General features: G+C 30.4%; 55 protein-coding genes (2 of these 55 cut by a window edge). 17 read left to right on the forward strand and 38 right to left on the reverse strand.

Annotated elements, in window-relative coordinates:
* The 21 genes from Q0997_RS08230 to hutH form a co-directional block, all read right to left on the reverse strand.
* A protein-coding gene (locus Q0997_RS08230) for a beta-ketoacyl synthase N-terminal-like domain-containing protein (protein ID WP_299887254.1) crosses the window boundary here: on the reverse strand, window positions 1–613 show its 5' portion. 452 nt of this gene lie to the left of the window's left edge; the window shows 613 of its 1,065 coding nt (coding positions 1–613); it begins with the start codon at window positions 611–613; its stop codon lies off the left edge, out of view.
* Complete coding sequence (locus Q0997_RS08235; RefSeq protein ID WP_299887256.1) at window positions 613–1,815, reverse strand: beta-ketoacyl synthase; 1,203 nt, start codon at window positions 1,813–1,815, stop codon at window positions 613–615. Before Q0997_RS08235 ends, Q0997_RS08230 begins: the two co-directional genes overlap by 1 nt.
* 87 nt (window positions 1,816–1,902) lie before the next feature.
* Window positions 1,903–2,160 carry a phosphopantetheine-binding protein gene (locus Q0997_RS08240; RefSeq protein ID WP_299887260.1) on the reverse strand — a complete coding sequence of 86 codons (258 nt, stop codon included), beginning with the start codon at window positions 2,158–2,160 and terminating at the stop codon, window positions 1,903–1,905.
* A gap of 1 nt (window position 2,161) precedes the next feature.
* A complete protein-coding gene (locus tag Q0997_RS08245) occupies window positions 2,162–2,779 on the reverse strand; it encodes a 3-oxoacyl-ACP synthase (RefSeq protein WP_299887263.1) in 618 nt (205 codons plus the stop codon).
* Window positions 2,780–2,782: 3 nt separating this feature from the next.
* Complete coding sequence (locus Q0997_RS08250) at window positions 2,783–3,844, reverse strand: methyltransferase (RefSeq protein ID WP_299887266.1); 1,062 nt, start codon at window positions 3,842–3,844, stop codon at window positions 2,783–2,785.
* 4 nt (window positions 3,845–3,848) lie between these two features.
* Window positions 3,849–4,997 carry a beta-ketoacyl synthase N-terminal-like domain-containing protein gene (locus Q0997_RS08255; RefSeq protein WP_299887269.1) on the reverse strand — a complete coding sequence of 383 codons (1,149 nt, stop codon included), beginning with the start codon at window positions 4,995–4,997 and terminating at the stop codon, window positions 3,849–3,851.
* Window positions 4,990–5,454, reverse strand: coding sequence for a thioesterase family protein (locus Q0997_RS08260; RefSeq protein ID WP_299887272.1), 465 nt, complete (start codon window positions 5,452–5,454; stop codon window positions 4,990–4,992). Before Q0997_RS08260 ends, Q0997_RS08255 begins: the two co-directional genes overlap by 8 nt.
* Complete coding sequence (locus Q0997_RS08265) at window positions 5,432–6,697, reverse strand: ABC transporter permease (RefSeq protein WP_299887275.1); 1,266 nt, start codon at window positions 6,695–6,697, stop codon at window positions 5,432–5,434. The genes Q0997_RS08260 and Q0997_RS08265 overlap by 23 nt, the downstream gene beginning before the upstream one ends.
* Entirely contained in the window at window positions 6,690–7,433 is a 744-nt protein-coding gene (locus tag Q0997_RS08270) for an ABC transporter ATP-binding protein (RefSeq protein WP_299887278.1), read from the reverse strand. The genes Q0997_RS08265 and Q0997_RS08270 overlap by 8 nt, the downstream gene beginning before the upstream one ends.
* 28 nt (window positions 7,434–7,461) lie before the next feature.
* Window positions 7,462–8,457, reverse strand: coding sequence for a BtrH N-terminal domain-containing protein (locus tag Q0997_RS08275; RefSeq protein ID WP_299887281.1), 996 nt, complete (start codon window positions 8,455–8,457; stop codon window positions 7,462–7,464).
* Window positions 8,458–8,525: 68 nt separating this feature from the next.
* Window positions 8,526–8,933, reverse strand: a complete 408-nt coding sequence (locus Q0997_RS08280) for a hypothetical protein (RefSeq protein WP_299887284.1) — start codon at window positions 8,931–8,933, stop codon at window positions 8,526–8,528.
* Between the two features lie 51 nt (window positions 8,934–8,984).
* Window positions 8,985–9,458 carry an ABC transporter permease gene (locus tag Q0997_RS08285; RefSeq protein ID WP_299887286.1) on the reverse strand — a complete coding sequence of 158 codons (474 nt, stop codon included), beginning with the start codon at window positions 9,456–9,458 and terminating at the stop codon, window positions 8,985–8,987.
* A complete protein-coding gene (locus Q0997_RS08290) occupies window positions 9,451–9,885 on the reverse strand; it encodes a hypothetical protein (protein ID WP_299887289.1) in 435 nt (144 codons plus the stop codon). The genes Q0997_RS08285 and Q0997_RS08290 overlap by 8 nt, the downstream gene beginning before the upstream one ends.
* Before the next feature lies 1 nt (window position 9,886).
* Window positions 9,887–11,020, reverse strand: coding sequence for a beta-ketoacyl-ACP synthase III (locus Q0997_RS08295; protein ID WP_299887292.1), 1,134 nt, complete (start codon window positions 11,018–11,020; stop codon window positions 9,887–9,889).
* Between the two features lie 6 nt (window positions 11,021–11,026).
* Complete coding sequence (locus tag Q0997_RS08300; RefSeq protein WP_299887295.1) at window positions 11,027–11,950, reverse strand: dialkylrecorsinol condensing enzyme DarA; 924 nt, start codon at window positions 11,948–11,950, stop codon at window positions 11,027–11,029.
* A gap of 81 nt (window positions 11,951–12,031) precedes the next feature.
* Window positions 12,032–12,916: a lipid A biosynthesis acyltransferase gene (locus Q0997_RS08305; RefSeq protein ID WP_299887298.1), complete on the reverse strand. Its 885-nt coding sequence runs from the start codon at window positions 12,914–12,916 to the stop codon at window positions 12,032–12,034.
* Window positions 12,917–12,930: 14 nt separating this feature from the next.
* Window positions 12,931–13,173, reverse strand: a complete 243-nt coding sequence (locus Q0997_RS08310) for a phosphopantetheine-binding protein (RefSeq protein WP_299887301.1) — start codon at window positions 13,171–13,173, stop codon at window positions 12,931–12,933.
* Window positions 13,166–14,398 (reverse strand): beta-ketoacyl synthase, encoded by a 1,233-nt coding sequence (locus Q0997_RS08315; RefSeq protein WP_299887304.1) that lies wholly within the window; start codon window positions 14,396–14,398, stop codon window positions 13,166–13,168. Before Q0997_RS08315 ends, Q0997_RS08310 begins: the two co-directional genes overlap by 8 nt.
* A gap of 22 nt (window positions 14,399–14,420) precedes the next feature.
* Window positions 14,421–15,152 carry a 3-oxoacyl-ACP reductase FabG gene (gene fabG / locus Q0997_RS08320; protein WP_299887307.1) on the reverse strand — a complete coding sequence of 244 codons (732 nt, stop codon included), beginning with the start codon at window positions 15,150–15,152 and terminating at the stop codon, window positions 14,421–14,423.
* Complete coding sequence (locus Q0997_RS08325) at window positions 15,152–16,294, reverse strand: WG repeat-containing protein (protein ID WP_299887309.1); 1,143 nt, start codon at window positions 16,292–16,294, stop codon at window positions 15,152–15,154. Before Q0997_RS08325 ends, fabG begins: the two co-directional genes overlap by 1 nt.
* Before the next feature lie 14 nt (window positions 16,295–16,308).
* Window positions 16,309–17,835: a histidine ammonia-lyase gene (gene hutH, locus Q0997_RS08330; protein WP_299887311.1), complete on the reverse strand. Its 1,527-nt coding sequence runs from the start codon at window positions 17,833–17,835 to the stop codon at window positions 16,309–16,311.
* Window positions 17,836–17,935: 100 nt separating this feature from the next.
* Between hutH and Q0997_RS08335 the strand changes: the two genes are divergently transcribed.
* A complete protein-coding gene (locus Q0997_RS08335) occupies window positions 17,936–19,192 on the forward strand; it encodes an NAD(P)/FAD-dependent oxidoreductase (protein ID WP_299887313.1) in 1,257 nt (418 codons plus the stop codon).
* 37 nt (window positions 19,193–19,229) lie between these two features.
* On the opposite strand, the gene Q0997_RS08340 is transcribed toward Q0997_RS08335, so the two are convergent.
* Window positions 19,230–19,844 carry a hypothetical protein gene (locus Q0997_RS08340; protein ID WP_299887316.1) on the reverse strand — a complete coding sequence of 205 codons (615 nt, stop codon included), beginning with the start codon at window positions 19,842–19,844 and terminating at the stop codon, window positions 19,230–19,232.
* A 588-nt stretch (window positions 19,845–20,432) separates the two neighbouring features.
* On the opposite strand from Q0997_RS08340, the gene Q0997_RS08345 reads away from it, so the two are divergent.
* The 3 genes from Q0997_RS08345 (at window position 20,433) to Q0997_RS08355 (ending at window position 28,210) form a co-directional block, all read left to right on the forward strand.
* Window positions 20,433–23,318 carry a hypothetical protein gene (locus Q0997_RS08345; RefSeq protein ID WP_299887319.1) on the forward strand — a complete coding sequence of 962 codons (2,886 nt, stop codon included), beginning with the start codon at window positions 20,433–20,435 and terminating at the stop codon, window positions 23,316–23,318.
* A gap of 234 nt (window positions 23,319–23,552) precedes the next feature.
* A complete protein-coding gene (locus Q0997_RS08350; RefSeq protein ID WP_299887323.1) occupies window positions 23,553–24,158 on the forward strand; it encodes a hypothetical protein in 606 nt (201 codons plus the stop codon).
* Window positions 24,159–24,670: 512 nt separating this feature from the next.
* A complete protein-coding gene (locus tag Q0997_RS08355) occupies window positions 24,671–28,210 on the forward strand; it encodes a LamG-like jellyroll fold domain-containing protein (RefSeq protein ID WP_299887326.1) in 3,540 nt (1,179 codons plus the stop codon).
* An 83-nt stretch (window positions 28,211–28,293) separates the two neighbouring features.
* Here Q0997_RS08355 and hisS read toward each other — a convergent pair whose 3' ends face one another.
* The 6 genes from hisS to rpsF form a co-directional block, all read right to left on the reverse strand.
* Window positions 28,294–29,961, reverse strand: coding sequence for a histidine--tRNA ligase (gene hisS, locus Q0997_RS08360; protein WP_299887329.1), 1,668 nt, complete (start codon window positions 29,959–29,961; stop codon window positions 28,294–28,296).
* A 188-nt stretch (window positions 29,962–30,149) separates the two neighbouring features.
* Window positions 30,150–30,617 (reverse strand): DUF6495 family protein, encoded by a 468-nt coding sequence (locus Q0997_RS08365; RefSeq protein WP_299887332.1) that lies wholly within the window; start codon window positions 30,615–30,617, stop codon window positions 30,150–30,152.
* A 14-nt stretch (window positions 30,618–30,631) separates the two neighbouring features.
* Window positions 30,632–31,528, reverse strand: coding sequence for a glycerophosphodiester phosphodiesterase family protein (locus tag Q0997_RS08370; protein ID WP_299887335.1), 897 nt, complete (start codon window positions 31,526–31,528; stop codon window positions 30,632–30,634).
* Window positions 31,529–31,620: 92 nt separating this feature from the next.
* Window positions 31,621–32,070 (reverse strand): 50S ribosomal protein L9, encoded by a 450-nt coding sequence (gene rplI / locus Q0997_RS08375; protein ID WP_299887337.1) that lies wholly within the window; start codon window positions 32,068–32,070, stop codon window positions 31,621–31,623.
* Window positions 32,071–32,083: 13 nt separating this feature from the next.
* Entirely contained in the window at window positions 32,084–32,380 is a 297-nt protein-coding gene (rpsR, locus tag Q0997_RS08380; RefSeq protein WP_299887340.1) for a 30S ribosomal protein S18, read from the reverse strand.
* Window positions 32,381–32,382: 2 nt separating this feature from the next.
* Window positions 32,383–32,721: a 30S ribosomal protein S6 gene (gene rpsF, locus Q0997_RS08385; RefSeq protein ID WP_299887343.1), complete on the reverse strand. Its 339-nt coding sequence runs from the start codon at window positions 32,719–32,721 to the stop codon at window positions 32,383–32,385.
* 210 nt (window positions 32,722–32,931) lie between these two features.
* Between rpsF and Q0997_RS08390 the strand changes: the two genes are divergently transcribed.
* Window positions 32,932–33,627 carry a LytTR family DNA-binding domain-containing protein gene (locus Q0997_RS08390; RefSeq protein WP_299887345.1) on the forward strand — a complete coding sequence of 232 codons (696 nt, stop codon included), beginning with the start codon at window positions 32,932–32,934 and terminating at the stop codon, window positions 33,625–33,627.
* A 53-nt stretch (window positions 33,628–33,680) separates the two neighbouring features.
* On the opposite strand, the gene Q0997_RS08395 is transcribed toward Q0997_RS08390, so the two are convergent.
* Both Q0997_RS08395 and Q0997_RS08400 read right to left on the reverse strand, forming a co-directional pair.
* Window positions 33,681–34,493, reverse strand: coding sequence for a hypothetical protein (locus Q0997_RS08395; RefSeq protein WP_299887348.1), 813 nt, complete (start codon window positions 34,491–34,493; stop codon window positions 33,681–33,683).
* 2 nt (window positions 34,494–34,495) lie between these two features.
* The gene (locus tag Q0997_RS08400; protein ID WP_299887352.1) at window positions 34,496–35,047 is read right to left on the reverse strand and encodes a sigma-70 family RNA polymerase sigma factor; all 552 of its coding nucleotides are present in this window, start codon (window positions 35,045–35,047) and stop codon (window positions 34,496–34,498) included.
* Window positions 35,048–35,142: 95 nt separating this feature from the next.
* Here Q0997_RS08400 and Q0997_RS08405 point away from each other — a divergent pair, with 95 nt between their 5' ends.
* The 8 genes from Q0997_RS08405 (at window position 35,143) to Q0997_RS08440 (ending at window position 44,701) form a co-directional block, all read left to right on the forward strand.
* Window positions 35,143–35,610 (forward strand): hypothetical protein, encoded by a 468-nt coding sequence (locus tag Q0997_RS08405; RefSeq protein ID WP_299887355.1) that lies wholly within the window; start codon window positions 35,143–35,145, stop codon window positions 35,608–35,610.
* A 71-nt stretch (window positions 35,611–35,681) separates the two neighbouring features.
* Window positions 35,682–36,140 (forward strand): hypothetical protein, encoded by a 459-nt coding sequence (locus Q0997_RS08410; RefSeq protein ID WP_299887358.1) that lies wholly within the window; start codon window positions 35,682–35,684, stop codon window positions 36,138–36,140.
* 46 nt (window positions 36,141–36,186) lie between these two features.
* The gene (locus Q0997_RS08415) at window positions 36,187–38,898 is read left to right on the forward strand and encodes a CHAT domain-containing tetratricopeptide repeat protein (RefSeq protein WP_299887361.1); all 2,712 of its coding nucleotides are present in this window, start codon (window positions 36,187–36,189) and stop codon (window positions 38,896–38,898) included.
* Window positions 38,899–38,940: 42 nt separating this feature from the next.
* Window positions 38,941–40,542 (forward strand): vitamin K epoxide reductase family protein, encoded by a 1,602-nt coding sequence (locus Q0997_RS08420; protein WP_299887364.1) that lies wholly within the window; start codon window positions 38,941–38,943, stop codon window positions 40,540–40,542.
* A gap of 5 nt (window positions 40,543–40,547) precedes the next feature.
* Window positions 40,548–42,734: a peptidase domain-containing ABC transporter gene (locus Q0997_RS08425; RefSeq protein WP_299887366.1), complete on the forward strand. Its 2,187-nt coding sequence runs from the start codon at window positions 40,548–40,550 to the stop codon at window positions 42,732–42,734.
* A gap of 93 nt (window positions 42,735–42,827) precedes the next feature.
* Window positions 42,828–43,052 carry a hypothetical protein gene (locus Q0997_RS08430; protein ID WP_299887369.1) on the forward strand — a complete coding sequence of 75 codons (225 nt, stop codon included), beginning with the start codon at window positions 42,828–42,830 and terminating at the stop codon, window positions 43,050–43,052.
* Between the two features lie 132 nt (window positions 43,053–43,184).
* Window positions 43,185–43,358, forward strand: a complete 174-nt coding sequence (locus Q0997_RS08435) for a hypothetical protein (RefSeq protein WP_299887372.1) — start codon at window positions 43,185–43,187, stop codon at window positions 43,356–43,358.
* Between the two features lie 53 nt (window positions 43,359–43,411).
* Complete coding sequence (locus Q0997_RS08440) at window positions 43,412–44,701, forward strand: HlyD family efflux transporter periplasmic adaptor subunit (RefSeq protein ID WP_299887375.1); 1,290 nt, start codon at window positions 43,412–43,414, stop codon at window positions 44,699–44,701.
* 4 nt (window positions 44,702–44,705) lie between these two features.
* Here the strand turns inward: Q0997_RS08440 and priA are convergent, their stop codons facing one another.
* The 4 genes from priA to nadC are packed head-to-tail and all read right to left on the reverse strand — an operon-like array spanning window position 44,706 to window position 49,486.
* Window positions 44,706–47,159 (reverse strand): primosomal protein N', encoded by a 2,454-nt coding sequence (priA, locus tag Q0997_RS08445; protein WP_299887376.1) that lies wholly within the window; start codon window positions 47,157–47,159, stop codon window positions 44,706–44,708.
* Window positions 47,160–47,213: 54 nt separating this feature from the next.
* Window positions 47,214–47,636 (reverse strand): DUF2147 domain-containing protein, encoded by a 423-nt coding sequence (locus Q0997_RS08450; RefSeq protein WP_299887377.1) that lies wholly within the window; start codon window positions 47,634–47,636, stop codon window positions 47,214–47,216.
* Window positions 47,629–48,576 (reverse strand): YihY/virulence factor BrkB family protein, encoded by a 948-nt coding sequence (locus Q0997_RS08455; protein ID WP_299887380.1) that lies wholly within the window; start codon window positions 48,574–48,576, stop codon window positions 47,629–47,631. Before Q0997_RS08455 ends, Q0997_RS08450 begins: the two co-directional genes overlap by 8 nt.
* 49 nt (window positions 48,577–48,625) lie before the next feature.
* A complete protein-coding gene (nadC, locus tag Q0997_RS08460; protein WP_299887382.1) occupies window positions 48,626–49,486 on the reverse strand; it encodes a carboxylating nicotinate-nucleotide diphosphorylase in 861 nt (286 codons plus the stop codon).
* Between the two features lie 115 nt (window positions 49,487–49,601).
* Between nadC and rlmH the strand changes: the two genes are divergently transcribed.
* Window positions 49,602–50,075 (forward strand): 23S rRNA (pseudouridine(1915)-N(3))-methyltransferase RlmH, encoded by a 474-nt coding sequence (gene rlmH / locus Q0997_RS08465; RefSeq protein WP_299887384.1) that lies wholly within the window; start codon window positions 49,602–49,604, stop codon window positions 50,073–50,075.
* Here the strand turns inward: rlmH and Q0997_RS08470 are convergent, their stop codons facing one another.
* The 4 genes from Q0997_RS08470 to Q0997_RS08485 form a co-directional block, all read right to left on the reverse strand.
* On the reverse strand, window positions 50,076–51,704 hold the full coding sequence (locus tag Q0997_RS08470) for a sodium:alanine symporter family protein (RefSeq protein WP_299887386.1): 1,629 nt from the start codon (window positions 51,702–51,704) through the stop codon (window positions 50,076–50,078).
* Window positions 51,705–51,825: 121 nt separating this feature from the next.
* Entirely contained in the window at window positions 51,826–52,941 is a 1,116-nt protein-coding gene (locus tag Q0997_RS08475) for a hypothetical protein (RefSeq protein WP_299887389.1), read from the reverse strand.
* Between the two features lie 89 nt (window positions 52,942–53,030).
* Entirely contained in the window at window positions 53,031–53,735 is a 705-nt protein-coding gene (locus Q0997_RS08480; protein WP_299887391.1) for a hypothetical protein, read from the reverse strand.
* 10 nt (window positions 53,736–53,745) lie between these two features.
* Window positions 53,746–54,171 carry a MarR family winged helix-turn-helix transcriptional regulator gene (locus tag Q0997_RS08485; protein WP_299887393.1) on the reverse strand — a complete coding sequence of 142 codons (426 nt, stop codon included), beginning with the start codon at window positions 54,169–54,171 and terminating at the stop codon, window positions 53,746–53,748.
* 86 nt (window positions 54,172–54,257) lie between these two features.
* On the opposite strand from Q0997_RS08485, the gene Q0997_RS08490 reads away from it, so the two are divergent.
* From Q0997_RS08490 to Q0997_RS08500, 3 genes are all read left to right on the forward strand, one after another.
* Window positions 54,258–54,833, forward strand: coding sequence for a non-canonical purine NTP diphosphatase (locus Q0997_RS08490; protein WP_299887395.1), 576 nt, complete (start codon window positions 54,258–54,260; stop codon window positions 54,831–54,833).
* Window positions 54,834–55,027: 194 nt separating this feature from the next.
* Window positions 55,028–56,890: a DEAD/DEAH box helicase gene (locus Q0997_RS08495; protein WP_299887397.1), complete on the forward strand. Its 1,863-nt coding sequence runs from the start codon at window positions 55,028–55,030 to the stop codon at window positions 56,888–56,890.
* A 91-nt stretch (window positions 56,891–56,981) separates the two neighbouring features.
* Window positions 56,982–57,671 carry the 5' portion of a carboxypeptidase-like regulatory domain-containing protein gene (locus Q0997_RS08500; protein ID WP_299887399.1) on the forward strand. The gene runs 108 nt beyond the window's last position, so 690 of the gene's 798 nt are visible here — the first part of the coding sequence; the start codon lies at window positions 56,982–56,984; the stop codon falls past the right edge of the window.

The following is a 57,671-nucleotide window of genomic DNA, read 5'->3' on the forward strand; positions in this document are numbered from 1 at the left end:
ATACACAACCCTGGGTTTTACTTTCTAGTAATGCATTAGAATTTATATTTTCTGATTTAATATGGTTTACCAACTTATGAATAGCTACAGTATGATCTCCAAGTTCATCTACGCCTCCAACCAAAATAGCTTTGGCTTCGTCTAATTCTAACTGCATTTTTGCATCTAACAAAGCCGATTCAAACGAAATACCAGAATGTACATAAGTAAAATTATAACCTTTACAACCTAACTCTAAAGCTATTTGACCGCCAACTGTATTATGTGTTGATTGTATAAAAGCTGTTGGCGTTAAAAATTGCTCATCATTATCTATAATTGCGCTTACAAATTTTTCAGAATCTCGAACGCATCCCATTCCCGTTCCTGTTATAATCGCATCTACATTTTCTAAACCAGATTCTTTTAAAGCCAATTTTGAAGCAACTACTCCCATTTTTATTCCTTTTGCCATACGGCGAGCTGCAGCTGGCGGAATAAAATCTTTATAAACAGGGTTTACCACATTAATAACATTTGCATCATACTCAATTAATTCTTCTAAAAACTGAGTGTTATCAAATGTTTTTTGAGGAGTAATAGCGCAAACGCTGTTGATATATACTTTTTTCATTAGGCTTCTTTAGAAAAAATAACAGTTGAACAATTGCCTCCAAATCCAAAAGAATTAGACATAATAACATCTAAATGCTTTTCCTTTAAGGTTAATTGAGGCGTTATATTAAATTCCTTCATCTGTGTTTTAAAATTCAGATTAGGATAAATAATATTGTTTTGCAATGCTAAAACAGAATATACTGCTTCAATTCCGCCAGCAGCTGCTAAAGTATGCCCTGTGTATGCTTTAGTAGAACTAAAATCTGGCACATTATCTCCAAAAACTCTTATAATTGCTCTACCTTCAGATAAATCATTGTTGCCCGTAGCTGTACCATGAGCATTAATATAATCTATATCTTTTGGTTCTAAACCCGCAACTTTTAATGCTTTTTCCATAGCTAGAGTTGCTCCATCTCCATGATCTGAAGATGCTGTTTGATGATGTGCATCATTTGCATTAGCGTAACCTTTGACATAAGCTAATACAGTTTTATTTTCTGCTTTTACGACAGCATCAGATTCTAAAACTAAAAATGCTGCAGCTTCTCCTAAATTTAACCCTTTACGGTTTTCATCAAAAGGCGTATTATACGTATCAGATAAAATCATCAAGGTTTTAAAACCATTGATAGTGAATTTAGACATACAATCTGTTCCACCAACTACCACTCGATCTAATTGTCCAGATTTAATTAATCTAGCACCAAACATAATGGCGTTTGCAGCAGATGAACATGCAGTACTTATAGTAGTAACTAAAGATTTTTCTATACCTAGTTGCTCAGCAATTTTCTGAGAAGAATCTCCAGCATGATGACCATCTATATATTTTCTTGGTTCCGCTTCTGTTAAATAGTTGTAGTAATGTGTTTCAGTTCTATCCATACCTCCAACACTAGTTGCAGATATTAAGCCTGTTTTGTACTTATTAATATTAGTAATTCCTGCATCTGCAATAGCTTGTTTAGCTGCTACTGCTCCTAAAAATGCAGTTCTTGAGTAATTATTATCTTTTGCAAGTCCTAACTTCTTTTCAAAAGCTTCGTTAGTAATATCAATCTCACCAACCATAATAACATCTTTGTGAATAGTATCAATTTTTTCAACTCTAGTGATACCTTTTTTACCATCTATAAGCGATTGATAGTTTTCTGCTACATTGTTCCCAATGGCAGAAATTATTCCCATTCCAGTTATTGCTACTCCTTTACTCATAATATATTCCTGCAAAAACAGGAATCTTATTTTAATATTATCTCTTCAAACTCAATTAACGAAGAGGCACCTATTTTCACAGGGATTTTACTTACTTCTATTCTCTGCAATATAAGCAGCCATAGTATCAATAGATTCAAAAATAGCACGACCTTCCTTTGGGTCTGCTAGTTTAATCCCATAGTTTTTATCTAACATTACTATTAATTCTAATGCATCAATAGAATCTAAGCCTAAACCATCACCAAAAAGAATATCATCATTTGCAATATCATCTGCAGTCATATCTTCCAAGTTTAATTGCTCGATAATGTTTTCTTTTAATTCTAATTTTAAAGCGTCCATATTATAATTTGTATAGTTTGTCAATATTTTGTTTTGTATGTTCTATTTTGCCTTTAGTTGAAACTAAATACAAAAAAGCATCGTAATTATCACCATCTAACTCTACCCAACCACAAAGCACTTCTTTAGCTTTATTAGTTTCTAATAGACTATTAGAATAGATTGATAAATGTTCTGCATTTAAGCTGTCAAAGATAAAAAAACTATTCTCAGAATACAGCTTATATTTTATACTTATCTCACCAATACATATATTTGGAAGTGTGTATACAAAAACTGCTGGACTTGGATAGTAGTTTTCTTTATCTTGAATTGCCTTTTGGTGTTTTCTATCTGTATCTAAGCTTGATGCTTTATTAGATAAAACTACTGCTATATCTTGTTCTATTTCAGGATTTAAGTTTTCATTTTTAAGTAAAACATCTGCTGCTATAAAAGCTAGTTTACTTAATCTATCCATTTTAAAAAACTTAGGATATTTAGTGTCTAACGATTTATAAGCTGCTTTTATAAATTCTATAAAATCTTTAGTTTCTCTTTCAAATACTTCTACAGTATTAAGACTAATTTTGCTATTCTTAATACGACAATGAGATTTTATGTAAAAACTATTATCCATTATCTAGTTTTTATTAAACACAAACATTGTATGGTATTCTCCAACTGCAATATCTTCTTTAATTAGTAATCCTGCTTCAGCTGCGATATCTTTAAATTCGGTTGCTTTATACATCTTAGAATTACCATTAGCAAGTGCTGTAAAGTATATTGATGTTGCTTCAAGAATAAATTTAGCATTATCAAACTTTTGTCTGTCTGTAAATGTTTCTACTATTATTAATTCTGAATTTTCATCCATAGAACCAACACAAGTTTTAAGTACTTTTAGAATTTCACTTTTAGAAAAGCAATCTAAAAATTGACACATCCAAATTGTTTCTGCTCCTTTAGGAATTTGTGGATTTTCTGAAAGCCAATTAATTTCATGACTGTTTACTCTATCTTGAAAGCCTTTATTTTTGACATTTGTAATTGCTTTATTTAATTGTCCTGGAAGGTCAATCATAGTCATCTTTACTTGATCGTTATAATTACAAGCTTGAATCGTGAATTTTCCAGTATTAGCCCCAATATCAAAAATTGACTTTCGTTCTTTTTTAAAAAGAATATCTAATGCTTCTTTAAATATATCATCAGAATAATGATGATCAAAATCAAACCAAGATTTCTGAGCTTCTGGCTCTAACTGAGATAAACCTTCATAAATAGTTTCCCACTGACCAAGCTCTTTTAAACCTTCAGGTTTACCAGTTTTTACAGCCTCCACTAAATGAAATAAGCCTTTATAACAAACTTCGTTAGTAAAGTTAATATTTACATTTACTGTTTCATTATAGGCTAAAAAATAACCTGTAGTAGTTAATTGAAATTTATCATCTTCATGTATTGAAACAACATTAGAACTTTCTGCTATTTCTAACAAAACGCCTATTCCATATTCACTAATTGATAACTTTTCTGACAATTCTTTTAAAGAAATACCTCCTTTTTTTCTGCGCTCAAAGATAAGATCAAGTACTCCTAACTTTCTTAATGCAACTGTGGCTTGAAAAACAAAAGGTGCGAATGCAATTTTCTGGGCTTCTTGTATAGCATCTATTGCTTTTACTGTAGTATCTGACATATCTTTATTCTATATTTTTTTTAAATACAACTGCTGTATTACAACCTCCAAATCCAGACGCTGTTTTTATAAATGTATTTAATGTTTTTTTTGTTGTATTCTTTATAACATTAAGAGGTTGCGATACTCCTAATTCTTCAAATCCTAAAGAGGCATAAAGCGTATTATTGTGCAAAGAATGCATTCCTACAATAGTTTCTAACAAACCCGATGCGCCAAGTGTATGGCCAAAATAGCCTTTTAAACTATGTAATGGAACATCACCTAATCCTACTCTATTAAATGCAATAGATTCCATTTCATCATTAAACAAAGTTGCAGTACCATGCGCAGAGATATAATCTATATCATTAACATTAATTCCTGCCTGTCTTATAGCTAAATTAACACTTCTATACAAACCTTCGCCTGTTCTTGATGGACCAGAAATATGGTTTGCATCATTGCATGAACTTTCACCCAATATCTCTACAGCATCTTTTGATAATTTAGTTTTATCATTTGTAACTAAAACACTTGTTGCAACTTCTCCTATGTTTATACCAGTTCTATTTTTATCAAACGGCTTACATGGCTTATCACTCAATGCTTGAAACGAATTAAACCCAGATAATATAAAAGCTGTGACTATATCTCCACCAACAACAAATACATGGTCATATTTTTCTTGTTGAATATAACGTTTTGCAATTGCTAGAGACAACACTCCAGATACACAGGCGTTAGATACTAAAACAGCTTCGTTTTTTAAATTAAAAAAATCTTGAATAGTTTTTCCTAAAGCACTTAAGTATGATCGTTTTTTTTCGAAAGGAGAATTAGCATCTAAAACATCTATATTCCCTTTTGTTGTTGAGATTATTAATCCTACACGATCATCTAATTTCACCTTTGACGCTTTGATTACTTTATTTAATGATGTAATCATCATTTGCTCTAAATGCGTATAATAATCTACATCTTTTAATTTAGGGAAAGCAGTCTGTAATTTATTTCTATCTATTAAAGAGGTATAAAAATCATTAGGTAAAATAGATTTATCATCTACTAACTTAAGTCCCGTTTTTTCTTCATGAATAGCTTTTACTACAGTTTCGCTATCAAAACCAAGTGAAGAGATAATATTATTATATGATACGTATACGTTATTCATCTAACAATCCTACCTTAGCTTTCCAATTCATAAAAAACTCTGGAGCTACAAGTTGTAATTCTCCTTCGTCCATTTTCTCTCCTACATGAGACACAAATACTTGTGTTGTTGATCCTTCACATACCAATTGATTTTTACCATTAAAAATCTGATATTTAAAAATCATCTTTGCTGCACTTGAATTAACAAATGTTGTTTTTATAGTTGCTACATCTCCATAATGTAATGGCAATTTATGCTCTGTGTTTGTTTTTACAATGGGTGTAGTATAACCTTTATTTTTTTGATCTAAGTATGAAATACCATGTGCACGACCAAAAGCTTCACGACCATCTTCGAAATATTGAATATAATTTCCATGCCATACTATACCTAAAGGATCTGTCTCTGCGAAACGAATTCTAATCTCACTTGTATGTGATATTTCTTGTATTTTAGACGGCATATTTTTTTTCATTATAAACTATAGCAATTGTGGTTGTGGCGATAAAAAATAGAAATAACAAACCAATCTCTGGTAAAATATCTAATAAAGAACCATTTCGTAAAAATACATCGTAAAAGGCATTTAAACCCCAATTCATTGGTGAAATATTAGATAAAATTTGCATGAATTTTGGCATAGCAAAAACGGGAATCCAAACACCACCAATTGCCGCTAAGATAACAACAAAAGTAGCTCCAAATGGAGCAGATTGCTCATGTGTTTTTGCTACAGTTCCTAATAACAAGCCTAAACCTATAGCGGCTAAACCTGCAAAGAAAGCAACTACAAATAATAATGGTAGTTTACCAGAAATATCTAATGTTGGTAATCCTATTGATGGAAATAAATAAACACCTATAAGTAACATTAATATAAATTGAATAATACATACCACTAAATATACAGCTGTTTTCCCTGCTAAAACTGTTGCATAAGACACTGGATTAGTGCGTAAGCGAACAAATGTGCCTTGATTTTTTTCTTGAACTACATTTATAGATAATGGAACGATAACAAAGAAAATAGCAAACAATGTCCAAGCTGGTACATTATGCTGTACCGAATTGGGCAAAATATCTTGCCCCTCTTTTTTTAATGAGACTTCTTTAAAATTGATGAAATTTTCTGTTTCAAAAATAGATTCGTTAGGGTCGTCTGATATTTGTGATTGAAACGCTTTATATATAGATTCTGTTTCAATTTTTGAAATCATCTTATCTATTCCGTTTTTTACTGAACTTTTAAATGTTAACTGAGTCGCTGGATCAAAATATAAACGCACTTCTTTTTTTTCAATTACCGTTTTTTCGCTAGCAACTTCATCTTCCATAGTAAACTTGGCAATAATACCTTCAACATTTTGATTAACTTTTAATGCTAAATCCTTAGAAAGATTCCTTGGTATAACTATCGCTAATTGATACTTTCCTTTAAAAACTTTTTCTTTTGCAATAGCTTCTTCTGCTTCTTCTATAATTTCGAAAGCACTAGAATCTTGCATTCCATTAATTATTGATTTAGAAACATCACCTTTATCATTATCAACTATTAAAATTGGAATTTTTGTATCACTAATTGTTTTAAACGAACTATCTTGAATTAAAGTGATCGTAATAATTAAGACTAATGGCATTACGAATAAAATAACGATACCACCAAAATCTCTTATTAACAAAGTAAATTCCTTGTATGTTGATGCTAAAAACTTATGCATAATCTCTTAGGTCTTTTCCTGTTAATTCGATAAATACATCTTCTAAATTATTTGCTTTTTTTTCTGCAGCTATTAAAGCTTTAGGTTCTCCTTTAGAAATAATTTTACCATGATCTATAATTGCAACTCTTGTACAAAAATGTTCTGCTTCATTTAAATGATGAGACGTATAAATTATTGTAGTACCACGACTATTTATATCTTGAAGGTACTTTATTATAACATTTTTAGATTGTACATCTACTCCTACAGTTGGTTCATCTAAGAACAAAATTTTTGGTTCGTGAAGAATACTTGCAATTAAATTAATACGCCGTTTCATTCCACCAGAGAAAGAGCTTATTTTTTTGTGCGCAAACTCTAAAAGGCCTAACGTTTCTAAAGCTTCATTAATTTTAGAAGTTAGCTCCTTACCTTTTAAACCATACATACTTCCAAAATATTTTAGATTTTCGAAAGCCGTTAATGTAGGATATAGTGCATATTCTTGAGGTACAATACCAATTAATTGTTTTAGTTCTTTTTTATTCTTTTTATAATTTAATCCCTTAATAGTAAAACTTCCAGATGTCGGTTTTATTAATGAGCATAATAATGAAATTAAAGTTGTTTTCCCTGCACCATTAGGACCTAAGAGACCAAATATTTCTTTCTCTTCAATGAGCAAGTCTAAGTTAGAGACAGAAAATTTTTCTGCATCTTTATATTTTTTAGAAATTTGCTCAATTTTAATCATATTTATTTTCCGAGTAATCGGTAATCTTTTAAATAGCTTTCTTTAATTTATTAAAGAATATCTTTTCTTTATTTGCAATAACTTCTAGCTGCGTTGCAATATCATTATACGCATCGTTTTTTGCGCTTCTATTTCTATAAATTCTTGATGCATCGACAGCAAAATCTCTCCAAGCATCTCCAATTTGAGTCATTTCTTTAGATAATTCAGATAACTTTTCGTTTTTAATGACCTTACTTGCTTCTTGAAGAAATGCTGCAAAAATGTATCTAAATCCACCACCGCCAGTACCTATTTCTTCTTGCATTCTCACAATTTGCCCTAAATAATGATTAGCTTTTTTCACCCCTTTCTTTTTTGGCCACTTTCGTATCAGTTTTGCTGTATATTTAATACCATTAACTCCAATAATTGGCATTGGCGCTAACATATCTCTACAAGTATGCTTAATACCTTTTATTATAGCTTTTTCTAGTTCTAATTCCTTTGGAAAATCTATAGGGTAATACATATGACCTTTAGGAGCAAATGCGCCTTTAGCATATCTTACTTTCTCTAATTCTTTATCTGTAAGCGTTGTTACGGTTTCCATAACGGGATCACTTATTAAATAAGTATCTTCTTTTTTACCATAAACTACTAAATTGTGTGCATTGAAATGAAAACGATACTCGTCTGGAAAATAAACAAGATTAAAAACACCTACTTGTAATCCTACTGGATTATCATTTTCTAAATTTCTATCTAAAACAGCTTTTGCTTCTTTAGGGTTTTTAAATTTTTGACGCTTAATTTTTATTCCTGTACGCTTTGCAAAGCGTTTAAAAATAGTGCCAGGCATTGAACGATAAGTAAATGCTGGCGCATGGTTTACCATTAAAAAAGGGATGTAACAAAATAACAACCCACTACCAATACCAAAAGCCATTGGTTCACTAATATCAAAACCATTATGCTTCATTAAATTTGAAATCACACCATTTTCGCAATGTGCAGATTGATGATGCGTAAATTTAATTTCCATTTGTTGTTTTTATTTTTTTAGAGGTCAAATGCAATAAATCTATCATAATTTTAGTAACCTTAGTGTTTTTATGATTTATTTCCATTTGTTATATCTTTTAATTTAGAAATACTAACTTCAAAAACATCTGCATATTTTTGCAATATTTTATTTGACAATTTATTAAAAACTTTAGGTTTAAAATGGCGTTTTACTCTCCATTTCCATAAACCTACATAGCTAGCTAAAATATTTAGGTCCATTTTATTAACTTCCATATAATATTCTATTGGACTTGTTTCATTTTTTAAAACACGTTGTTTAGCTATTTCAATACGTTCATTAATATCTGTAATTGCATTATTTAAAGCAATTGTTTTTGGATCCCAACCTGTTGAATTTACAGTAGTATAGTCACCATTCTCATCAACAGCATAACAAAGCTCTTTTGCTCCTTTTAAACTACTTTTATCTTGAGGTACTTCACTATTTCTCATGTGTCATTTTTATTAACTTTAAAGGTCACATGTGTTGACTTTTAATCTTTTTTATTTACTTGGCTCTTCTGTTATTTCTTGAATAAACAAATTCATTTCACAAGATAATAATTCTAAATCTTGAACTTTTATTCTACATTCTAAAGTGCATATACTATAATGGTCTGCATCAAACCTAGACTTTAAATTTGCATTAGAAATAATTGTTTGTCCTACTTTTGGAAAATTATTTATTTTCACTTTTTTAATACCACTAATAAAGCCTATTAATTTAGTGCCTTCTCCTTCTAAGTCATCCGCTTCAAAATAGCTTTTTCCAACAATTGCAGAACAAGTTTGCGCTGCATTTTCAATTAAGCCTATTTCACTAAATTCTCCATTTTTATCTAAAAAAATACAATCTTCTTTTACATAAAACTGTGTAGACACATGGTCATCATTTAATGCTAACAAACTATCAACCATAAGAAAAGGAGCTCTATGCGGCAAAAATTTTGAGATATCTAGTGATTTAATATTATGCATTTTCAACGATAACAGTTTTCATTTGTGCTTGTGCAATAATTTCTTTTCTTGAATTGCGTACTATAGTCTCAACCATAGTAACTCCCATGAATTCATGTAATATTTTAGCTTCAGTTTTAATTACCTCATTGCATTTTGGAAGTTTGAATACTTCTGCTTTTTTTATTGAGCCAATGTAACCTGTTGGTGCTTGTTCACCTTTTAAAAAAAAATCATACCCTGTATGTAGCGCTACAGTTTGTGCCATGTTTTCAATTAAACCAGGTTCTAAAAAAGTATCTTTTTCAACAAAAAGATTTGTTTCCTTTATAGTAAAACTAGATTTAATATTTTCGCTTGAAAATTCTAACAAAGTATCGACCATTACAAATGGTACTTTTTGAGGAATTAAACTTGATATATCCTGTATAGGTAATAGGTTAGACATATTAGCAAACAGTTAAAAGTGCATGCATATAAGAAAAACGAGCGCTTTCTGGCACTGCTAATAATATATTATCTCCTTTTTTGAGTTTTCCAGAATTAGCTAATTCTTCTAACATAACATAAATTGAAGCTGAACCTATATTACCAACTTCGCTTAAATTCATAAACCAATTATCTTTTGGGATATTAATTCCTTTTTCTAACATTACATTAAAAAATTTATCTTCAAAATAGTATGAAGAAAGATGTGGTAAATAATAATTAATAGCTTCTGGCTTTATATTGTGTTTTTCAAGGGCCAATTTCAAACTATCGACTCCTTTTTCCAAAATATTTTCGTCTAAAAGTTTTACATCTTGTTTTGCAGCAAATATTGATTTTTTACTCCATTGATCAGATGAATACTCGCTCCATGATTTTAAAAAGCCATCTTCTAATTTTTCGCTACCTGCATACATACAGGGTTCCATTTCATGCGCGTATGAATAACCTTCCATCCATTCAATCTTTAATGAATGTTCCCCTTTTGGTTCATTTTCTAATAAGAATGCACCAGCACCATCAGACAACATCCAGCGTAAGAAATCTTTATTAAAAGCTAAAATTGGATTCTCTTCTAGAGTTTTTAAATGTTGAATTTCATCTTCAAATGTATTAGACATCATCCAAGACGAGGTACGCTCTGAACCTGTACATACAGCGTTTTTCGTTTGCTCAGATTTCACAGACATGTAACCATATTTTAACGCGTTCATACCAGAACAACAAGCCCCAGAAGGTGAATTAATTTCAATATTACCATTCTTTAAAAACCCATGAACCATTGCTGCATGTGATGGTAATATTTGGTCTGGACTAGATGTTCCACATGACAAAAGTTCAATATTTTCAGCTTTAAAGTTAGCATCACATAATCCCTTAATAGCTTCTGTTGCTAATTGCGCATTATTGTGGGAAATATTACCATTATCGTCAATGGCATAATATCTTGTTTTTATTTTATTTTGTCTAAGTACTACACGTCTTCCTTTTGAAGTTTTTCCATTTATAAAACCTAATTTTTTTTCCATTTCATCATTAGTCACAGGTTTATTAGGTAAAAACTTTGATATTTTATTAATATATACTTCTTTCATTCCTTGTTAGTAGGTATTTTTTACTGATGAATAATACTCTTTATCCTTTTTTATTTTATGGATAGAAAACACATAAGTCAACAAAAATAAGATAAAAACTATTGGTGCAATAATCCAAATAGCAAATAATAAGTAATATTTAAAAAAAATAAGCCAAAAATTACGTGAAGTAATAGATTTTTCACCTTTAGCTTTAATTAAATCTGCCCATTTCGAAAAAATTAAATTCCCTCGTTTATCTGCGATAATTAAAAAAGGCTTAATTTTTACTGCTTCTTTTTCTAATAAGTTATTTTGAAGATTATTATAGTCATTTTGTAATACATGTTTCTCTATTATAGGCCCAAATTTTACAGCTTCATCGATATCTTTTTGAGAGACTCCTGGTTTTGGAAAAATACCGAACTTTTTTCTTTTTACGCCAGTAAACATCCAATCTACAATAGTTATAACGCTTATGTGATTTATATGTCTATCTGCTAAAACAATATTCCCTACTAATTTAGCATTGAGTTCTACAAGTTTTTTCTTAAGTTTTTCTTGCGCCATTATCCACATATTCCTACAACCTATAACTGTAATTACTGGCTTGTTTTTTAACAACTTATCGGCATCAGTTGTACTTAAAAAGGAAGTCGTTGGTAATGCTGGCGTTAAATACCATATTGGATAGCCTAAAATAACCAAATCGTATTCCTTATCTAAAATGTCTTGGGAAACTGGTTTTACTTTACTTGGTATTTGTTTAAAGGTCTCAGGGAAAACATTAAAGAATTGATTCTTTGTCCACGGAAAAGGAAATGGTTGTTCCATTTCAATTTTATGGTAATCAATTGTTATTTCTTTTTGGTTAAATGCAGATGTAATATTGTTAAGAATTTCAGTTAGTTGACCTGACTGAGAATAATATATAACTAAAATGTTTTTCACTAAAATATAATATTTCAATTAGTTTGAAAAGATACAAACTTTATAGTGACTGGAACTATTTAAGCTGCTTAAAAAGCTACTTTAATTATCATCTTTTCTCCAAAAATCAAAATAATTAAACCATTGTAAAGGATACGCTTTTAACATAGAGGTTACACTCATTGTATATTCTTTAAGTAATCCTTGAGCATCTCTATGTTTAACTTGAGCTTGACGCGCATATAAATGGTAATGTTTGCTTGTTTCTTTCATAACATAAACGAAAAGCACAGGTACTTTTAATCGTGATGCCAACATAAATGGCCCGGCAGGAAATTTAGCTGTTTCTCCTAAAAGGTTTTCTTTTAAAAATTTAGAGCCATCATAATAACGATCTCCTGTGATACAAACAATTTCGTTTCTTGTTAATGCTGCATTAATTTCAAATATATGAGATAAATCTTCTTGAATTAAAATAAGATTAACATTGGGTTTATTTGTAACACTATCTAAATACTCTTTAATAGCAGTATGCTCTGTATCTGTAGTTAATAAGCTAATTGATGCTTTTTCTTCAAGCTCACCAAAGAAATGTTCGGCAATTTCAAAGTTTCCTAAATGAGCACTAATTAAAATACCACCTCTTTTTTGTTTCAAAACCTCTTTTATCAAATCTACTCCATCGAAATCATAAGTAAATCTGTTTCTCATACCTGAAGAAATAGCTACTTTATCTAAAATAGTTTGGCCAAAAACATAATAACTCCTGTAAATGTTTAGTATCGCTTTAAATACGGAATTCTTATGCCTATTTCTAAAGTAATAATAGCTAGCCTTAGTACTCTCAAGAGCAAAGAAGCAAAAATAAAAAGCAACAAAGTAAAGGATAAAGTAGGCAGAACCAAGTCCGAAAGTTTTCATGAAAAATACAAAAATTTTGTACCCAAAAACTGTTCCTCTGGACTTACCTTTCCACTGAGTAGCCATTACTATTAATTAGTCTATTTTAATTTGTTTTCTATTAAATTATAGAAATCTTGAAGTGTAATAACATTAACGAAGTCTTGCGCTACTAATTTAACGCCAAAGCTTGATTCAACGGCAACTACAAGATCGACAAAATCCAAACTATCTAATTCTAAAGTTTCTTTTAAATTAGCTTCTGGAGCAATATCATTCTCATCTACCTCAAATTCATCGATAAGGAATAGGTTAATCTTATCAACAATATCTTCTTTAATCATTTTCTTTAATAAATTTTTTAATTACTAGGGCTGAATTTGTTCCACCAAATCCAAAAGAGTTTGACAAAAATACGTCAAATTTTTTATCTAACGTTTTACTTACTAAATTTAATTTAGCTGAGTCTTCATCTGGTTCCTCTAAATTTATATTTGGCGCAATAAAATTGTTTTGCATCATTAGTATAGAATATACTACTTCACTTGCTCCCGCCATCCAACATTCGTGACCTGTCATTGATTTGGTAGAACTAACATATGGCCCTTTTTCACCAAAAACATTAGTTATAGCTTTTGCTTCATTCCCATCTCCAACTGGTGTTGAAGTAGCATGAGCATTAACATATTCTATAACAGATGGTTTTATATTTGCTTGCGCAATAGCTTTTTTCATTGCTCTAGATGGTCCATCTACATTTGGTGTTGAAATATGTTCGCCATTTGATGAAAATCCATAACCTATAATTTCTGCTAATATAGTAGCTCCTCGTTTTTTTGCTGACTCATAACTTTCTACAATTAGGGTTGCCGCACCTCCACTTGGAACCAAACCATCTCTATTTTTATCAAAAGGTTTCGATGCCTTTTCTGGGTTTTCTGTATCCATCGCAAAAACTCCCAAACCATCAAAACTAGCCATAGCATACTTATTAATCTCCTGAGCTCCACCGCATATAACACAATCCTGCATCCCAGCTTTTATTAAATTAAAAGCAACACCAATAGAATGCGACCCACTAGCACAAGCTGCACTTATAGTAAAATTAACACCTTTAAGTTTAAATAGTGTTGACAAGTTCATTGTTACCGTAGAATTCATTGTCTTAAATATAGCTCCAGAACCTACAAGTGTAGTGTCTTTTTTTATTCTAACTTTATCTATAGCAACCATGACCTCTTTAGCAGTACTATCATTACCATAAAGAATACCAACCTCATTTTTATCTAAATAATCTTGAGATATTTTTGCTTGATCTAAAGCTTGTTGTGTAGCAACATAAGCAAAAGCACCTTCTTGGCTTAAACTTGCACGTTGCCTTCTAGATAAAACTTTTTTTAAATCTGGTTCATTAACACTACCAGTTAATGGTGAACGATAACCAAACTCATTACGATCTTCATCGTAAACAATTCCTGATTTACCATTGTATAGTGACGTTTTAACTTCTTCTAAGTTCTCGCCAATACAAGAATAAATTCCCATTCCTGTGACTACTACTCTTCTCATATAAATTAAATAGCGTAATTAATTAAGAGTATATACCTCCATTAATATTTATCACCTCTCCGGTGATGTATGATGCTTTCTTAGATACCAAAAATGATACCAAATCTGCAACTTCTTGTGCCTCACCAAAGCGATTAGCTGGCACAAGTTTTTTAAGTTCTTTCTCATCTAAATCTGCAGTCATGTCAGACTTAATAAAACCTGGAGCTACAGCATTTACAGTTATATTACGTTTTGCAACTTCTTGAGACAAAGCTTTAGTAGCAGCTACTATTGCCCCTTTTGCTGCTGAGTAATTAGTCTGACCAGGAGTTCCTTTTACTCCAGAAACTGAAGCTATACTAATTATTCTTCCATAACGATTACGCAACATCTTCTGAATAAGATGATTCGTTACATTAAAGAAGCCATTTAAAGAGGTATTAATTACACTTTGCCAATCTTCTTGTGGCATCCACATAAACAAACCATCTTTTGTAATTCCTGCGTTGTTAACAACAACCTCTATGATTGCATCTTTATTTTCTTCTTGCCAAGTGTCTAATTTTGTTTTCACATCATTAGCATCACTAACATTAAATTGCATAATTTCTCCAGTATTTCCGGCAGCCTCTACTTCTTTTAAAGTATTTTTAGCCTCATCTTCATTACTGTTATAATTTATTAAAATATGATACTCTGAATCTTTTGCTAATTGAGAACAAATAGCTTTTCCTATTCCTCTAGATCCTCCAGTTACTAATACGCACTTCATTAATAAAATAATTCTAAATTTTTAAACCACATATTTTTAAGCAGTTTTCCTTCTTTGTTAATAAACCCCCAAGATTTTTTATACTTTACTCTTGCTAAACCATTAACAAAACCTTTTTCGTTATTCTTTTTAAAAATTGAAAACCCACCAGCCGTTATATCATACTTCTCATCAATTACCATTTCTCCATTTTTATCCATGAAACCCCAAAATTTTTCTGATTTTACAGGCGCTAGTCCATCAACACTAAATATTTCTGCGTCTCTATATTGAATAGGAATTATAGTTTCTCCATTATTGTCAATATATCCCCAACTTTTATTCGCAAAAACTGGAGCCAAACCATTTCTAAAAGCCCTCGCTTTATCATATTTTGGTTTAATCACCCATTCTCCTTTAGAATTTATAAACCCAATTTTCCCTCCTTTTTTAGCATACGTTAAATCTGAATTTATTGAAAAATTCCATATTTTTTCTGCGCCTTCAATAACTTTAAACTCATTATTGATAATTAGACCGTTTTGTTCTCCTTTCTTAGCCGTTACTACTTTATTACTATTGTAAACTTTACTAACACCATCATATTCAGGCTTAACAAAATATGCCCCAGTTTTATCAATAAGCCCCCATTTATCTCCTACTCTTACTTTAGAATAACCATTTAAAAAATCAAAAGCTTTAATATACTTTGGTTCTACTATAATTTCTCCATTAGTATCTATAAATCCTACTAATTTACCTTGTCTATATGGAGCCAAACCTTCAGAAAAATCATAAAATTTCTCGATATTAAGTTTAGAAAACACTCTTTCTCCTTTTTTATTTATATACATCCAACCATCATCATCTGCAACTATTGCTATTCCTGAATTAAAGGCTTTAGTTTTTTTAAATTTAGGTTCTATTACCCATTCTCCTTTTCTATTAATATATCCCCATTTTTTCCCATTAATTGAAGCTTGTGCCATATCCTCAGAGAAATTTTTAGCAACTTTAAACTGAGGTTCAATGTGCCATTCTCCAGATGTATTTATATATCCAAACTTACCCGTTTCATTAGCCAGTGCTAACTTTTGAGCAAATGATAATGTTACTGAAAAAATTAACACAAGTGTTAAAAGAGAAATTTTAATCGTTTTCATTTTGATATATAGCGTTATATGTTATTGTTTAATATATAATCCTTTACTTGGTTAACATAAGGGTACATTATTACATCTTCTTTAAATGCTGGAACTATTTTTCTAATAGCATCGTACATTTTTTTAGTCTTAATAGAAACTTTGTCTTGAACATTAAGATACTCTATAGCTTGAACAATTGTTATAATTTCTATTGCTAAAACTTCATGCGCATTTTCAATTACTTTTTTGGTAATCAATGCTGCATTCGTCCCCATACTTACAATATCTTGATTGTCATTATTATTTGGTATACTATGTACATACATTGGATTAGAAAGTGTTTGATTTTCAGCAGTAGTTGAAGTTGCTGTAAATTGCACACCTTGCATTCCAAAGTTTAAACCTAATTTCCCCAAATTTACAAATGGAGGTAAAATATCATTCAATCTAGAATTTAATAAATAGTTTAATTGTCTTTCAGAAAGCATAGTAAGTTTCGTCACAACAATTTTCAACTTATCCATTTCTAAAGATACGTAATCTCCATGAAAGTTCCCTCCATGATAAACGTGTTCTTTTTCAACATCTACTATAGGATTATCATTTGCAGAATTAACCTCTTCTATTAAAATGCGTTCTATATTATTTAAAGTATCTAAAACTGGACCTAAAATTTGAGGTACACATCTTAAAGAGTAATATTCTTGTACTTTTTCTTTAAAAACATCTGTATCATCATTATTTTTATATAAATGATGCTCTCTCTTTCTTGTCAATTTACTATCTACTAAATGCTCACGCATAGATTTTGCAATAGCTCTTTGTCCTATATGCTTTTTAGAATGGTTTAACTCATGAGATAAATGATCATCATAAGCCATAACAATCTCATTAATAGCTGCAGAACATGAAACCATCCAATCTAACAATCTCCTAGTAGACATTGTGTTAACAATACCTATACCAGTCATTACAGATGTTCCATTCATTAATGCTAAACCTTCACGAAGTTCTACAGCAATTGGTTTAAGGTTCTCTATTTTGAAAACAGATGCTGTAGATACTCTTTCTCCTTTATAAAACACTTCTCCTTCTCCAATTAATACTAAAGCTAAATGTGCTAACTGTACTAAATCTCCACTGGCACCAACACCTCCATGTTCATAAATTAGTGGTGTAATATCTCTATTTATAAGTTCTGCCATTAATTCAATAACAGACTTATGAACTCCTGAATGACCAAGTGATAACGTATTTAACCTTGCCAACATCGCAGCTTTAACATATTCAGGAGCTATTGGATTTCCTGTCCCTGAAGCATGACTTCGTATTAAATTATATTGAAGCTGAATACGTTGAGAGTCTTCAATTTTATATTGCGCCATTGGCCCAAATCCAGTATTAACACCATAAATCACTTTGTTTTCAGAAAAGCGTTTTAAAAAATTAAAACTATTTTCCACCTTTTCTATTACTGAATCTGTTATTTGTATAGGATTATTTTCAATAATTACTTTTCGAAAATCTTCTATCCCTAGTTTGCCATTAAATTTCAGCATGCGTTTTTTAATTCTAAAAATTTATAAAATTGATCAATAACAAATATAAAGTCGTTATTTTTGTTTGCAAACTTAACATATTTAAAGCGTATTTACTAGAATGAATAACTTAGAATTTAATATTGATGTTTTAATTATTGGCTCTGGTCCATCTGGATCTGTTGCTGCTTCATATTTACATAAAAAAGGCTATAATATTAAAGTTATTGAAAAAAGTAAATTTCCGCGATTTGTAATAGGAGAAAGCTTACTACCACGCTGTATGGAACATTTTAAAGAGGTTGATTTACTTGACTGTTTAAATGAACAAGAATTCGAAATTAAAAGAGGCGCTCGTTTTTTAAAAAACAATGTGGTATGTGATTTCGATTTTAGTATAAAACATACTGAAGGATGGGATTGGACTTGGCAAGTACCTAGAGCTGATTTCGATAACACACTTGCTCAAGAATTAATTAAAAGAGGTGTTAATATTTCTTTTGAACATGAGGTAACAGATGTAAAGTTTTCTGAAGACGGTAGCTCTATTACTACAATAAAAGACGAACATGGAGCTCCTTACTTTGTAAAGTCAAAATTTATAGTAGACTCTAGTGGTTACGGAAGAGTTTTGCCTAGATTATTAAACTTAGACAAACCATCTGAAATCCCTGTACATTCTTCAATTTTCGGACATATTTCTGATACTAAAAGACCTGAAGGAGAAGAAGGAACACTTATTACATTTGATGTATTAGATACAGATACATGGTTATGGGTAATACCATTCTCTAACGGAACTACAAGTATAGGTTTTGTTGGTAAAAGTGAGTTTATAGACTCTTTTAAAGGCACAACTGAAGAACGATTACATGAAATGATGAAACTATCTAAACATTATAGAGATCGTTTTAAAGGTGAAAAATACTTATTCGAACCTAAAAGCATTAAAAACTTTTCAAAATCTGTAACAAAGTTATATGGAAAGGGTTTTGCCTTAACTGGTAATAGTGCAGAATTTTTAGACCCTGTATTTTCATCGGGAGTAACTTTCGCAACTGAATCTGCATTGAAAGCTGCAAAATTAATTGCAAAAGAACTTAATAATGAATCTGTAGATTGGGAAACAGATTATTCAGATTACATGAAACAAGGTGTAAATGTATTCGCAACTTATGTAAAAGAGTGGTATACTGGAAACTTACAAACATTATTTTTCCACAGACCAGAAAACCCTGAAGTAAAAAAGCAAATTTGTGCAGTTTTAGCTGGTTATGTTTGGGATCAAACAAACCCATTTGTTAAAAAACACAATCGTGCGGTAAAAACTATGGCACATATAATAAATATGCAAAAAGAAAAAAGTGAAACTATATAAGTTTCACTTTTTTCTTTAGTATTATGACTAAGAAATATTACTTCTTAGTTTTCTTTAAAATTAATCCTGCTAATGTTTTACCAGTCTTAGCATAACCTTCACCAATTCGATCTTCATTACTATAAGTTCCTCCAAAACTATTTCCAGGAGCATGTTTACCTGTAATTTCCAATAATACATTATCTCTATTAGCGGTTTCAACAAACCTAAGTAATGTAGATACTTTTGCAGGCCTTCTCATAACACCTACATTATAACCTGGATATAACCAAACTGTTTCTACTAATAAAGTATATTTTGCATCAGCTAACCCTTCTTCAAAAACAATACCTTTCTTCTTTTTTTCCATGTACCTGTTCATTAACTCTAAAAATTTAGGCGCATAAATTAATTCTCTCGCAGCAATCCACTTTTTCTCCCAAGCTTTTCCTTTTCCTTTACTTTTTTCTTCTAATTTTGCAGATCTCTCTGTCATATATTCTTCATTCGTTTTATTGTCTTTATATATTTTCATATTGTCATAGACAAACTCAACATTAAATTCTTTTTGACCCTTAATAAAATCAAAATCACCTTTAACTACTTTCATTTTTTGTGCGAACATAACCCCACAAAAAAGTAAACTCAATACTAATGCTACTTGTTTTTTCATTCTTTATATAATAATTGTTTAGTAAGCAAATATAAAAAATTAACCCAATTAAAAATTAAAGCAAATAAAATCGCAATAAAATGGCACAAACCAACCGAATCAAAAGCATTGCATTAACAACCTAATAAACAATATATTAAAATATGATCACATACGATAAAAATGCATTTCATCGGTTTTTAATGCTTTTTGTAGATATTTTGTTTTTGTTTTTTTAAATTAGCATAACATTTTAATTAAACTCTAGATTCCCAAATCTAACATCTATGAAAAAAAATAACTCTACCCCAACTTCAAACACACTTAATCGGACTTATTTACATTTAATCGATTTTTAAAACATTTTATCGATTGTTCTTAAATTAGAAATAAATAAAAGATGGCAGTGTATTACACATAATATATTTGTGTAAATAAGTTACCCAAATTTAAACATGAAGATTTTCTACTCAAATTCTATTCACGGCTTAACTGTGCTTAATTTCTAGTGATTAACGAATTATAGGAAAGATTATCTTCTCCACATAAACACAATATCTGAATATTTTATACCCAAATCATATTAACATAAAACTTAATCAATTTAACATGAAAAAAATTATTTTCATTTTAACCTTTCTGTTATCAGCCTATAGTAGTTACGCACAAACATTTAATTACCAAGCAGCAGCTAGAGATAATTCTGGTAATGTAATTACTAATCAAAACTTAAGTGTAGAGTTATCAATTTTAAAGACAGGTCCATCAGGAATTAATGTCTATTCCGAAAATCATAGCGTAACAACAAACAGTTTCGGTACATTCGATTTAGCAGTTGGAGCAGGTAATAATCCAACAACAAATTTTTCAAATATAGATTGGAGTAGTAACGATTATTGGTTACAAATAGCAATTGATCAAAATGGAGGTACAAACTACACTATAGTTGGCTCCTCTCAACTAAGAGCTGTCCCATATGCTCTATATGCAGCTTCTGGCCCACAAGGTTTACAAGGTCCTACAGGTGACCAAGGCCCAATAGGCGATCAAGGCTTACAAGGTCCTACAGGTGACCAAGGCCCAATAGGTGATCAAGGTTTACAAGGTCCTACTGGTGACCAAGGCCCAATAGGCGATCAAGGCTTACAAGGTCCTACAGGTGATCAAGGTTTACAAGGTCCTACTGGTGACCAAGGTCCAATAGGAGAACAAGGTTTACAAGGCCCTACGGGAGATCAAGGCCCAATAGGTGATCAAGGTTTACAAGGTCCTACAGGAGATCAGGGTCCAATAGGCGATCAAGGTTTACAAGGCCCTACAGGAGATCAGGGTCCAATAGGCGATCAAGGTTTACAAGGCCCAATAGGAGAACAAGGTTTACAAGGTCCTACTGGTGACCAAGGCCCAATAGGAGAGCAAGGTTTACAAGGTCCTACTGGTGACCAAGGCCCAATAGGCGATCAAGGTTTACAAGGTCCAACTGGTGACCAAGGCCCAATAGGAGAGCAAGGTTTACAAGGTCCTACGGGAGATCAGGGTCCAATAGGCGATCAAGGTTTACAAGGTCCTACTGGAGACCAAGGCCCAATAGGAGAACAAGGTTTACAAGGTCCAACTGGTGACCAAGGACCAATAGGCGATCAAGGTTTACAAGGCCCTACGGGTGACCAAGGCCCAATAGGAGAACAAGGTTTACAAGGTCCAACTGGTGACCAAGGCCCAATAGGAGAGCAAGGTTTACAAGGTCCTACGGGCGATCAAGGTTTACAAGGCCCTACGGGAGACCAAGGTCCAATTGGTGACCAAGGTTTACAAGGCCCTACGGGTGACCAAGGCCCAATTGGCGATCAAGGTTTACAAGGTCCTACGGGAGATCAAGGTCCAATAGGCGATCAAGGTTTACAAGGCCCTACTGGAGACCAAGGACCAATAGGCGATCAAGGTTTACAAGGTCCAACTGGTGACCAAGGCCCAATAGGAGAACAAGGTTTACAAGGTCCTACTGGTGACCAAGGCCCAATAGGTGAGCAAGGTTTACAAGGCCCTACGGGAGACCAAGGCCCAATAGGTGATCAAGGTTTACAAGGTCCTACAGGTGACCAAGGCCCTATAGGCGATCAAGGTTTACAAGGTCCTACGGGTGACCAAGGCCCAATAGGCGATCAAGGTTTACAAGGTCCTACAGGAGATCAGGGTCCAATAGGCGATCAAGGCTTACAAGGTCCTACGGGAGATCAGGGTCCAATAGGCGATCAAGGTTTACAAGGTCCTACGGGAGATCAGGGTCCAATTGGTGAGCAAGGTTTACAAGGTCCTACTGGTGATCAAGGTTTACAAGGTCCTACTGGTGACCAAGGCCCAATTGGTGAGCAAGGCTTACAAGGTCCTACAGGAGATCAGGGTCCAATAGGAGATCAAGGTTTACAAGGTCCTACGGGAGACCAAGGTCCAATAGGAGATCAAGGTTTACAAGGTCCTACTGGTGACCAAGGTCCAATTGGTGAGCAAGGTTTACAAGGTCCAACTGGTGACCAAGGTCCAATTGGTGATCAAGGTTTACAAGGTCCTACGGGAGATCAAGGTCCAATAGGAGAGCAAGGTTTACAAGGTCCTACGGGAGACCAAGGCCCAATAGGTGATCAAGGTTTACAAGGTCCTACAGGTAACCAAGGCCCAATTGGCGATCAAGGTTTACAAGGTCCTACTGGTGACCAAGGTCCAATTGGTGATCAAGGTTTACAAGGTCCTACAGGTGACCAAGGTCCAATTGGTGATCAAGGTTTACAAGGTCCTACGGGAGATCAAGGTCCAATTGGTGATCAAGGTTTACAAGGTCCTACTGGTGACCAAGGCCCAATTGGCGATCAAGGTTTACAAGGTCCTACTGGTGACCAAGGCCCAATTGGCGATCAAGGTTTACAAGGTTCTACTGGTGACCAAGGCCCAATTGGTGACAAAGGACCTACGGGTGACCAAGGTCCAGTAGGAGATCAAGGCTTACAAGGCCCAACGGGAGAACAAGGTCCACAAGGTCCTTCTGGAGTAGCACCTACACCAACAGTAATAGATGTATATAATTCTACAAGTACTACTATTGGGAATTCTTCAACAGTTATAAATTTAAATACAGTAAGAGTAAATATTGGAAGTTATAGTACTACAAACACTTCAATTACTATACCTGCAAGTGGTCTATATGAAATAACATACTCTATGTCTTATGACATAACAAATGTTCCACCCGGAACACCTAATGGAGATGTAAGATCTACAGTAGAAACAGCATTAAATTTGAACAGTACAGAAATATTAGGAACTAAAACTTTTACTTATCATAGAAACGCATCAAGTGGAGAATCTACAGGTTCAAAATCTATTATAATACAGCTAACTCAAAATAATATAATAAATGTATCTGCGAGGCAAATAGCCGGTACTGTTAGTATATCAACAGTAGCAAGTGGTTGTAATATAACAATCAAAAAATTAGATTAATTAGACCTTAAACTAAAAAAGCGAGTTAAAATTAACTCGCTTTTTTTATTATAGATAATCACATTAAAGCACAAAAACATCATTTTTAAAAGATCACAAAACTAAATACCATATACATAACTACCTAAAATACAACTAATTAAAATAACAACAAGCACTTAGTCGATTATTATTGCATTTAAAGGATAAAAAATGTAACTTTGAAACAAGTTACCCCAAATAACTACCCTTGTTATGAAAAATTTTGTCCTATTAAGACTGTGTTTTTTTGTCAGTATCTTATTCGCACAAACCACTAGTGCTCAAATACAGATAGATTGGTCTACATACAATAACCAAAATAATTATAATGTTTATCAATTAAACAATACAAACACCAAGAGCTTTAATTCAATAGCTGAATCTTATATTAATACTTTAAAATTAGAATCTTCAATAAATAATACTTCTAACTATTATATTATATTAAAAGCTAAAAAATATTTGATGATCTATAATGAAAAACTTAGTATTCAAAACACAAATAATTTTAACAAAGCAAATATTGATAAATCAATAAGTATTGATAAAAACTTTGAAATTTATATTTATGATACTATTAGTGACATGTTCTATAACATTAAAAACACTATAGACTTTCCAAATGATTTCCCTAAAGAAAACACATTTAAAAACGATGACTTTGAGTTGAAGCTTTTTAATGGAAGTACTTTAAGTAATGATGATTTTATTCCTGAAGAAACAAATATTCAATTTTATAACAATAACACTATTAATAATATTAGATCTATTGAATTAGATAACATAATTAAAAGAGCCATATCTCTTAGCCAAAATTAAAAAGTATTAGTTGAGTAGTATCATAATTTGCCTCAAGCATTTCTAAGTTTTCAACTGTACTTTTTATTAATCCCAAAATGAACATTTTGGGATTTTTTATTTACGTATAAGAATTTATCAAAAAAAAGAAACTTAATTATAATTATTCTACAATACTAAAATATCCTATCTTTCATCTTACTAATTAACTCCCTAATTTGTAACAAATCACAAGATAAGCACTCCTATTGCTAATTTTAATCATTTCTCAAGTGTAAAAACGACCTCTCCTTATTTTAATAAATAGTTTAATAAAACCCAACATCGAGAATACTAAGTTGATAAATAATAACAGTCTACAAAAAATATAATCAGTTAACAAGCGATACTCTATCTTCATAAAACAATAAAAACATACCATTCATCGAATTTATTCTCGTTTTAACGATAAACCACTACGCATCAACGAAATAAAAACAACTTAACGAGAAAAAGATTACATTTGTATTCCCTCAACGCTAAACTTTTAACCTATGAAAAAACATTCTCTTTTAAGAAGTAGCTTGCTCATTCTTTTTTTTACCCCTGTAAGTCTTTTCTCTCAAGTACACCTACCTCCAAGTTGTGGTGAAAATTATAGTTTAGAATGGTCTTCAAGTCCAATAGCTCAAAACGAATATAATTGGTCTTCTGCAGGCGCATTAACTAGCACTTATACAAATGTAGATAATTCTGGAGTGGATTTCACTGTAACATTTACTGGTGACACATCATCATTTGGAGCATGGAATGGGTTAACAACTCCAGTAGTTGGAAACGACTCAAGCCCAACTTATGAAAGTCTAGATCTATTTACTAACGGATATTCTGCCTCTGGAATTACTTGTACTATAACATTTAGCTCTCCTATTTATGCTTTATCATTTGATATCAATCACATAAACACATCTAGTGTAAACGGTGACAAATACACTATAAGTGGAATAAATACCAACGGAGATATTATATTACCTACATTTACAAGTTCTTCCACTCCATCATATACAGCAGATAATAGCACAGGAATAGTAAACTCAACTGGCGCATCCGTTTCAGGAAATGATGGAACTGTTGGTGTTAATTTTTCAGACAACGACTATATAACAAGTGTTTCATTCTTATGGCAAGATTGCGATACATGTTCACCTAATAACGTCCACGGTTCTGGATTAGGGAATTTTAGTTTTTGTATTCCTCAAACACTAGATTTTGATGGAAACAATGATTATATAAACAGGGCTCCTTTTCTAAGTAACAAAACTGAATCGTCAATGATGTCATGGATAAAACTAAAAAATGGATTTGATGGTGGAGATATTATGGGACAAAAAAATTACAGACTTTTTGTTGACAATTCTAATAAATTAAGGGCGGAAATAGAAACTAACACACCTTCATTAGTCAACTATCGTATTGATATGCGTGATTCTTATGGTGATGGATGGACCAATAAAGGGGTCCTAATTACTATTAATGGTGCCACTTTAAATGGTGGCGTTCCTTATACTGTTCATGACGCAGGACTATCCAATACTCCTATAACTAATTCTGAAAATTTTACAGCTTATGAAGGCGATATTATAGAGATCACTTTTACAACTGATAGTTACGCTAATGAAATGAGTTGGGATTTAGTAAATGCAACAGATGCGGCAAATGTAATTACGAATCATACTTATGGAACAAATAATGGATCAGAAAATCTTTCAAATATAATAGCATCTTGCAGCTCCTGCACTGGAAATGTAACGACAATCACTCCTATAGATGTTTCCCCAAAACTTTTAGAAAATTTATGGTATCATGTAGCTAGCACATATAATGGAACTACAGGAGAAATGAAATTATATTTAAATGGAGAATTACAAGATACTAGAACTGGGTTAGCTAGTACTCTAAGTACAGATACAAATGATTTCGAAATAGGCAGAAATTCAGAATTAGATAACAACTATTTTGAAGGAGCAATATATGAAACACGTGTTTATAGTAAAGCTTTAACCCCAGACCAATTACAAAAACAAGTTTATCAAGAAATTGAAAATAATTCTGGTAACGTAAAAGGAACTATAATTCCTAAAAATATTGATGGTTTACTTTGGAGTGATTTAGAGTTATATTATAAAATGGATATTATTGAAACTGGGTACACACCAGATGAGTCAACACATAATATAGCTGGAGGATTAAATAACATGAGGACTTACCAAGAAAGAACTGCTCCTTTACCTTACACAACTACATCTGGAGGTGATGGCAACTGGTCAAATTCTAATAATTGGCTTCATGGAGATGTTTGGGATATCTCATATTCTCATCCAGATTGGGCTATTGTTAAAATAACAGAAGATTTAAGTACAACAACAAGCCATAATACATTAGGAGTATTACTAGAAAGTACAAAAGAATTGACAATTAATAATGATTCAGAACTTAATATAAGTTGGTACCTAAAATTAGATGGAAAAATAGATTTAGAAGGAGAGTCTCAATTAATTCAATCTTTAAATTCAGATCTAGACATTACAAGTTCAGGAACATTAGAACGAGACCAACAAGGCACACAAGATTTATTTACTTATAACTATTGGTCTTCTCCTGTTGGCTTAACAAATACTATTACAAATAATAATAGCTATACTGTTCCTGATATATTTAAAGACGGAAGTGACTCTGCAAACCCAACTAATATTAATTTTATAACTTCAAGTTATGATGGAAATTCAGGTCCTCCTATTGGTATCGCAGATTATTGGATTTGGAAATATGGAAATTTAGCATCAGATTATTATAACTGGGAACATGTTCGTAGTACAGGTAGTTTAAAAGCCGGTGAAGGATTCACAATGAAAGGAGTTAATAATACAAATGGTAATGTTATATTAGAACAAAATTATGTACTAGAAGGAAAACCAAACAATGGAGATATTATATTACCTATATCTTTAGGAAACGAATATTTAGTAGGTAATCCTTATGCTTCTGCCATAGATGCTAATATATTTATTGCAAACAACACTAATACTACAGGTGTTCTTTATTTTTGGGAACATTGGGGTGGCGGTTCTCATGTTACAAATCAATATCAAGGTGGCTATGCCATTTATAATCTTTCAGGAGCTACTCCTGCTATGCAATATGATTTTGTTACTGGAGGTAACACAGGTACTAGTGGAGCAAACAAACTTCCTGGTCGTTATATTCCAGTAGCTCAAGGTTTTTTTGTTAATGGTAGTTCAAATGGCAATATTGTTTTTAATAATAGCCAACGTGTATTTCAAACTGAAGGTAGTAATTCCGTTTTTATAAGAAATGATTCTTACAATTCAACAACAAACGACGACGATAATAGAATGAAAATTCGTCTTGGTTTTGATTCAGTAAGTACTTATCATAGACAACTTTTAGTAACAGAAGACAATAATGCTACACCGCAGATTGATTTTGGTTATGACGCTGAAACAAACGAAACTCAAAAAGACGATATGTATTGGATGATAGACAACAAAAAATTCATCATTCAAGGTATAGATACTATAGACTCAACAACTATTTTACCATTAGGAATTCATACAGATATTGATGGTGTCAATTCATTTAAAATTGATGAATTAATTAACGTTCCTAGTAGTTTAGAAATTTACATTTATGACACTGCAACTAATACTTATCATGATATTAGAAACAATCCTAGCTTCTCAATAGAAATACCATCTGGAACATATACAGATCGTTTTGAGTTAAGATTTTCTAATGGAAATACTTTAAGTACTGACGACTTTATTACTGAAGCAGAAAATATTCAATTCTATTTTTCAAATGACAGTAATAGTATTGTGATTATTAATCCCGAGCTACATAACATTAAATCTGTAGAATTAAACAATATGCTAGGACAGACTATAACAACATTCAATAAAATTGAAACTGAAGACTATATTACACTTAAAGAAAAACAGTTAAGTAGTGGGGTTTACATTTTAACTCTTAATACTGATATAGGAAAAACATCTAAAAAAATACTAGTAGATTAATAGATTATTTATTTCAACTAATTCTAATAAAAAAGCCTGATATATATATCAGGCTTTTTCAATTTGACAAATATTAAAAACCACTATTTTATTGCAGTAACTAATTCTTCTATAGATACTTTAGATTGCTCACCAAGCGCCATATTTTTTAAAGTATATACATTGTTTTCTATTTCTTGCTCACCAACTAAAACAACAAAAGGAATATTACGTTTGTTAGCGTAATTCATTTGTTTTTTCATTTTTGCGCTATCTGGATATAATTCTGCTTTTACTCCTTTTTCACGCAATGCTTTCACAGCTTTTAAACTAAACAATGCTTCATTATCACCAAAATTAATAAATAACACTTCTGTACTCTTTGTTATCGTTTCTGGAAACAAACCTAGTTTTTCAAGCACTATATAGATACGATCTAAACCAAAACTAATACCAACACCACTAACATTTTTCAATCCAAAGATACCTGTTAAATCATCATATCTTCCACCGCCGCCAATCGATCCCATTTTCACACCTTCTGGAGCAGACACTTCAAAAATAGCTCCAGTATAATAGTTTAGTCCACGTGCTAAGGTTACATCTAATTGTAAAATAGCAGATTGTAAACCTAATTCATTAATTGCTTTGTTTATAAAATCTAATTCTTCTATACCCTTTTTACCGTCTTCAGAAGTACTAAGAATAGCTTTTAAACTTTCTATTTGCGACTCAAAAGTACCAGTTAAAGAAAATAATGGTTGTAATTTATCTATACCATCTTGCGGAATGCCTTTACTCAACATTTCTTCTTTTACTTTCTCCTCTCCTATCTTATCTAATTTATCTAAAGCTACAGTAAAATCTATTAATTTATCACTTGCACCAATTACTTCTGCAATACCTGATAATATTTTACGATTATTAATCTTTATTGTAGTCCCTTTTAATCCTAAAGCAGAAAACACATTATCATACAATTGTACAAACTCGACTTCTTGCCATAAGGATTTACTACCTACAACATCTGCGTCACATTGGTAGAATTCTCTAAAACGTCCATTTTGTGGCCTGTCTGCTCTCCAAACTGGTTGTATTTGGTAACGTTTAAAAGGAAAATCTATATCGTTTTGATGTTGCACAACATACCGCGCAAAAGGTACTGTTAAATCGTAACGCAATGCTTTTTCGGAAATTTTACTTACTACTTTTGTAGAATTTAGAATTTCTAATTTATTTAGATATTCTTTAAAAAAGTCAACAAAACAACTATTCTTAAATCGAATTAACTCATACCTTTTTTCGTTTTCGTCTTTGTTTTCTAGACTTTTATATAATAAAATATACTTTTCTTTTATCTCATCAAAAAAATCTAAAACTAACGAATTTATTTCTTTACCTAAATCATCATTAACAAGTGAACTCAAAGTATAATCATAAACATCTTCTATTTCTTCATTTTCATCTAAACCCAATATAAGAGTATCAAAAAAAACAGAAAAAATAAAATTCGCACTAGAAGAATCTATTATATCATTTCTTAAATCTTTCAAATAATCACCAGAATTCAAAATCTTAAAAATCAAGCGATCACCTTCTTCTCCATATTTTCCCATTAAGGTTGAAGAGTTTTCAAAACTAGGTGTTTCTATAGGTAGAAATCCAAAGGTTTCAAACTGAGATTTTATAGTACTAAAAATATAGTTGCGTTTTGCAACTTGTTCTGGATTAAAATCTCTTGTTCCTTTTGGTGTACTTGGTTTTTGTGCCATAATATTTCCCTTAAAAAAAGGGATTTTTTAAATGTCTTCTCGATACAATTTGCTCATGCTTCACAAATCACTCGAAGTGACGTTATCTTAAATTTAGGTTCCGCATCTAGTACGTGAAAACAAAAATAGTTGTTTAGTTATAAATAACGAAAGTTAATTAATGAGATTCCTGTCTTCGAAGGAATTAGTTAATTTATAAGTTTAAACATATAATTATATAACTCGCCTTTAGTAATGTTAGATCCCTGTTGAATGAATGTAAACCTATCTAGGTTTTTATCGTCACTATAGTCTTTTTTTGCTTGCACAAACTCTACATCATCATGCATTAAATTTTCACGAAGCCATGTAAAACCCTCTGCTGTCGTTAAATCTTGTTCTGCCTTAACTTTTATCCCAATTAAATGCATATGATCTTCATTTAAAGCAAATAAATGTATCTCTTTAGGAGATATATGTTCTAAATATTTTGCTTGATTTAAAACACCTTCCCAAACCAAGTCACTAAATATATCTAATTCTTGCTCTGCAACTTCTGGTTTGTTTGTTTTTATATCTTGCCACTCATCTCCAGTTATAGATTGTGTTGCTAAAAAGTTTATAAATTCCTGGTGTAATTCTTCAAACTGTTCTTTTGTAAGTCTAGAATATTTCATCTTATTTTTTTATTCTATTTAGTAATATTTAATGCTTTTGCAGTTGCAAAAGGTCTGTCTGTAGCAAAAACATCTATTCCTTTTTCTCTCCATACTTTATATGGTACATCTCCTTTTGTTTTTGCTTGTTTATCTAAGTTCCCTAAAGTTCCTAAAATAGTTTTAATACCATGAGATTGTACTTTTTTGTAAAACTCATTAGGAGCTAATCTTGTTCCTGTAAAAGCCAACATGTTTTCTGTAGGAATATTAGAATGCAATAACCAATCTAATTCCTTTTCATTTCTTGCAGATACCGATAATAATAACTCAGGTGCTAACTTATATGCAGCTTGGGCTTGTTTTATATCATAAGTAATTATTAGACAAACATCTTCTGCTTTTTCTGCCTTAATAGCTTGTATTACTTCAGTCACGGCAACACTACGTTTAATATCCACCGTTAGCACTACATTATTTGATTTTGCCCATTTTAGAACCTCTGTAAACAAAGGAATCTTAAAGGTTGTTTCATTACCATAATCATCTTCAAGATTAAAAACATTTAATTCTTGATACGTATAATCTATTAACTTTCCAGTTCCTGTTGTTGTTCTTTCTAAACTATTATCATGTAATAATACTAGTTTATTATCTTTTGTTTTTGCTACATCAATTTCATAGATAGCTGGAATACTATCATTAACATACTGCAATGTTTCTAAACAGTTTTCTGGGTAGTTCTTAATACTTTTCCCACCACGATGCACACTTATAATTGGTGCAGCTTTTGGATTATATTTAAAAACTTCTATTAAAGCAGATTTTTTAATGTTTTGTATTTTGGTTTCAGTTGAAACCACGGTATTAGAAACCTCCTTCTTGCAAGACGCAAATAGAGCTATTAATAGTATATAATATAAATACTTCATAATTAGTTTTTCCGCGACAGCGAAATAATATTAATTAAAAAAACCGTTTAGAGTAGAGCTCCAAACGGTTTTAATATTGTATTGATTAAAGATTAAGCTTGCGCTACAACTTCAAACTGAATGTCTGCAGATACTTCTCTATGTAAACGTACAGAAGCATCATACTTCCCTAAACGCTTAACATTTCCACCTACCACTGAGATGAATTTCTTATCTATAGAGTGACCAGCTTTTTCTAAAGCTTCTGCAACATTAATGTTGTTTACAGAACCAAATAACTTGTCTCCTTGACCAGTTTTTGAAGCGATCTTAATTTCTAATGCTTTGATAGCTTCAGCAGTTGCTGTAGCATCTTCGATTTCTTTCTTTTCTTTAAATGCACGTTGCTTTAAGTTTTCAGCTAAAACTTTCTTTGCAGAAGTTGTTGCCAATACAGCGTGACCTGAAGGAATTAAAAAGTTTCTACCATAACCGTTCTTAACCGTTACAACATCGTCTTTAAATCCTAAATTTTCAACGTCTTGTTTTAATATAAGTTCCATTGTTATGATAATTTTATTTTAATAAATCTGTTACGTATGGTAATAACGCTAAGTGACGCGCTCTTTTTACTGCTACAGATACTTTTCTTTGATACTTTAAAGATGTTCCTGTTAAACGTCTTGGTAAAATTTTGCCTTGTTCGTTAATAAAACCTAATAACCAATCTGCATCTTTATAATCTACATACTTGATTCCAGATTTTTTGAAACGGCAATACTTTTTATTCTTGCTCGTATCTATATTTAAAGGCGTTAAATATCTAATTTCGCCTTCTTTCTTTCCTTTTGCTTGTTGTTCTATAGATGCCATAATTACGCTTTTTGTTTTAATTTAGCTCTTCTTCTTTCTGCCCACGAAATCGCGTGCTTGTCTAAAGAGACAGTTAAGTAACGCATAAAACGCTCATCACGTCTAAACTCTACTTCTAAAGGGTTAATGTGTTCACCGTCTACAGTGTACTCAAATAAGTGGTAAAATCCACTTTTTTTGTTTTGAATTGGGTAAGCTAATTTTTTTAAGCCCCAATCTTCTTTGGCTACCATCTTTGCTCCTCTTGAAGTAAGAAATTCTTCGTATTTCTTTACTGTTTCCTTTATCTGAGTTTCAGATAAAACGGGATTTAAGATGAAAACAGTTTCATAATGATTCATAAAAATCTATTTTATTGTGTTAAAAATGAGTGCAAAAATAACTCTTTTTATTAAACCTCACAATAAATAAATAGCATTTTTACACTAATTTTAATCCGTTCAATTAAGACTATAGAAAATGTTAAAATTTACATTTTAGCGGTGTTTTTTGGTTTTAATCCGAATTTTTTGTAACATTGTCGATAAATAAACCCAAATAACCAAAACGCTATGTTTTTAAATTGTGTAGTAGTTGATGACTCAGCAATACAAAGATTATCTATAGTTAAGCTTATTGAAAATAACAGTTCGCTTAATCTAGTTGCAGAATACAGCAGCGCATTAGAAACTAAAAATGGATTGAACACTCATAAAGTGGATCTTATATTTTTAGATATAGAAATGCCTGTATTAAATGGTTTTGAACTTTTAGATGTATTAAATAATAAGCCTCAAATTATTTTTGTTACAGGTAAAACAGAATATGCATTTAAAGCTTTTAATTACGACGCTACAGATTATCTACAAAAACCAATTACTCGCGAACGTTTTAATCAAGCTGTTGATAAAGCTGTAGAACAACACAAACTTAAGTTAGACTTTAACGAAGTTGAAGGTGAGCATATATTTGTAAAAAGTAATCTTAAAAAACGTAAAGTATATATTAGGGATATTAAATGGATTGAAGCTCTTGGTGACTATGTAAAATTAGTAACTGAAGATACTTCTCTTGTTGTATTATCTACAATGAAAGCTTTTGAAGGGGAATTACCAGAAGGGAAATTTTTAAGAATTCATAAATCCTACATTGTAAATTTAGATAAAGTAGATCGATTTAACAGTAAAAATGTTGAAGTTGGGTCTTACGAAATACCATTAAGTAGAAATAAAAAGACATTGCTTGTTGATGCTTTAAATAATATCTAATAAAAATTATTTATAATAAAAAAGGCCAACTTATATAAGTTGGCCTTTTTTATTTAGTTATACTTTAATTCTTCAATCTTATCTAGTAATTCTTTTGCTTGCTCTTTTTTAAAATAAGACTCTTGAATTATTTTGTTTAGTACACTTTTAGCTTCAGAAAGCTTATTTGCCTTCACATATAATAAGCTTTTATACCAGAATCCTTTTTCGGCATCAATTAAATTAGTATTAATTAATTCGTTTAATATAATTTCTGCCTCATTATACTCTTTTAGTTCTATATGTGATACTGCTTTGTATATATATAATGAACTATAGTCCTTTTCTTTCTCTAAACTTTTATTAAAAAGATTAAGGGCTTTTCTATATTCCTTCTTTTTAAATTCCTTTTCTGCTACAACTAATTCTTTTTCTAAGGCATCTTCACCTCTACTTCTAAAAGAAACCAACTCTTCTTTATGTATATATTCTGCATAAAGCTCATTTGTACTTAAAGAGGTATTAGAAACAAAAAAGTTAATTACTAAGAGTAATAATACAATTGCAGCTGCACCAGTAAAAAGCATTAAAACTCGTTTACTATTTTTTTCCTTACGTTTTAATAATACTTTTTTAATTTCATTTTTTAATTTTTGGGTTTGTTCATCTTTAAACAAATTGTCATACTCTTCTAGTTCTTTTGTATTTTCATTAGCTACAAAATTCCAGTCTTTTTGATTTAATCCTTCAGAAATCTGTTTTTCTAGATTATACATCTCCCTGAAAGTTTCATCATTATTAATTCTTTTTAGGAAATTTTCTCTTTCTTCCTCAGATAATTCATTTCTTAAAAAGCGTTCTATTAGTATGTCTTCTTCTAAACTCATATTTAAATTAATGATCTAAATCTTATATCATTTTTAATTAATTCGGTCAACTTCTTTTTACATTTAAAAACACGTTGCCGTACAACAGATTCAGAATTATACTCAGTATTTTCAACTATCTCACTATATGGCATTCTAGCAAAAAAAAGATTTAAAATCTCCTTACAATTAGTAGAAATTTCATTTAATTTTTCAACAAATAATTCTTGCCTTTTTTGCTCTATAAGTGCTAAAGAATTATCTCTATAATCACTCACTAGTTCAACAAACTCTTTATTTGTTACCCGTTTTTTATAACTATTTAATTCTCTTCTCCACAAATTTTTACAAACAGTAAAAAAATAAGCATCAAAACTACTATTAATTGAAATACCTTCTTTTCTATGACGAACAGAAATTTGCAATAATGCTTTTTGAAAAATATCCTCAGCATCTTGCTCATTTCCTTTATTTTGAAGTATAAATTTTCTTACTAAGTAAAAATTTGTTTCATATATTTTTGCTATAGTTTTCGAATCTCCTTTTACTAGCGCATTTAAAAAACTCTCTTCCATTTATTAAAATTGATAAGCAAAAATAAAATTTTATACTTTCGCATGGGTAACATTATACTTTTTTATGAACATGGGAAAAAATAAAACATAAAAACATGAAAAAACAGACTCTAATTAAACTAGTGCTTATCTCTTTAGTAACTATTTTATCAAGTGGTTTTACCATTATAGATAAAAGTTTATTAAATAATAAAACTAATATTAACAGTATAAGTGAATATACTGATGAAATATTAGTATCCTATCCACCTGGATCTAATATCACAGATATTAGAAACTGTATTATTAATAGTTTTAATGGTCAAATATTACAAATTACACCATGCCCATCTAACCCCAATATAGAAACATTAAAATTTTTCAACCTTTTGTTTCAAAAAGGAGATACTAATGGGGTTTATGATGGTACAGATACTGATAGAAAAGGGTTTCTAAATTCAAATGCAATGTATGTTAGTCAACAACAAATATTAGATACAATGGCCAATTGCAATGCATTTATATTTGCTTATTATGGAAACCAAGACTGTGGTAGTTTTGGTGCATTTCAGAGTGGCTTTTAATTTTTTTTAATGATAGAAAACTAAATTTCACTTTTTTTACTATGACATTCACACACATAAATAAAAAGATTATGAAAAAGAGTATTTTAATTAAACTAATGCTAATTTTTATAGCTGCTTTTATATCAAGTAGTTATACTAAAAATAACAAAAACTTATTAAATAATAATATTAATGGAGATTATACTGATGAAATAGTTGTATCCTATCCTCCTGGATCTAATATTACTAATATTAGAAACTGTATTAGTAAAAATTTTAATGCTCAAATATTACAAATCACACCATGCCCTTCTAACCCTAATATAGAAACATTAAAGTTTTACAATGTTTTGTTTCCTAAAGAAGATACTAATGGGGTTTATGATGGTCAAGATCCAGATCAAGAAGCACCGCCGCCTTATTTATATGCAACTTATATTAGTCAACAACAAATATTAAATACAATGGCTAATTGTAATGCTTTTATATTTGCATATTCTGGAAACCAAGACTGTGGTAGTTTTGGAGCTTTTCAAAGCGGTTTTTAAATTCGTTATTAACACATAAATTTAATTTTTAATAATATTATATATTGTGAGATATAGCTATCCACTTTTTGTTTTACTTTTTGTATTTGGTTTTAAAGAAGCAAAAGCTCAATACAATAGTAAAGACATTATAATTTTAGATAAACAAAAAGAACTTAATGAAAAAAGAGTGGATAGTATATTATATACTATTACTAATAAAGATTCCTTATATGCACAAATAGCGCATAATTTCTCTTACTTCTTTTACAAACAAAAAAAAGAATATAATCTAGCTATTAAATATGGTATTATTGAAGTAAATACATTAGATAATTTAAAAATAAAAAATGAAAATCATACTAATGCGTTATATAATATAGGTAAATTCTATTTTATTAAGAATCAGTATGAAAATGCTATCGCCTATTACAAAAAAGCAATAAAGTCAAACGCTTTTCCTCTTAAAGTAGCTCAGTCTTATTGCATGTTAGGTGAATGTTATTTTAGAAAAGGGGACTATTATAAATCTATTAACCACTATACAAAAGGCATATCTTTATTAGAAAAACTTAATAGCTATAAAACTACTTTAATTGCCAAATGCAATAATTTATCTAGAGTATGTAATAAAATGGATACTCCTAAAAGCACAAAAATTGGACTATTTTACTTAAATAAAGCAGATAGTATTATAAAAAACACTTCAAATCTTAAAGTTGACGATCGCTCTGTATATTCTTTAAACGTAGGATTTGCTAATTTATATGCTTTAAAACATCAATATAATTTAAAAAAAGCTAAACATTATTATTTAAAAAACCTTAATAAAGCTACTAAAGAAAAAAACGATAAAATGATTGCTAATTCCTGTTTAAATATAGGAGAGTTATATTTAAAATCTAAAAATGATAGCTGTATTTATTTTTTTAAAAAAAGTATAAAATATGATTCTATAAATAAAATAGACATATATGAAACTTATAGGAATACAGCTAATTACTATATAAGTAAAAATAAATTCCAGAAAGCTCTAATAGATATAGAAAAGTCTTTGGCTTATAGTTTTAATGTTAAAAATTATAATGCTATTAATAACTTATCTTCAAAACAGATATTAAACATTGGAGATAAAATTAGTATCGTTGGAGCATTAAGAACTAGAACAGAAACCCTTATACATTTATACAATTCTACAAAAAACAAAGAGTTTCTATATAAAGCAATCAATATAGTAAACTTTAACGATAAACTAGTTGAACTTCTTTTAAATCATAGTAATGAAATAGATACTAAGTTACTTTGGAGAAATGAAACTTCTAAAACTTATATCTTAGGTGTAAAAGCTGCTTATATACTACAAGATGAAGTAACCATGCATAATTTCATGGAAAAAAATAGAGCTTTATTATTAATACAAAGTATAAAACAAAATATTTCGCAACTATCACTACCTATAAATTTAGCAAACAAAAGAATAGAACTTAAAGAAAGAATTTTAAAACTTGAGGATATTATCGATAAAAATCAAGGCTCAAATTCGTATTCGAAAGCAAAAGATTCTTTATTTAATTTAAAAGAGAAATATGCTGTATTTAATGATTCTATAAGTAAAATACATCCAAATTATTTTAATAATAATTTAAAACCAACATCACTAGAAGATGTTAAAAGCAATCTTGATAATTCCTCTATTATTGTATCTTACATTTCTAATACTATAAACACAGAAGAAACTGCCTTCTATGGATTAATTATTTCTAATAAAAATCAATATTCCTTTGAGGTTAAAAACGTTAATAGCCTACTTAAAAATGCAATTACATTTAAAAACTTAATTTCTAAACCTCTTAAAACAAAAAAAGAATTAGATTCGTTTAAAAAAACAGCATATAACCTCTATAATCAACTTTTCCCAGGAGATAGCTTAAAACAAATAATAAAAAACAAGCATTTAGTTATCATTCCTGGCACTATATTCCAAAATATTCCTTTTGAAGCTTTAAATGTTGATAAAAACGCTCTTAAATACTTAATTGAAGAAAACGACATTAGTTACACCTATTCTATGTCTTTTTCAGATAAGAATAATGAAGTCGTAAGAAATACCACTAAAGATTTTGTTGGTTTCTCTCCTGTTGAATTCGAAAATAAAAACCTAATAACTCTAGACAACACGGAAGAAGAAGTAGTAGCAATAAATGATATTTTAGATGGAGAAATATACACTCATAAAAAATCAAGTAAAAAAACATTTATAGAAAGCGGATTAAATTCAAAAATTATTCATTTAGCTACACATGCAAATTCTTCACAAAAACCAGAAATATACTTTACTAGAGACACTTTAAAATTACATGAACTCTACACATTAAGAAATAATGCAGACTTAGTTGTTTTAAGTGCCTGCGAAACAAATTTAGGTGCTATAAAAAAAGGTGAAGGTGTTTTTAGTTTAGCTAGAGGTTTCTTCTATTCAGGTTCAAATGCAGTAGTCTCATCTCTATGGAATGTAAATGATACTTCGACTTCTTTTTTAATGAAAAATTTTTATGAAAATTTAAAAAATAAACAATCTAAAGTTAAAGCATTAAATAATGCAAAAAGGCAATATTTAAGCGAGCACAAATTATCTGAAAAATCCCCATATTACTGGGCTTCTTTTATTTTAATTGGAGACACAGATAAAACATTTCATAATAACTATTACTTACTTTATCTCTTAGGGTTTATAATACTTCTCATTTTATTTTCATTTTTTTTCAAAAATAAAGGGTAACAAACTTACAATTATTGAACAGGTCGGAAAAATAATCAAATTTTGAAAGACAGTTTAATAAGCATTACACAAAAACTATTAAAAGAAAACAAAATTTCTTTTGATAAAGAGGAGCTCATATTTCAAATACAAAGTCATCCTTCATATCCAAGTCTGCATGCCATTACAGGTGTTTTAGATCACTTTAACATTGAAAATATCGCTGCAGAAGTACCAATTAATAATGATACTCTAAAGCAATTACCTGATTCTTTTATCGCACAAATAGTAACAGATACAGGAAAAGATTTAGTTACAGTTAGTAAACTTCAAAATAAATCTGCATACACTATATTTTTTGAATCCAAAAAGAAAAAAGAATTCTCAGTAACTAACTTCTTAGAAGTATTTACTGGAATTATAGTTGTTGTTGAAAAAACAGAAAATCAACAACAAAAAACAAAAAATAAATTTATAAGCACAGTTCTATTGAGTGCTATTATTTTATTGACTATAGTATTATTGATTACAAAGAATACTTCGGTATTAGATTTTGTATATATAGGCTTATCTGTGTTTGGAGTTGTTGTAAGTTACAGTATTACTAAACAAGAGTTGGGAACAACTACTGCTATTGGGGAAACTTTCTGCTCCGGCAATAACGACAAAAAAGATTGCGATGCTGTTTTAAACTCTAAAGGAGCAACCCTAGTTAAAGAACATAAAATTAGTGATCTAAGTATTATTTATTTCTCTGGATTATTACTATCTACTCTCTTAACTAGTAATTATAATCCTTTGTATTTAATTAGTTTTTTAGCACTACCAATAACATTTTATTCGATATACTACCAATACAAAATTGTAAAGACATGGTGTGTATTATGCCTAACTATTATTGGTGCTTTATGGTTACAAGCTAGTCTGGGTTTCATGAAAGTGGTAAATATATCATCTGCTTTAACCAATACTAACAACCTTATAGTTACTTTAATAGTTTTTATTAGTATTTATTTATGTTGGTATTATATAAAACCTTTAGCTAAAGGTGTAATTGAATTACAAAAAGATAAAATTGAATCTATAAGGTTTAAAAGAAATTATACTTTATTTAATAGTTTATTACAAAAATCTTCAACAAAAAACACTGTCATATCTGATGGCAGAGAAATTATTTTTGGTAATAAAGAGTCTAAATTAGAAATAACAATTATCACTAATCCATTTTGTAGTCACTGTAAGCCCGTTCACGAAACACTTAATGAGATATTAAAAAAATACAATCAATTAGTTAAGATTATCATTCGATTTAGTGTTTCAACTAATAACATTAAATCTAGTGATGTAATCGTTACTACTAGATTACTAGAGCTTTATAATTCTAAAAAACTAAATGATTGTAAACTAGCTATGAATGACATTTACCATGGAATGCCTTATAAAAAATGGCTCTCAAAATGGCAAACCACTAACGAAACTTCTCAATATTTAGAAGTCTTACAAAATGAGAAATCATGGTGCAATGATCATGCTATTAATTTCACACCAGAAATATTAATAAACGGTAAATCTTTTCCTAAAGAGTACAAGAGAACTGATTTAATTTTCTTCATTGAAGATTTACAAGAATCTTCTCAAATTATACAACCACTTGTAATAAAATAATTTTCTTGAAAAAATTTCCATACTACAAACAAACGGAGTCCAAAGATTGCGGTCCAACTTGTATTAAAATTATTGCTAAGCATTATGGCAAAACTATTAATACACAACAATTAAGAAACCTTAGCGAAACAACTCGTGAAGGCTCTAGTTTACTTGGTCTAAGTGAAGCAGCAGAATCTATTGGCTTTAAATCTTTAGGTATTAAATTAGCTTTTAATAAATTATTAGAAGCTCCATTACCATGCATTATACATTGGAATAAAAATCATTATGTAGTACTTTATAAAGTAAAAAAAGAGATACTATATATATCTGATCCCGCTCATGGACTTATCACTTTTTCAAAACAAGAATTTATTAAACACTGGATTGGTAATAATGCCAATGAAAATACAGAAGAAGGTATTGCTTTACTAATTGAGCCAACACCAAAATTCTATCAAGAAGAATTTGAAAAAGATGAGAAATTTGGATTTTCATTCATCTTTAAATACTTAATACAATACAAGAAATTTATTATTCAGCTAATTATTGGTTTATTAGCTGGTAGTTTATTGCAAGTAATACTTCCCTTTTTAACACAAAGTGTTGTAGATGTTGGTATAAAAAATCAAGACATAAATTTTGTATACTTAATTCTATTTGCTCAATTATTCTTGTTTTTAGGAAAAGCTTCTCTAGAAATTATTAGAAGCTGGATCTTACTCCACTTAAGTACCAGAATAAATATCTCTCTCATATCAGACTTCTTTATCAAGTTAATGAAATTACCTATTTCTTATTTTGATGTAAGGATGACAGGCGATTTATTACAACGTATTAATGATCATAAAAGAATTGAAAGAATACTAACGACATCTTCACTAACAGTTTTATTCTCATTTTTCAATTTAATCATTTTTAGTCTCGTTTTAGGATTCTATAGTTTGCAAATTTTTGGAGTCTTTGTACTTGGAAGCTTGTTATATTTTGGATGGGTATTATTTTTCTTCAAAAAACGAAAAGAGCTTGATTATAAACAATTTTCTGAAGTAAGTCAAGAACAAAGTAAAGTTATAGAACTTATAAATGGAATGCAAGAAATTAAACTCCATAATGCAGAAAGAAGAATGCGTTGGAATTGGGAATACGTTCAAGCTAGGTTATTTAAAGTTGCTACAAAAAGTCTGGCTTTAGAGCAAACCCAAAGTGTTGGCTCTAATCTTATTAATGAACTTAAAAACATGTTTATTACCATATTATCTGCCAAATTAGTGATTGATGGTCAAATAACTCTAGGCATGATGATGGCTATTAGTTATATCGTAGGGCAATTAAACGGACCAATTACACAACTCATAAACTTTATGAGAGACGTACAAGATGCTCAAATCTCTCTAGATAGATTAGGCGAAATACATAATATGGAAGATGAAGAAAAACCTAATGATGAAAAAGTCACAAATATTCCTATAAATACCCCAATTAAATTAAATAACATCTCATTTAAATATACAGGAGGTTTAGAACCTGTAATTAAAAACTTAACTCTAGAAATACCTGCTAATAAAACTACTGCTATTGTTGGTGTTAGTGGTAGTGGTAAAACGACTTTAATGAAACTATTACTAGGTTTTTACAACGTAGATGCTGGAGATATTTCTATTAGCAACTTCAACTTTAAAAATATTTCTCAAAAAGAATGGCGAAAAAACTGTGGTGTAGTTATGCAAGAAGGTTACATCTTTAATGATACCATAGCCAAAAACATTGCTGTAGGTCAAGATTATGTTGATAAGGAGAAATTAGCTCATGCAATTGATGTCGCGAATATCTCAGATTATATAGACGGATTACCACTAGGCTACAATACTAAAATTGGTAGTGAAGGTAGTGGATTAAGTACCGGGCAAAAACAACGCTTACTAATTGCTAGATCTGTATATAAAAACCCTCAATTTTTATTTTTTGACGAGGCAACTTCTGCTCTTGATGCCAATAATGAAAAAGTAATTATGGAGAAACTAAACACCTTTTTCGCAGATAAAACTGCCGTAGTGATAGCGCATAGATTAAGTACTGTAAAAAATGCTCATCAAATAGTAGTATTAGATAAAGGTAAAATAGTAGAGCAAGGAAATCACCAAGAACTTATACAATTGAAAGGAAGTTATTACCACTTAGTTAAAAACCAATTAAACTTAGGTAAATAATATTAAAATATTCTCTCGCGAGGAATAGACGCAAAACTTGAGTGTCTCTAAAAAATTCAAGGATACAAATCAACTTTATTAATTATTTAAATTATGAAAAAACAAATTTTAAACTTAGGAAAAGCTTTAAACAAAGTAGAACAAAAACAAATTAATGGAGGCTCAGCTTGTGCATACTACCACCAATACAACTTATGCTTTGGTCCAGTTCCTGGCTGTTTACCTTGTGGGCGAATGGATGATTATCCCGGTGCATCAACTTGCGGTTTATTAACACATGCAAGCTGTGAAGGTGATATCTCTTTTAATCAATTTTAGAAAACTAAAAACAAACAACTAGATGCTTAGTCTAGTTGTTTGCTAATCTATTTTATAGATAGCTAAATAGACACAATTCTTGAGTGTCTTTAAAAAAATTAAGAATCTTATTAATTTTTAAAAGAATTTAAAATGAAAAAATCAATTTTAAATATTGGAAAAGCTTTAAACAAGGCTGAATTAAAAACAATAAATGGTGGCGAAATAACATTTTGCAATAATCCTGGAGGACACTGTGATCTTCATCACATTTGCGAACCTTGGATGGGGCGAACTGGTATTTGTATTAGTGTAGACATTATATAATTGTAAAACAATAAGAGCACGGTTAGTACGTGCTCTTATTAAATCTTTAATTTATGCCACATACTATTCAAAATACAGAAATACGAAGCGAAGAAGTTCAAGAAATACTTACTAAAGTTCCCAATTGGATGATTAGGTATGGTAATACTCTTATACTAGTACTTATTATTATGTTATTGCTTATTTCTTGGTTTATTAAATATCCAGATGTAATATCGTCTCAAGTAATGATAACTACAGCTTTACCTCCAGAAAAAATATATACAAAATCAATAGGGCAATTCGAAGTATTTTTAGCTAGTGAAGGTGAAAAAGTTAAAGAGAACCAAGTATTAGCTGTTATAGAAAATAGTGCCTTCTATAAAGACGTTTTATTATTAAAAAGTATTGTTGATTCTATTAATTATCATGATGAAAGCTTCTCTTTTCCTTTAGATCAACTTACTCCTTTAGCATTAGGAGATATAAATACTAGTTTTTCTCAATTTGAGAATAGCTATTCAGATTATAAATTAAATAAAGAATTAACACCTTACGAACCTGAAACTTTTGCTAATACTATGTCTGTACTAGAAGCAAAAGGAAGGTTACAAAATTTACTATATCAAAAGGACTTAAATAAAAAAGAATTAGAGTTCAAAGAAAAAGATTTAGAAAGAAGCGAAAAACTATTCAAGAAAGGTATTATCGCAGAAAATGAGCTAGATAAAAAGGAAATAAGTTTTCTTCAGGCAAAACGATCATATCAAAACATGAGTTCATCTATATCCCAAATGCGAGACCTAATAAATAACTCTAATAAAAATATAAAAGGAACTTCTATAAAAAAAACCCAGAATGAGGTTAGATTAAAGAAAAAAGCAATTCAATCTTTTCTAAATTTAAAAAGAGCCATAAAAGAATGGGAGAGACAATATGCTTTAATCTCTTCTATTAATGGAAAAGTGTCATATCTTTCATTTTGGAACAAAAATCAAACTGTAAAGAATGGAGATTTAATTTTTACTATTATCCCCAATACAAGCGAATCTTTTATTGGTAAAATTAAGGCTCCTATAGTTAATTCAGGAAAAATTAAGACAGGTCAAAAAGTACAAATTAAGCTATTAAATTATCCTTCTGATGAATACGGAGAACTTAATGGAAAAGTAAAATCTATCTCACTTATTCCTGATCAAGAAAATAATTATCTAATAGATGTTGAATTACCAAAAGACCTTAAAACTACATATGGAAAAACAATCCTTTTTAAACAAGAAATGAGAGGAACAGCAAATATTATAACTGAAGATTTAAAATTAATAGAACGTTTCTTTTACCAACTAAAAAAAGCAATAGGATAATCTATTAATAATTATCCACATTAATAATCACACGAACAGACCTGAAATCTTTAACAGCTTCAAAACTGTTATTAATTTTTCGTATGGCTTCTTTTGTTTTTCCTAAAGATTGTTTCTGTGGAATTTTAATCAATATATTCTTAAGGTATAAATTTCTTATTCGTGATACTGGTGGAAATTCTGGTCCTAAAACATTAGATTTAAAAACTTGTCGAAGTGATTTTGCAAACCAATCACTTGCCTGCTCTACTCTATTATAATCTCTGTGTTTAAATGTTATTTTTATTAATCTATAATATGGTGGATACTTAAAATTGTAACGCTCTTGTAATTGTTCTTCAAACATACCCTTATAATCGTTTGTAGAGACTTGCTGTACTATTTTATGATATGGATTATACGTTTGAATTAGTACTTTACCACGTTTTTCTGTTCGGCCAGCTCTACCAGACACTTGCAACATTAATTGAAAACTACGTTCATGTGCTCTAAAATCTGGAAAGTTTAGCATATTATCTGCATTCATAATACCTACTAGCTTTACATTTCTAAAATCTAAACCTTTAGTTAGCATTTGCGTGCCTACCAAAATATCTATTTCTTGTTGTTCTAATGCCGTGATTATTTTCTCGTAACCATATTTACCACGAGTAGTATCTAAATCCATACGCGCAACATTATAATTTGGAAATATCGTTTTCACCTCAGCTTCTATCTGTTCTGTACCAAAACCTTTACTATCTAAACCAGCTGTACCACAAGCCATACATTTTTGCAACATAGCAATAGTATGCCCACAATAATGACATCGTAGCTGACTACGGTATTGGTGATAAGTTAAACTCACATCACAATTAGGACATTGTGGCGATTCGCCACATGTATTACATTCTACAATTGGAGAATAACCTCTACGATTCTGAAACAAAATAACCTGATGTCCTTCTTCCAAAGTCTCGGTAATTTCTGTTATTAGCCTATCGCTGAAATGGCCTTTCATTCTCTTTTTCTTATGCTTATCTGCTATGTCTACAATTTCTATTTCTGGCAATTGAACATTATTATACCGTCTATTTATTTCAACAAATCCATATTTGTTTTCCTTAGCATTATGATAAGATTCTAGGCTAGGTGTTGCACTTCCTAATAGAATTTTTGCTTTATGCATATTAGCTAAAACAATAGCTGTATCTCTTGCGTGATAGCGTGGTGCAGGATCAAATTGCTTGAAAGATTGTTCATGCTCCTCGTCTACAATTATTAACCCTAAGTCATTAAAAGGTAAAAATATAGAAGAACGTGCACCTAAAATAATTTTAGCTTTTACCGAATTATTTAAGACATTATTATACACTTCAACACGTTCGTGAGCAGAATATTTACTATGAAAAACAGCTACTTGCTCTCCAAAATAATTTTGCAAACGCTTAACTAATTGTGTTGTTAAAGCTATTTCAGGCAATAAGTATAATACTTGTCTTTTACTAGCTATCATAGCCTCTATAAGCTTAACGTATACCTCTGTTTTTCCAGAAGAAGTCACACCGTGTAATAGTGTTGTATTATAGGTTTTAAATGTATCTTGTATTTGATTTAGTGCTTCTGTTTGAAATTCATTAAGTTGTTTTGAGGCTTCATTATCTTCACCTTCATATTGTACACGATCTGTTTGAATATGATACTCTTCAAGAACACCTTTATCTATTAATGCTTTTACAATTGCTGAAGATGTACCACTTTCTTTAATTAATGCTTTAACCTTTACTGGTTTTTTAGTTTTAGCCGAAATAGAAAACAATGTCATCACTACTTGTCTCTGTTTTTCAGCTCTACTTAAGTCTTCTAATAATTGATGTAAACCAACTTCTGATGTATATTCAGGTTGTAATTTTACATAACGAACATATTTAGGTTTATACTTTTCATAAATTTCTTCTTGTAAAATAATGACTTCTTTTTCAATTAATCGCTTGATTACTGGAAGGGCATTTTTTTTATCTAAAATATTAGAAATTTCATGGATTTTTAATGATGACTGATGATGCAATGCTTCATAGATTAAAAACTCATCATCTTTTAAATCTTTATCGCTTATAGTTTTATCTAAATTCCTACTTATAAGTGTTTCACTTTCAAGAATAAAAGCGCTAGGTAATGCTGTGCGCATAACGTCTCCAATAGTACACATATAGTATTTAGCAATCCATTGCCACAATTGCAATTGTATTGTATTAACTATCGGTGTTTCATCTAAAATTTGATGTATCTCTTTTGCTTCGTATATGGTTGGTGCTTTAGTATGAACATTAGCTACTAATCCAGTATAAATTTTAGTTTTCCCAAAAGGTACAGATACTCGCATACCTGGTTTTAAAAATTTAGATTCAGCCTCAGTAATACTGTATGTAAATAATTTCTCTAAAGGAATTAGTAGTATGACATCTATAAAATGATTCACAATTTGGTATTCTGTTTTCAGTCGTTACATAATAGAATTGAATAACTTTAAAAGTTATTCAATTACGCGCTTCCAGTATTGTGTTTCGTAAAAGAAACCTATGTATCCACGAACAATTAAAATGTCTTTATTATCTTCATCAAGACACAATCTTAACTTATAAACTTTACCATTATTAGGGTCTACTATAGTGCCATCTTTATAATAGTCACCGCGTTTTTTTAAGTTTTTTATAATAGTCATCCCAAGAACTGGTTTGTTATAGTCTTCTCCTTTACAATCGGTACATTTGGAATTTTTATCTTTCTCTAAAAGCACCTCCGATATTTTACCAAAAACAGTTCCATCTACTTGGTAAATTTCTACTATAGATTTCTCAATATCATTTGTGTCTACTGTTTTCCATTTCCCGAAAATAGTTTGTGAAAATCCTGAAAATGAAATTAAAAAAAGTAAGATTAATAGTGATTTATTCATTGTTATGATGCTGTTGTTTTAATCGTTTTAATGACATATTTAATTCGAAACCTAATAATAATAGGTTTGCATTAAGCCATAAATAAAACATTAATATTAGTAACGCTCCAATAGACCCATATAGTTTATTATACTGTGCGAAATTTTCTATATATAATCCAAATAAAAAGGAATTTAACATAATAAGCAAAGTTGTAAATAATGCGCCAACAGAGAAAAACTTAGAATGCCTACCTTCTTTTGTTCCAAAATAATATAAAGTAGCAGTAGCCAAATAACACATAATTACAAAAAAGGCATACTGTGCAAGACTAGCCCAAAAATCTGTTTCTCGCTTTGTATCATAGCCATAATCGTCTAACATAACCAAAACATTATCTACTACATAAATTTGAAAATAGCCAAGTCCAACAACTGTGAGTATCAATAAAAAAGCTAGAATTATTGCAACTCCTAATGCATAAATGTATTGCTTAACAACATTCCTTGTTGATTGCTCATGATACGAATTTTCAAATCCTGAAAATAACGCATTAACTCCGTTTGTCATTAAAAAAATAGAAGCAACGAATACAGTAGAAATTAATCCACTACTATTATTAATATTTTTAAAAATATTGTCATCGAAAAACTCTGTAGTAGTTGGTGGCAAAAAGGACTCTAAAAAGGCTAAAAAATCGGTTTGAAAATCTTCTATTGGTATATGAGGAATAACAACAAATAGAAATAACAAAAAAGGAAACAATGCCATGAAAAAACTATAAGCAATGGCACTTGCTCTAGAACCTAATGCTCCTTTAGCAATACCAATAACATAAAGCTCCAATAAATCGTATAGCGATAAACCTTCTAAACCTGGAAGTTTTATTTTGGTTAGTAGCTTTACCAATAAATTGACCACTGGTATTTTAGCTAATTTAGCTTCTATTTCTTGAGACACTATTATTTAAATTAGTTGGTTTCTTTAGATTTAAAAATTAGTTAGATTACTAATCTACGGCTTTTAAGCTTAAATCCATATTGTAAACAGAATGTGTTAATGCTCCAGAAGAAATATAATCGACTCCACAAAGCGCATAATCTCTAACTGTTTTTTCATTAATACCTCCAGAACTTTCTGTTAAACACTTATCTCCTATTCGTTTTACTGCTTCTTTGGTATCTTCGTAATTAAAGTTATCTATAAGAATTCTATAAACGCCATCAGACTTTAAAATTTCGTCTATTTCACCTAAATCTCTAGCTTCCACTATAATCTTTAAGTCTCTATTCGTGTCTTTTAAATATTGTTTTGTTTTATTAATAGCATTTGTTAATCCGCCAGCAAAATCTATATGATTATCTTTAAGCATAATCATATCGTATAAGGCAAACCTATGGTTTTCTCCACCTCCAATTTTTACTGCCCATTTTTCTAGGGCACGAATACCTGGAGTTGTTTTACGTGTATCTAAAATTTTTGTTCCAGTACCTTCTAACAAATCAACAAATGTCTTTGTTTTAGTAGCAATCGCACTCATACGTTGCATAGCATTTAAAACTAAACGTTCTGCTTTTAAAATAGATTGAGAAGCACCAGTAACATAAAATACAATATCTCCATATTTCACCTTGCTCCCATCTTCTATAAGCGTTTCGACAGACATATTAGGATCTACATAACTAAATACTTGTTTAGCAAATTCTACTCCTGCAATAATGCCCTCGTCTTTAACTAAAAGCTTAGCTTTTCCCATAGCAGTTTCTGGAATACAAGACAGTGAACTATGATCTCCATCTCCAACATCTTCACGTATGGCATTAGTAATTATTAATTCTATTTCTTTATCAAATTGTACTTTACTTATCATTAGGTATTAGTTTAATGCTAAAATAAGAAATTGATTTATGAATTACGACAAGCACATAATGAATTAGAATTAAAAAAAATGTAAAATCGTAATTCTGAAATTGTAACTTTGCTACATGACAATTAAACTTCTCGCCATAGGTAAGACAGACAATAAGCAATTACAAGCTTTAATGGATGAATATACTAAACGGTTAGGCTTTTATATTAAGTTTAACCTAGAGGTCATTCCAGATATAAAGAATGTAAAAAACTTAAGTGAGGCACAACAAAAACAAAAAGAAGGCGACTTAATTCTAGCTAAGCTTTCCAATACAGATGTATTAATTCTATTAGATGAAAACGGCAAACAATTTGATAGTGTCGCATTCTCTAATTATCTTCAAAAACACATGAATTCTGGTATAAAGCAATTAGTATTTGTTATTGGTGGTCCATATGGATTTAGCCAAGATGTATATAATAAAGCTAGAGGAAAAGTATCGCTTTCAAAAATGACTTTTTCTCATCAAATGGTTCGGCTTTTTGTTATTGAGCAATTGTATCGTGGTTTTACTATTTTAAAGAATGAACCTTATCATCATCGATAATTAAGAAGTCTTTACAGTTTTTATACCTTTAATTGCTTTTAAATATTTTTTCAATTCTTTTCTAACCTTAGGGAAAAGAAATAGCAATCCAATCATATTTGGAAACACTAAAGCTAGTATCATAGCATCAGAAAATTTTATTACGGCGTCTAATGTAATAGCAGCACCAAGAACAGTAAATATTAGGAAAATAATTTTGTAAGATAAATCGATAAGTTTTCCTCTTCCAAATAAATATTTCCATGACTGCAATCCATAATAAGACCAAGATAAAATAGTAGAAAATGCAAATAAAGTAACGGCAACTACTAAAACATAGGAAGAACCAGGAATCGCATTATCGAATGCCATAGACGTTAAATTAACGCCTCCAAGTCTAGAACCATCAGCCATTAAAGCTTGACCATTGATAACGTCTCCATACACAAAAACACCATCCATATTAAACATGACTATAATTATTGCCGTCATAGTACAAATTACCACAGTATCTATAAATGGTTCTAATAACCCTACTAAACCTTCAGAGGCGGCAAATTTTGTATTAACAGCAGAATGTGCTATTGCTGCAGAACCAGCTCCAGCTTCATTTGAAAATGCAGCACGTCTAAACCCTTGAATCATAACACCAATAAAACCACCTGTAATTGTTGCTTTAGGTGTAAAAGCTTCAGTTATTATCAAGTTAATAGCATCATCTACAAAACTAAAATTCGAAAAAATAATAAATAATGCAGAAGCCACATATAGCACAGCCATTAATGGTACAACTTTCTCTGTAACTTTAGCAATGCGTTTTATACCTCCAATAATTACTATACCTACAAAAATGGCAAATATTAATCCTATAATACTACCAGATGCAGATCCTTCAATTCCAAATCTACTAATAATTTGCGCTGCTGCTTGATTGGTTTGAAATGCATTTCCGCCACCAAATGAAGCTCCAACACATAAAACAGCAAAGCTTACAGCTAATATTTTTCCAAGTACAGTAAAGCCTTTTTCTTTAAGCCCTTGAGATAGGTAATACATTGGTCCGCCAAAAACATGACCGTCTTTATCTATTTCTCTATACTTAACACCTAATGTACATTCTACAAATTTTGATGACATTCCTAAAAGACCTGCCATTACCATCCAAAAAGTTGCTCCTGGACCACCAATAGAAATAGCCACTGCAACCATAGCTATATTTCCTAAACCTACAGTACCAGAAATAGCTGTTGCCAGTGCCTGAAAATGATTCACTTCTCCATGATGACTTTCATCCTTTATAGTATCCACAATATCTCCATCTACTGAATGAACATTAATTTTCATTTCTACTTGTTGTACCTCTAAAGCATCATATTTCCCTCTAACTACTTGTATTGCAGTAGGAAAATGTTTTACATTAATAAACCCAAAGTAAAAAGTAAAAAATAAGGCTCCAAGTAGTAATAGTATTAAAACAATTGGAATATTATATCCATAAATGGTAATTGGAGAAAGCACAAAAGATTCCCACCATGTAGCGAAAGGCATAAAAGCGTCATTAATCTGTTCGTCTAATCCTTTTGATTGGGCATGATTGATGAATGGAATAAAAAATAAAATTGTAATAAAAAAACTTTGTCTCGAAGCCATAATTTGGTTTTTATGATTTTCAAGCAAAGTGTAAATTTGAATACTTAATGAGTGTTATTATCAGAAAAAAGTAATATTTGTCAGTAAGTCTACTACAGACAAATTGGTAACACCACCTATATTATATAGAAATATTTTCTTTAGGGATTTTTAAACGAATTTTACGATCTCGTTTTTCAGACATTTCAAAAAGTGTGCTTTTTAATGGATTTAAGTGATGTTCTGCTGTCCAATTATCTTTTCCAAAGAGCCCATCTAGTAATGCTGTTAGCAATCGTTTTACCTCGTTGTAATCATTAATATCGAATGTTCTATTACCAAGATTAAAGTTTTTAGGTTTGATTTCTAACCAATTATCTTCATCTTCTATTCTACGTTTTGCAAATTTTTCAAAAAGCTCAAATAAAGCAGGTGTTAATTTAACCTTACGAGTTTCTAGGCCAGGAAATCCCTTAAAAAAAACATGATTCACGTATTTACCATTTGGCAATTTACTTTTTTGAAAACGAACTCTTAACTCTTTATAACTAGGAACAATATTTTCAGATAATTCCTTAACCCAACTTAATGCTAAAGCAAAAAATATCATGATTAATGATGTTTTAAAAATAGCAGAGAACAAAGTTAAATTTATTGAGTTTCCAAATAATTTATAGACTTGTGCCACTAATACTATTAGAATACAAACTAGAGACAAAAACGCTAAAGCTTTGAGCCTTCTTTTTAAAAACGACTCCCATAATACATAACCTAAAAAACCTAAAGTAAAAATGGCATAGTATACATCTAACTCATTAATCATGGTAATAACCTTACCAGAAACCATACGACTAAGTGTTGGCAAAATTGAAAAGATAAATGGCAAACCTACAATGTAAATCCAATATTTAGATTTAATAATATGCTCAATAGATTGAGGTAAATATCTAAACCAAGGCAGCGCTAATAAAATAAATAGACTATTTAAAAGCGACCAAACACTTCTCCAACCTTCTATTATAACTACTGAAGCTTCATTTTTTTGTGCAAAATAAATCTCAAATGCTCCTGAAAAACTCCAACAAAGTATTGATAAAGCCAACCAAACTTGTCCAAAATCTTTTTGTTTCTTACCAATATGCCACCAAATAGACATTAATGCTATAAAAGCAAATAAACATACTGCAAATTGCCACCATCCGTAAAATGTTAGTATTTCATTATCAAAGTTTGTTAAAAAATTTATGGTTATGGGCATATATAAACAGTTTCCGTTTCAAATATAATTAAATAGAAAACAATTTATTTTTACTATTTGAAACAAATAAACTCTAATACTAATAAAAACTATATTGTCTTCCTAGTTAATTGTACTATAGATAATACATGTATAAAAACAGCGAAAGGCATTAAGAAAGCAGCAACTAGCAGATATGGATATTTTACCGCTTCCATAGGAATCAATGGTATATTAGCACTATATATTTCGGGTATATAAATACTTGAAACGAATACAAAAATCACAGAAGCTAAAACTAATAATCCTAAGTAATTCCAATAAACAACAAACTTTTTAGATAGCTTATTAAAAGCTAAATAAGCTACAATTGGAGCTGTAAATGCAAAAATCATGTCCATATTGTAGCCTTCTATTGTTACATTTTTATGTAAAATTCCTGCGCTCAAAGAAAACACAAAAATGGTTTCTACCAAAACTCTAAATGTTTGTATGTAGATTAAAGCTTTTGGGTTTATATTTTGAATCCAAGCATTATTTCTGTTTTTATAAATAAAAATAGCTGTAAACAGAAAAGCTGGCAATATTAAAAATATAGGAAATCTAGGAGGTAAATCGTAGGTCTCTAAAACACCTGAAGATGCTACTATAAAAACATAAAGTTGCCATAGTAACAAACCTGTTACTAGCGTTACTTTCTTTTTCTTTACAACTACTTTTTCTGAGAATGTTTTGTTTATAGTTTTAAACCCAATATTGATAATAATAAGAATGATAATAATTGTTAATAAAATATAAGCTGCTTTTAGTAACATTTTCTTTAGTTTAAGTTAGTTTTTGTAGTACCATATTTAAAGCCAATTCACCTTCATCTTCTAATTCTTCTCTAATGTCTTTCATTGCTTTTTCCCAATGCGGAATCACTTGTTCTAATAGTTCTTTTCCTTTAATTGTAGTTTGTAAATCATGAATGTTAAGTTTTGCAACATAACCATTATCAATTAATCGTTTTAAATTTCTATTCACAGACGATTTATCCATATATAACATTTGAGACAATAGTTTTTGTGTAGGATTATTAGCTTTAGTTATAACAAATAATGTACTTAACTGGCTATTTGTAATTCCAAAAGGTTTCAAATATTTTCTAAACACATTACTCACTATCCTATTGCATTTCATCATTTTCATAGAAATGCAAGATCTAGGATTGCAACTTTGAATATTTGGAAATTCATTTATTGTTTTCATACATTCAAATATAACTCAAAAAAGTTGTATATACAACTTTTTTGAGTTTACAATAACTTATTTTTGATTTCGAAAAAAAAGAACTCATGAAAATTGTTTTTGCTACAAATAACTTAAATAAGTTAAAAGAAGTACAAAGTATAGTACCCACTCATATTGAATTATTAAGCCTAAAAGATATAGGTTGTTTTGAAGACGTTCCAGAAACTCAAAATACCATAGAAGGCAATGCTATACAAAAAGCTGAATATGTAAAAGCTCATTATGGTTACGACTGCTTTGCAGATGATACTGGTTTAGAAGTAGAAAGTTTAAATAACGAACCTGGTGTTTATTCTGCACGTTATGCTGGTCCACAAAGAGATGCTAATGACAATATGAATTTACTTTTAGAGAAATTAAAAGAAAAGGAAAATAGAAAAGCACAATTTAAAACTGTTATTGCATTACATTTAAATGAAAAAATAGAAACTTTTACTGGCATTTGTAAAGGCGAAATAACTAAAGATAAACGAGGTGAAAAAGGTTTTGGATACGATCCTATTTTTTCACCAAATAACTATAATGAAACTTTTGCTGAAATGGATTTAGATTTAAAAAATAAGATTGGACATCGTGGTAAAGCTGTACAAGAGTTAGTTGAGTTTCTAAACACCTTATAAGACGCTTTATATCAAATGTTTACAATGCAAATTGAATATCTAATATTTAATTGTACCTTTGCACCTTGAAAAACGCACAAGCGTTTACTACTCCTCAGAGTGAGGATGTGTTACTAGAAGTTTTAGGTTAAGTATGTTCAATGCGCTTCTATATGTAACACCAAATAGAATGACATTGAAATACATAACAAAGAATGAGCACATTCCAAGAATTAGGTCTTAATGATCTATTATTACAAGGTATTACAGATTTAGGTTTTGAAACACCATCTGAAGTACAAGAAAAAGCAATCCCAATTTTATTAAACGAAGAGACAGATTTAGTCGCTTTAGCACAAACAGGAACAGGTAAAACTGCTGCATTTGGTTTCCCTATGCTACAAAAAATTGATGTAGATAGTAGAACTACTCAAGGCCTTATTTTGTCTCCTACTCGTGAGTTATGTTTGCAAATTGCAAACGAAATGAAAGCTTATGGTAAACATCTTAAAGGCTTAAATGTTGTCGCTATATATGGCGGTTCTAGTATTACAGACCAAGCACGTGAAGTAAAACGTGGCGCACAAATTATTGTTGCTACTCCTGGTCGTATGAAAGATATGATTAGTCGTAGATTAGTAGACATCACTAAAATACAATATTCGGTTTTAGATGAAGCAGACGAAATGTTAAACATGGGTTTCAAGGAAGATATCACAGATATTCTTTCTGGTACTCCAGACGATAAAAACACTTGGTTATTCTCTGCTACTATGCCAAAAGAAGTGGCAAGAATCGCAAAGAACTTTATGGTTGAACCACAAGAAATTACGGTTGGACATAAAAACGAAAGTACAAGTAATGTCTCTCATGAATATTATTTAGTAAACGCACGTGATCGCTACCAAGCATTAAAACGATTGGCAGATGCAAATCCTGATATTTTTTCGGTAGTATTTTGTCGTACTAAACGAGATACACAAAAAGTTGCTGAAAATTTAATTGAAGATGGTTACAGCGCAGGAGCTTTACATGGTGATTTAAGTCAAAATCAACGTGATATTGTGATGAAGCAATTTAGAACACGCCAAATACGTATGCTTGTTGCAACAGATGTTGCCGCTCGTGGTATTGATGTAGACGATGTAACTCACGTTATTAACTATCAATTAAGTGATGAAATAGAAACGTATACGCACCGTTCTGGTAGAACAGGTCGTGCTGGTAAAACTGGGGTTTCTATGGTTATTGTTTCTAAAAGTGAGGTTCGTAGATTAAAAAGTATTGAACGTATCATTAATAAGAAATTTGAATTAAAAGAAATTCCTAATGGAATGGAAATTTGCGAAGTACAACTAATGTCTCTTGCAAATAAAATTCATAATACAGAAATTAATCACGAAATAGATAAATACTTAGAAGAGATTAATGGGCTTTTTGAAGACACTTCAAAAGACGAATTAATTAAAAAGTTCTTCTCTGTAGAATTTACAAGATTCTTTAATTACTATCAAAAAGCAAAAGACTTAAATGTTGCAGCTGGAGATCCAAATCGTGAAGGTAGAACCTCTAGCGGAAATGCAGCACGTTACTTTATTAATGTTGGTGAGAAAGATGGTTTCGACTGGATGAAACTAAAAGATTTCTTAAAAGAACAATTAGGTTTAGGTCGTGATGATGTTTTTAAAGTAGATTGTAAAGACACATTCTCTTTCTTTAATACAGAAAAAGAACATCAAGAAAAAGTATTAGCTTTCTTTACAGACTTTAAATATAACGGTCGTTTTGTAAATGTAGAAATCACTGAAGACAAACCTAATCGTGGTGGTCGTGGTCGTGGAAGATCTGGTGGTGGACGACGTAGAGATGGAGATAAAAGACGTGGAGATAGACGCTCTAGTGGAAGAAACAATGAAAGACGAGGAAGACGTAGCGAAGGTTCTAACGATAATAGAGGAGACAGAAGACGCAATAACGATGACAACTCAAAATCTCGTTCTAGAAGAAGCGATGGTGGAGATAGAGATAAGAGTGAGTTTAAAACAACACACTCTAGACCAAGACGCTCTAGACGATAAATTAAACTTTTGTGTTAATTTTTAGTCAAAAAAGAGACTTATAAAAGTACTAAATACAATTTTTAGTACTTTTATAGTTCTTAATAGCAATATGAAATATTTTACAATCTTATTTTTCTTCCTTTTCAGCTTCACTTTTTGCTTTGCACAAGAGAAAGAAAGCAAAGTGGATCCTACTCAAGCTGAAGGTGTTATTATTGATGCTATTACTAATACTCCTTTAGAAAGTGTAAATATTGTAAATATTAATACAGTAATAGGAACCACCACAAATCAAGAGGGTAAGTTTAAAATTAAAGCAAAAGTTAACGATACACTTCACTTATCGTATATAGGTTATAAGTCTATAAAAGTTAGAGTAACTAATGATTGGCTAAAATTTGGTAGTTCTGAAATTACATTAACAGAATTAGCATTAGCACTTGAGGAAGTTGTTGTTAGTGAATTAAAATTAACTGGTTATTTAGAAGTTGATATTAAACAAGTGCAAGTCAACGATAATTTTAGATACAAAATTGCTGGATTAAATACTGGTTATGAAGCCGGTAATAATAAATCTCCAAATAAAATAAGTAAGGTTATAGGCTCTATTTTTAATCCGCTAGACTTTTTATACAATACTTTTGGAAGAAAAGGAAAAGAGCTAAGAAAACTTAAAAAAGTAAAGCAAGATGACGAAGTTAGAGCATTATTAGCGTCACGTTTTGATCGTGAAATGCTTATGGTTTTACTTAACGTTAACAAAGTAGATTTAGAAGAAATTGTTTCTCAATGTAACTAT

The organism is uncultured Lacinutrix sp. (assembly GCF_947500325.1).
Taxonomy (GTDB): domain Bacteria; phylum Bacteroidota; class Bacteroidia; order Flavobacteriales; family Flavobacteriaceae; genus Lacinutrix.

Coding starts and splice junctions, on each gene's coding strand:
- Q0997_RS08370 (WP_299887335.1), bottom strand. CDS start 31,528: ATGAAGTATTTATATTATATACTATTAATAGCTCTATTTGCGTCTTGC.
- hutH (WP_299887311.1), bottom strand. CDS start 17,835: ATGCTGAAATTTAATGGCAAACTAGGGATAGAAGATTTTCGAAAAGTA.
- Q0997_RS08390 (WP_299887345.1), top strand. CDS start 32,932: ATGTTTTTAAATTGTGTAGTAGTTGATGACTCAGCAATACAAAGATTA.
- Q0997_RS08315 (WP_299887304.1), bottom strand. CDS start 14,398: ATGAGAAGAGTAGTAGTCACAGGAATGGGAATTTATTCTTGTATTGGC.
- Q0997_RS08275 (WP_299887281.1), bottom strand. CDS start 8,457: ATGGAAATTAAATTTACGCATCATCAATCTGCACATTGCGAAAATGGT.
- Q0997_RS08405 (WP_299887355.1), top strand. CDS start 35,143: ATGAAAAAACAGACTCTAATTAAACTAGTGCTTATCTCTTTAGTAACT.
- hisS (WP_299887329.1), bottom strand. CDS start 29,961: ATGGCACAAAAACCAAGTACACCAAAAGGAACAAGAGATTTTAATCCA.
- Q0997_RS08340 (WP_299887316.1), bottom strand. CDS start 19,844: ATGAAAAAACAAGTAGCATTAGTATTGAGTTTACTTTTTTGTGGGGTT.
- nadC (WP_299887382.1), bottom strand. CDS start 49,486: ATGATAAGTAAAGTACAATTTGATAAAGAAATAGAATTAATAATTACT.
- Q0997_RS08475 (WP_299887389.1), bottom strand. CDS start 52,941: ATGCCCATAACCATAAATTTTTTAACAAACTTTGATAATGAAATACTA.
- Q0997_RS08490 (WP_299887395.1), top strand. CDS start 54,258: ATGAAAATTGTTTTTGCTACAAATAACTTAAATAAGTTAAAAGAAGTA.
- Q0997_RS08310 (WP_299887301.1), bottom strand. CDS start 13,173: ATGATTAAAGAAGATATTGTTGATAAGATTAACCTATTCCTTATCGAT.
- Q0997_RS08250 (WP_299887266.1), bottom strand. CDS start 3,844: ATGTCAGATACTACAGTAAAAGCAATAGATGCTATACAAGAAGCCCAG.
- Q0997_RS08235 (WP_299887256.1), bottom strand. CDS start 1,815: ATGAGTAAAGGAGTAGCAATAACTGGAATGGGAATAATTTCTGCCATT.
- Q0997_RS08245 (WP_299887263.1), bottom strand. CDS start 2,779: ATGGATAATAGTTTTTACATAAAATCTCATTGTCGTATTAAGAATAGC.
- Q0997_RS08305 (WP_299887298.1), bottom strand. CDS start 12,916: ATGGCTACTCAGTGGAAAGGTAAGTCCAGAGGAACAGTTTTTGGGTAC.
- Q0997_RS08450 (WP_299887377.1), bottom strand. CDS start 47,636: ATGAATAAATCACTATTAATCTTACTTTTTTTAATTTCATTTTCAGGA.
- Q0997_RS08260 (WP_299887272.1), bottom strand. CDS start 5,454: ATGAAAAAAAATATGCCGTCTAAAATACAAGAAATATCACATACAAGT.
- rpsR (WP_299887340.1), bottom strand. CDS start 32,380: ATGGCATCTATAGAACAACAAGCAAAAGGAAAGAAAGAAGGCGAAATT.
- rplI (WP_299887337.1), bottom strand. CDS start 32,070: ATGGAACTTATATTAAAACAAGACGTTGAAAATTTAGGATTTAAAGAC.
- Q0997_RS08335 (WP_299887313.1), top strand. CDS start 17,936: ATGAATAACTTAGAATTTAATATTGATGTTTTAATTATTGGCTCTGGT.
- Q0997_RS08285 (WP_299887286.1), bottom strand. CDS start 9,458: ATGCATAATATTAAATCACTAGATATCTCAAAATTTTTGCCGCATAGA.
- Q0997_RS08290 (WP_299887289.1), bottom strand. CDS start 9,885: ATGTCTAACCTATTACCTATACAGGATATATCAAGTTTAATTCCTCAA.
- Q0997_RS08395 (WP_299887348.1), bottom strand. CDS start 34,493: ATGAGTTTAGAAGAAGACATACTAATAGAACGCTTTTTAAGAAATGAA.
- Q0997_RS08345 (WP_299887319.1), top strand. CDS start 20,433: ATGAAAAAAATTATTTTCATTTTAACCTTTCTGTTATCAGCCTATAGT.
- Q0997_RS08295 (WP_299887292.1), bottom strand. CDS start 11,020: ATGAAAGAAGTATATATTAATAAAATATCAAAGTTTTTACCTAATAAA.
- Q0997_RS08495 (WP_299887397.1), top strand. CDS start 55,028: ATGAGCACATTCCAAGAATTAGGTCTTAATGATCTATTATTACAAGGT.
- rlmH (WP_299887384.1), top strand. CDS start 49,602: ATGACAATTAAACTTCTCGCCATAGGTAAGACAGACAATAAGCAATTA.
- rpsF (WP_299887343.1), bottom strand. CDS start 32,721: ATGAATCATTATGAAACTGTTTTCATCTTAAATCCCGTTTTATCTGAA.
- Q0997_RS08440 (WP_299887375.1), top strand. CDS start 43,412: ATGCCACATACTATTCAAAATACAGAAATACGAAGCGAAGAAGTTCAA.
- Q0997_RS08365 (WP_299887332.1), bottom strand. CDS start 30,617: ATGAAATATTCTAGACTTACAAAAGAACAGTTTGAAGAATTACACCAG.
- Q0997_RS08485 (WP_299887393.1), bottom strand. CDS start 54,171: ATGAAAACAATAAATGAATTTCCAAATATTCAAAGTTGCAATCCTAGA.
- Q0997_RS08355 (WP_299887326.1), top strand. CDS start 24,671: ATGAAAAAACATTCTCTTTTAAGAAGTAGCTTGCTCATTCTTTTTTTT.
- Q0997_RS08350 (WP_299887323.1), top strand. CDS start 23,553: ATGAAAAATTTTGTCCTATTAAGACTGTGTTTTTTTGTCAGTATCTTA.
- Q0997_RS08240 (WP_299887260.1), bottom strand. CDS start 2,160: ATGGACGCTTTAAAATTAGAATTAAAAGAAAACATTATCGAGCAATTA.
- Q0997_RS08400 (WP_299887352.1), bottom strand. CDS start 35,047: ATGGAAGAGAGTTTTTTAAATGCGCTAGTAAAAGGAGATTCGAAAACT.
- Q0997_RS08270 (WP_299887278.1), bottom strand. CDS start 7,433: ATGATTAAAATTGAGCAAATTTCTAAAAAATATAAAGATGCAGAAAAA.
- Q0997_RS08430 (WP_299887369.1), top strand. CDS start 42,828: ATGAAAAAACAAATTTTAAACTTAGGAAAAGCTTTAAACAAAGTAGAA.
- Q0997_RS08435 (WP_299887372.1), top strand. CDS start 43,185: ATGAAAAAATCAATTTTAAATATTGGAAAAGCTTTAAACAAGGCTGAA.
- Q0997_RS08470 (WP_299887386.1), bottom strand. CDS start 51,704: ATGGCTTCGAGACAAAGTTTTTTTATTACAATTTTATTTTTTATTCCA.
- Q0997_RS08280 (WP_299887284.1), bottom strand. CDS start 8,933: ATGAGAAATAGTGAAGTACCTCAAGATAAAAGTAGTTTAAAAGGAGCA.
- Q0997_RS08325 (WP_299887309.1), bottom strand. CDS start 16,294: ATGAAAACGATTAAAATTTCTCTTTTAACACTTGTGTTAATTTTTTCA.
- Q0997_RS08410 (WP_299887358.1), top strand. CDS start 35,682: ATGAAAAAGAGTATTTTAATTAAACTAATGCTAATTTTTATAGCTGCT.
- fabG (WP_299887307.1), bottom strand. CDS start 15,152: ATGAAGTGCGTATTAGTAACTGGAGGATCTAGAGGAATAGGAAAAGCT.
- Q0997_RS08480 (WP_299887391.1), bottom strand. CDS start 53,735: ATGTTACTAAAAGCAGCTTATATTTTATTAACAATTATTATCATTCTT.
- Q0997_RS08255 (WP_299887269.1), bottom strand. CDS start 4,997: ATGAATAACGTATACGTATCATATAATAATATTATCTCTTCACTTGGT.
- Q0997_RS08265 (WP_299887275.1), bottom strand. CDS start 6,697: ATGCATAAGTTTTTAGCATCAACATACAAGGAATTTACTTTGTTAATA.